Consider the following 57,671-nt stretch of genomic DNA (forward strand, 5'->3'; position numbering starts at 1 on the left):
ATTCATCTATTCCCGCCCGAGGTCGCGGTGGTGGGCGCTGACCGTGACGTGCGGCAGCTGTGCCAGGCGCTTGGCCAGTTCCTCCGTCACGGCAACGGACCGGTGCTTGCCGCCGGTGCAGCCCACGGCGATGGTGGCGTAGTGCTTGTTCTCGCGGCGGTATCCGTCGATAACCGGTGCGAGTGCCTCGACATAGCGGTCAAGGAAGTCGCGTGTTCCGTGGGCGTCCAGGACATAGTCCCGCACGTCGGTGTCCAGGCCGGTGTGGGGACGCAGCTGCGGCACCCAGTGCGGATTGGGAATGAACCGGACGTCAGCCACGTAGTTGGCGTCCACCGGCAGCCCGTATTTGAAGCCGAAACTCATGACGTTCAGCCGCAGCACAATCGGACCGGATTCTGTGAACAGTTCGGTGATGGTGGTGGCCAGGGCGTGGACGTTGAGTTTGGAGGTGTCGACGACGACGTCGGACGAGGCGCGCAGTTCCTTCAACACGTCCCGTTCCTCGGCGATGCCGTCGAGAATGCTGCCGTCTTCCTGCAGGGGATGCGGACGGCGCCCCTGCTCGAAACGCCGCACCAGGGTTTCATCTTCGGCGTCGAGGAACAGGAGGCGGTAAGAAACGCCTGCGGCGCGGAGCCCGCTCAGGGCTTCCCTGATGTCCTGGAACAATTCCTTGCTGCGCACATCGATGACCACGGCCAGCCTGGGGATCGAATGCGGCATGCGGGAAACCAGCTCGGTGAGGGTTGCCAGCATCAGCGGCGGCAGATTCTCCACCACGTACCAGCCGTGGTCCTCCAGCGCGTTGGCGGCCGTGCTGCGTCCGGCACCGGACATGCCGGTAACCACCAGCAACTCCGATTCGGCGGGCTTGACCGGGGTCAGCGCGTCCTCTTGCGTCATTTCCGTTGTCCTGTTCCTTGCTTGGTTTGCCGGCTGCTGCCGGGGAAAAGCCAATGACCCAGCCTAGCTAAGTTTCGATGATTTCGCCGGTGGTCATGTTGACGGCCGGTGCGGCTGGTTCCGAACCCTTCGCCCCGAGCTGTGCGTGCACCGACGCGGCAAGTGCGGGCCCGATTCCGGGCACGCGCTGCAGGTCCTCCGGGGAGGCAGCCCGGAGCTTCTTGACCGATCCGAATTCCTTGAGCAGGGCAGCGCGCTTGGCCGGCCCCAGGCCGGAAATTTCATCCAGCAGGGAAGCTGTCATGGACTTGGCCCGTTTCTGCCGGTGGAAGGTGATGGCAAAACGGTGGGCCTCATCGCGGATTCGCTGGAGGAGGAAGAGCGCTTCGGATGCGCGCGGGAGGATGACCGGGAAATCGCTGTCCGGCAGCCAGACCTCCTCCAGGCGCTTGGCCAGGCCCACCACGAAGATGTCCGTGATGCCAAGGTCCGCCAGCGCGCGGGAGGCCGCAGCCACCTGGGGCTGGCCGCCGTCGACCACCACCAGGTTGGGCGGATAGGCGAACTTGGTTCGGGGCGCCGCGGTGAGGGTGTCCGTCAGGGGCTGGACATCGGTTCCGGTGCGGTCGGCGGGCAGGCCCTCCGGCACTGCGGTAGCGGCTCCGGCTGAGGCATCGGGGTCAGCGGCAGGGTCAGCGTTCTCCGCGAGGTAGTTGCGGAAGCGCCGGGAGATGACGTTGTACATGGCCGAGGTGTCGTCCCGCGCCGCATCACCGGTGATGGAGAACTTGCGGTAATCGGATTTCTTCGGGAGCCCGTCCTCGGCCACCACCATCGAGGCCACCACGTTGGTGCCTGAGACGTGGGAAATGTCGTAGCACTCGATGCGCAGCAGGGCCACCGGAAGGTCCAGGGCTTCCTGCAGCTCCTGCAGGGCGGCGGACCGCGTGGTGATGTCTCCGGCGCGGCGGCTCTTGTGCAGGCGCAGGGCATCAGCGGCGTTGCGGGCCACGGTTTCCATCAGGGCCTTCTTGTCCCCGCGCTGGGGAACGCGGATGTCAACCTTCGCCCCCCGCAGCCCGCCCAGCCACTCGGCCAGTTCATCAGCGTTGGGCGGCAGCACCGGCACGAGGACCTGCCGGGGAATGCGGTCGGTGGAATTGGCTTCGCCGTAGACCTGCTGGATCAGGTGTTCCACCAGGTCCGCGGTGTCATTGTCCTCGACCTTCTCCACCACCCAGCCGCGCTGGCCGCGGATGCGGCCGCCGCGGACGTGGAAGACCTGCGCGGAAGCCTCAAGCTCATCCTCTTCGAGTGCGAAGATGTCAGCGTCGGTGTCTTCGCTGAGCACCACGTTGTTGCGTTCAAAGACCTTCCGCAGGGCGGAAATGTCGTCGCGGAGCCGGGCCGCGGATTCGTAATCCAGCTCTGCAACGGCGGCCTGCATCTCCTTTTCCAGGGAGGAAATGAACCGTTTGCTGTCTCCGGACATGAAGTCGCACAGTTCTGCGGCCAGCTTGCGGTGATCCTCGGCGCTGATGCGTCCCACGCAGGGCGCCGAGCATTTGTCGATGTACCCGAGCAGGCAGGGCCGCCCCGTGCGTTCGGCACGCTTGAAGACGCCGGAACTGCAGGTGCGGACGGGGAAAACCCGCAGCAGGGTGTCCAGGGTTTCCCTGATGGCCTTGGCCGGATAGAACGGCCCGAAGTAGCGGGTATCTTTCCGCCGGTCACCGCGCATGACCTGGGCGCGGGGATACTTCTCCCCCATGGTGACGGCCAGGTACGGGTAGGACTTGTCGTCCCGGAACATGATGTTGAACCGGGGATTGAATTCCTTGATCCAGGTGTATTCCAGCTGCAGTGCTTCAAGCTCGGTGCCCACCACCGTCCATTCCACGCTCGCTGCGGTGTGGACCATGGCCCGGGTCTTGGGCAGCAAACCGCGGGGGTTGGCGAAGTAGGAGTTCAGGCGGGAGCGGAGGTTTTTGGCCTTCCCGACATAGACGACCCTGCCGTGCTCGTCACGGAAACGGTAGACACCTGGAGCGGTGGGGATTTCCCCTGTTTTCGGCCGGTATGTTGCTGGATCTGCCACTGTTCCATCCTACGGTCGCGGCCGGACCGCTCCGCCCCGGAGCCCCTCTTTTCGCGGCCCGCTGAACTGCCGGACCTATCCCTCGGCCTTATTTTGGTTGTAGCTGCCGGCGCGCTCCTGCCCGGTGAGTTCCGCAATCGCGTCCATGACCCGGTCCGTCGCCTGCCGGCGGGCGGGCAGGGCATGGTCCGGACCGGTCTTGGAGAAGTACAGCGGCCGGCCCACTTTCATGGTGAAGTGCTGCGGCTTGACCCACTTTTTACCGGCAGGCTGCAGGTTTTCGGTGCCGATCAGGCCCACGGGGACCACCGGCGCCCCGGAGGTCAGCGCCAGCCAGCCAACGCCGGTGCGGCCGCGGTACAGGAGCCCGTCCCGCGACCTGGTTCCCTCGGGGTAGATGCCTATTCCGGAACCGTCTTCAAGCCGGTCCAGCAGCGTCTTGAGGGCTGCCACGGACGCCGCCTGCTGGCCGCGCTCCACCGGAATGGAGCCCACCCCTTCGAAGAAGGTGCGCATTGCGGCACCCTTGACGCCCGTGCCGGTGAAGTATTCGGCCTTGGCGAAGAAGGCCACGGGCCGGGGCATCAGGGCCTGGGTGAGGACGCTGTCTAGGAAGGACAAATGGTTCGCCGCAACAATGAAGGGGCCGGTTGCCGGCACATTTTCCAGCCCAATGACGGTGGGCCGGCACAATGATGCAATCAGCCCGCGGGTGGACGCCCGCGTCAGGTCATAGACTCCCATTCGCGCAGGTCCTTTCCTGCACGCGGAAGCGGTCCAGTTCCGTCAGCAGTTCGCCGGCAGAGTGCACGACGGCGGCAGCACCTTCGGTTTCCAGCTCGCCGTCGGCGGCGAAACCCCAGGCCACGCCAATGCAGTCCAGGGCGTTGTCGGCGGCACCGTGCACGTCATGCATCCGGTCCCCCACCATGACTGCGCTGTCGAAGCTGCCGGCGTGGCGGATGAGGGCGGCACGGATGATCGTCCGCTTGCCGTCCAGCTCCGCACCGGCCTGCTCATCCGCCGGCGAACCATGCACCGAATCGAAGAGATCCAAGAGGCCCTGAACCCGCAGCAGGTCAACAGCCAGCGGTTCGGGTTTCTGCGTTGCGACGGCCAGCCGGGCACCTGCTGCCCGCAGCTGCTCCAGGACTTCCCGGATGCCGGGATAGGGACGGCTCTGCGCCATGCCCTTCGCGGAATAACCGGCCCGGTAACGGGCAATAACCTCGGGCAGGCGTTCGTCCGGAACACCGGCAATGTCCCGGAGCGAAACAGCCAGCGCCGGGCCGACCATGCGCTGCAGATCCGCAGGGGCCGGGACGGGCAGGCCGCAGGCGGCCAGGGCGGCGCTGATGCCGCCGGTGATGCTGCCCGCCGGATCCACCAGAGTTCCGTCAAGGTCGAAGAGCACTAAGAGCCGGGATTCTTTCACCGGGACAGTTTCCCACACCTACTCCCCGGTACGAAAAAAGGCATTCCCTTCGGGGAATACCTTTTTTCGTCACATACCCGCAGGCCACGGATATATGCCGGTCAGTTCTGCTTCGCGAACAATTCCGCGAGGAACCTGCCGGTGTGGCTGACCTCGGACTTGGCCACCTTCTCCGGCGTTCCCTGCGCGATGACCTGGCCGCCGCCGTTTCCGCCTTCGGGGCCCATGTCGATGAGCCAGTCGGCGCTCTTGATGACGTCCAGGTTGTGCTCGATGGTGATGACGGTGTTGCCCTTGTCCACCAGGCCCTGCAGGACCAGCAGCAGCTTGCGGACGTCCTCGAAGTGCAGGCCCGTGGTGGGCTCATCCAGCACGTAGACGCTGCGCCCGTTGGACCGCTTCTGCAGTTCCGCCGCCAGCTTCACGCGCTGCGCTTCACCGCCGGAGAGAGTGGTGGCCGGCTGGCCGAGGCGGACGTAGCCCAGCCCGACGTCCACCAGGGTGTTCAGGTGCCGGGAAATCGGAGCGAAGGCTGCGAAGAACTCCGCGGCCTCCTCGATGGACATGCTCAGCACTTCGGCAATGTTCTTGCCCTTGTAGTGCACCTCGAGGGTTTCACGGTTGAACCGGCCGCCGTGGCAGACCTCGCAGGGGACATAGACGTCCGGCAGGAAGTTCATTTCGATCTTCAGGGTGCCGTCGCCGTGGCAGGCTTCGCAGCGTCCGCCCTTGACGTTGAAGGAGAACCGGCCGGGAAGGTAGCCGCGGATTTTTGATTCCGTCGTCTCGGCGAACAGCTTGCGGATGTGGTCCCAGACCCCGGTGTACGTGGCCGGGTTGGACCGCGGTGTCCGGCCAATGGGGCTCTGGTCCACGTGGATGACCTTGTCCAGGTTTTCCAGTCCGTCAATGCGGGTGTGCCGCCCCGCAACATGCTTGGCGCCGTTGAGCTTGGCAGCCAGCGTCTTGTACAGAATGTCATTGATCAGGGTGGACTTGCCCGAGCCGCTGACGCCGGTCACCGCAGTAAAGACGCCCAACGGAATGCTGACGTCGATGTTGCGGAGGTTGTTCTCCCGCGCACCGACGATCTTCAGCTGGCGGGTTTTGTCCACCTTGCGCCGCTTCGCCGGGATCTCGATCTTCCGCCGTCCGGACAGGTAGGCGCCGGTCAGGGAGCGCTCGTTCTTGAGGAGTCCCTCCAGGGAGCCGGAGTGGACCACTTCGCCGCCGCGCTCACCGGCACCCGGTCCGATGTCCACCACCCAGTCCGCTTCGTGAATGGTGTCTTCGTCGTGCTCCACCACAATCAGGGTGTTGCCCAGGTTGCGCAGCCGGGCCAGCGTCTCGATCAGGCGGCGGTTGTCCTTCTGGTGCAGCCCGATGGACGGCTCGTCCAGGACATACAGGACACCCACCAGTCCGGAACCGATCTGGGTGGCCAGCCGGATGCGCTGCGCTTCGCCGCCCGAGAGGGTGGCTGCGGGGCGGTCCAGGCTCAGGTACTCGAGTCCGACGTCGAGCAGGAAGGTCAGGCGGGCCAGGATTTCCTTCAGCACCTGGTCGCCGATCTTCGCCTCGCGGACCGTCAGCTCCAGGTTCTGGAAGAATGCCGCGGCATCGCGCAGGGGGAGGTTGCCTGCCTCGGCAATGTTCTTGCCGTTGATCAGCACGGACAACGAAGCGGGGTTCAGCCGCGCACCTCCGCAGGCAGGGCAGTCGATTTCCCGCATGTACTCCTCGTACCGGTCGCGGGCGCTGTCCGACTCGGTTTCGAGGTGCTTGCGGTGGATGTACTGGATGACGCCTTCAAAGCCCGTGCTGTACTTCCGCTCGCGGCCGAAGCGGTTCTTGTACTGAACCACCACTTTGTGGTCCTTGCCGTTCAGGATGGCTTCGCGTGCCTTGGCCGGAAGCTTCTTCCACGGCACATCCATGGAGAAGCCCAGTTCCTTGGCCAGGCCGGCCAGCAGCCGGTTCCAGTACTCCAGAGTGGCGTTGCCCAATGCCCACGGAGCCACGGCACCGGCGGCCAGGCTGAGGTTCGGGTTGGGAATGACCAGGTCCTCGTCAACTTCCAGCCGGCTGCCGATGCCGGTGCAGACCGGGCAGGCGCCGAAGGGGTTGTTGAAGGAGAAGGACCGGGGTTCGATTTCATCGATGGCCAGCGGATGCTCGTTGGGGCAGGCCAGATGCTCGGAGAAGGCCCGGACCCGCTCATCGCTCTTTTCGTCAATGTCCACGAAGTCGGCCAGGATCCGGCCGTCGGCCAAGCCGAGGGCGGTTTCCACCGAGTCGGTCAGCCGCTGCCGGATGCCGTCCTTGGCGACCAGGCGGTCCACCACCACTTCGATGGTGTGCTTGTACTGCTTGCCGAGCTTGGGCGGATCGGACAGCTGGATCTGCTTGCCGTCGACCTTCGCACGGGAGTACCCCTTGGCAGCGAGTTCCGAAAACAGGTCCACGAACTCGCCCTTGCGGCCGCGCACCACCGGGGCGAGGATCTGGAACCGGGTACCCTCTTCGAGTTCCAGCAGCTGGTCAACAATCTGCTGCGGGGTCTGGCGGGAAACGGGCTCACCGCAGACCGGACAGAACGGTGTGCCAACACGCGCCCAGAGCAGGCGCATGTAATCGTAAATTTCGGTGATGGTGCCAACCGTGGAGCGGGGGTTCTTGGAGGTGGACTTCTGATCGATGGACACTGCCGGGGACAGTCCTTCGATGAAGTCGACGTCGGGCTTGTCCACCTGGCCCAGGAACATCCGGGCGTACGAGGACAGGGACTCGACGTAGCGGCGCTGGCCCTCGGCAAAGATGGTGTCAAAGGCCAATGAGGACTTTCCGGAACCGGAAAGCCCGGTAAAGACAATCATCGCGTCACGCGGCAAATCCACATCCACGTTCTTCAGGTTGTGCTCCCGGGCGCCCTTGACGATCAGGCGGGAGAGATCATTGCCGCTGTGCGGCGCGTTGGCATTATCGGCCATCAAAGAGGTAGCTGTAGACACATTTTCCACTGTAGTTCACCGTTTGGTTCGAAGAAGTATTCGACGCCGTGGTTTCACCGCAGGCGAAGAGCCGTCTCGACGTAAGTCAGCGCTTCCTTGGGATCCAGCCCGTTGGCACGGACCGAGTCCGCGAAGATCCGGGCGGCTTCGGCCACCCGCCGCTTGCCGTTGTCTCCGGCAGCAGCAATCACGGTGCCTGCCCGCGAGCGCGTGGTCACCACCTCGGCCTGCTCGAGTTCGCGGTAAGCCCGGGCGACGGTGTTTACGGCGAGGCCCATTCGGGCGGCGAGCGCCCGGACAGGGGGCAGCCGGGTTCCGACCGCAAGCCTTCCTTCGTTGGCGGCGTCCAGGATCTGAACCCTGAGCTGCTCGAAGGGAGGAACCGAGCTTGCCGCGTCGATGCGGACCCAGGACAGGACGTCGTCGCTCATGGGACCGCCTTCAGGTTGGGGAATTGGTGCCTGTACCATTTTGCCACGGCGCGGGCGCCCGGTCCGGCAGGCGGGTCACGGTGTCCCGGCAAACTGGGAGCGGTACAGCTCGGCGTAGAACCCCTCAGCGGCCAGCAGCGCCTCATGCGTTCCCTGCTCCACGATTTCGCCGTGCCGCACCACCAGGATGACGTCCGCATCCCGGATCGTGGAGAGCCGGTGCGCGATCACGAAACTGGTCCGCGCCTCCCGCAGGGCGTTCATTGCCAGCCGGATGGATATCTCGGTGCGGGTATCCACGGAACTGGTCGCCTCGTCCAGTATCAGGATGGACGGGTCCGCCAGCCACGCCCGCGCGATGGTGATCAGCTGCCGCTGCCCCTGGCTGAGCGAACCGCCGTCGTATTCCAGGACCGTGTCATACCCCTCGGGCAGCGAGCGCACGAAGTGGTCCACATGGGTGGCGCGGGCCGCCTCGACTATCTGTTCGTCCGTCGCGCCGGGAGCCCCGTAGGCCAGGTTCTCCCGGATGGTTCCCTCAAACAGCCAGGCATCCTGGAGCACCATGCCAATTCGCTTCCGCACATCGTCGCGCCGCATGCGCGCAATGTCGGTGCCGTCGATGGTGATCCTGCCGGAGTCCACCTCGTAGAAGCGCATCAGCAGGTTGACCAGGGTGGTCTTGCCGGCCCCCGTAGGACCGACAATCGCCACTGTCTGTCCGGGTTCCGCCGTAAAGGACAGATCCCGGATCAACGGGGCTTCCGGCGAATAGCTGAAATGCACATGTTCAAAGGCGACACGCCCCTGCACGTCGCTGAGGGTCAGGGCATCCGCGGGATCCGGTTCCTGCTCCTTGTCATCCAGAAGTTCGAACACACGTTCGGCTGAGGCAACTCCGGACTGCAGCATGTTGATCAGGGAGCCGATCTGCCCCAGCGGCTGGGAGAACTGCCGGCTGTATTGAATGAAGGCCTGCACTCCCCCGATGGACAGCCGCCCGTTGGCCACCAGGAGTCCGCCGACCACGGCCACCGCCACATAGTTGAGGTTCGAGATGAACTGCATGGTGGGCATGATGATGCCGGACACAAACTGGGCTTTGAAGGAGGAGCGGTACAGGGTCTCGTTGGCGGGACGGAATCCCTCCACCACGCGTTCCTGCTGCCCGAAGGCCTTCACCACGTCCTGGGCGCTGAACATTTCCTCGATGTACCCGTTCACCTCCCCCGTGGATTTCCACTGCTGCATGAACTGCACCTGCGAGCGCTTGGCGATGAGCACGGTGACGACGGCGGACACCGGCACCGTGATCACGGCGATCAGGGCCAGCAGCGGAGAAAGCCACAGCATCATGCCGAGCACCCCCACGATAGTGAGCGCCGAGGTGATGATCTGCGTCAGTGTCTGGGAGAGCGTCTGCGCCAGGTTGTCGATGTCATTGGTCACGCGGCTGAGCACGTCGCCGCGGGATTCGCGCTGGAAGTGGGACATGGGCAGGCGGAACAGCTTGGCGTCCACCTGTTTCCGCAGCCGATACATGGCCCCCTGCACCACCCGTGCGGTCACGCGTGCCTGCAGCCAGCCGAAAAAGAACGACGCAAGGTAGATGGCCAGCACCCCCAGCACCAGCATGCCGAGCCGCCCGAAATCCAGTCCCTGGCCCGGCACCACGTCCATTGCGGCAAGCATGTCCGCCAGCTGGTCCTCCCCCGAATCGCGCAGGGCCTGCACCTGGTCGGCTTTGCTGATTCCCGGCTGCATCCCGGCGCCGATCACCCCGTCAAAGATCACGTTGGTCGCTTCGCCAAGGATGCGGGGCGCGGTGACGGCGAGCGCCACGGAGACGACGGCGGCCACCATCACCAGTGCCACCCGCAGCCGGTCCGGACTCATCAGCGCAAGGATCCGGCGGACGCTGGAGCGGAAGTTCAGCGGCTTGGCTGCCGGCCCGCGCGCACCTGGTCCGTGTCCGGCCCGCATCCCGCTCACTGCACCTCCTCCGCCGTGAGCTGGGATTCAACGATTTCCCGGTAGGTGGGCGAGGTTTCCAGCAGTTCCGCGTGTGTTCCCTGCCCGGCAATCCGCCCTTCATCAAGGACTACTATCCGCGCGGCGTCGGCGATGGTGTTGATCCGCTGGGCAACGATCAGCACCGTGGAGTTCCGCGTCTGTTCCTTCAACGCGGCTCGCAGCCGGGCATCTGTGGCAAAGTCCAGGGCGGAGAAGCTGTCGTCGAAGAGGTAGATGGCCGGCCGCACCACGAGCGCACGGGCAATGGCCAGGCGCTGCCGCTGTCCGCCGGAGAAGTTGCCGCCGCCCTGTTCCACCCGGTGCTCCAGCCCTCCCTCGGAGGCACGGACGAAATCTGCGGCCTGGGCGATTTCGAGCGCTTCCCAGAGCTCGGCGTCAGTGGCCTCGGGCCGCCCGAAGCGCAGATTGGAGCCAATGGTGCCGGAGAACAGGTAGGCCTTCTGGGGCACCAGGCCAATGCCGCTGCGCAGCGACTGCAGGGTGACCGCCTCAATGTCCTGCCCGTCGATGAAGATGCCGCCGGAGGTGGCGTCCAGCAGCCGCGGCACCAGGTTCAGCAGGGTGGACTTGCCCGCCCCCGTGGATCCGATGATGGCCGTGGTCTGTCCGGACTGTGCCGTAAAGCTGATGCCCTGCAGCACCGGAGCCTCAGCCCCCGGATAGGTGTAGCCCACCTCCCTGAAGTCCAGGGTGCCGCCGTCGTACACCAGCGGCGCGGCAGCCTCGGCGTCGTGCACCGTGCTTTCCGTGTCCAGGACCTCATAAATCCGTTCGGCGCAGACGGCGGCCCGCGGCAGCATCATGATCATGAACATGGACATCATGACGGCCATCAGGATCTGCATGATGTAGGCGATGAACGCAGTCAGGGCACCGATCTGCATCTGCCCGGCGTCAATCCGGTAGGCGCCGAACCAGACCACCGCCACGGACGCCAGGTTGGCCACCAGCATGGCCGCCGGAAACAGCAGTGCCATGTACTGCGCCGTCCTCAGCTGGGTTCCGGTCAGATCCGCATTGGCAGCGTCAAAGCGGGCTTCCTCGGTGCGCTCGCGCACGAAGGCCCGGATCACCGCCACCCCCATGATCTGCTCCCGGAGAACCGAGTTGACGCGGTCAATCTGCTTCTGCGCCCGCCGGAACAGCGGAATCAGCCGGCGCAGCACCAGTCCGATGACTGCAAAGAGCACCGGCAGGATCAGCAGCAGGATCCCGGACAGGGCCACATCCTGGTTCAGGGCCAGCAGCACCCCGCCAATGCCCATGATGGGTGCGGATACCATCACCGTGAAGGTCATCAGCAGGGCCATCTGCACCTGCTGCACGTCATTGGTGGTGCGGGTAATCAGGGAAGGGGCGCCAAACACCCCCACTTCCCGCGAGGAGAACGATTCCACCGTGGTGAACAGTTCGTCCCTGATGTTGCGGCCCACGCTCATGGCCACCCGGGAGGCAAAGTACGTGGCGGCGACGGCACAGATCACCTGACCGGCCGTAATCACGAGCATCCAGCCGCCCAGGTCCAAAATCACGCCGGTATTGGCGGGGACCACGCCGCGGTCAATGATGTCGGCGTTCAGGGTGGGCAGGAACAGTGTGGCGGCGGTTTGCAGGAACTGCAGAACAACGACGGCGGCAACGGCACCCTTGTAGGGCGCCAAATTTTGCCGGACAAGCCTTAGGAGCACGCTTCCTCCAGGGACCGGCCGGAGGGGTTCCCGGCACCCTCTGAACGTACGCCCGCCTTCCCGAACAGACAAGAGTTTTAGCCCTGGACAGCGGGGTTCACATCTGCGAGCGCGGAACTAGACTGGCGGGATGTTTGATTTGAAGAAGGTCACCATCCGCAGCCGGTCCGTGTCCAGCATGGACAACAACGTGTATGTCCTCACGGACAGGGGCACGGGGGCGCAGGTCCTCATCGACGCCGCCGCCGACTTTCCGGCCATCCGGGAGCTGCTGTCCGAAGCGGCCGCAGACGCCGCTGTTCCCGCAAAGGTGGAGCTGATAGTCACCACTCACAGCCACTGGGACCATGTACGGGCGCTCGCTGAAGCCGTGCAGGCCACCGGAGCACGCACCGCCGCCGGCCGTGAAGATGCGCCGGACATCGAGGTGCCCACCAACATGCTGCTGGCGGACGGGGATACCCTGCACATCGGCGGGCCCGAGGGTTTCGAGCTCGAGGCCATCAAGCTCCGCGGCCACACCCCCGGCTCGGTGGCCCTCCTCTACCGCGATCCTGCCGGCCCGGCGCACCTGTTCACGGGCGATTCGCTCTTCCCCGGCGGCTTGGGCAACACACAGCAGGACCCGGAGCGCTTTGCGTCGCTCTATGCAGACGTAGTCGAACAAGTGTTCGAACGGCTCCCGGATGACACCATCGTCCACCCGGGCCACGGGGCAGGAACGACACTGGGCGCAGAGCGGCCGCACCTGCCGGAATGGAAGGAACGCGGCTGGTAGCAGGCCTGCAGCGCCTGCAGCGCCTGCGCCGTTGACCCCTGCCGATCGAGGGTTTTACGCTCGACCAGGGACCTTTCGGAGACCGATGAGAGCGGGCAAACCGTGGCCACAGTACCGTCGTCGTCCGCTTCCGGGCCTTCAGCCGCCGTCAAACCCCAAATCGGGCTGGTTGCCTGCGTGGCGTTCGGTGTCGGCACCACGGTGGGCGGCGGCGTCTTCACCCTGTCCGGAACGGCGATCAACCTGGCCGGTTCCGGAGCGGTTCTGAGCTATGTCATTGCGGGCATTGTCATGGCCCTGTGTGCGCTGTCCTTCATTGTGGTCTCCACGCGGGCGAAGGACGGGGAATCCGGTTACGGGCCCGTCGGGGACATCCTGAGTCCGTTTTGGCGCTTTGTGGTGATGTGGGCGTTCTACCTCAACGGAGCCACGATCGTGGCGTACCTCGTTGACTCCTTCGGTGATTACCTGCACGAATACTTCCTCCCGGCGATTGGCACCCTGGCGCTCGCGCTCGCCGCCACGGCACTGGTGACGGCGCTGAATTTGGGCCCGACGGCGCTGGTGGCCAAGGCGGAAACCTGGATCGTGGGCATCAAGCTTGCGCTGCTCGTGCTGTTTGCCGTCTGGGGCCTGACGGAACTGACTCCGGAAAAGGTGGACCGGCCGCTGCCGCAGGGCACCGGCGGCGTCTTTTCGGCGGCAGCGCTTTTGTTCACCGCGTACACTGGCTTCAACGTCATCACGAATATGGCCGGCTCGGTGAAGAACCCGCGCAAGACAGTCCCCCGTGCCATCCTGCTCACCCTGCTGGTGTCCGGAATCATCTATCTGGGCACTGCCCTGGCCATGGTGGCCAGCGAAGTCACGGTCTTTACGGCCACCGGTGTCTCCCAGGCCGCAGAAATCGTGATGGGTACCTGGGGCGGCGTGCTGGTGGCCTTCGCGGCGTGCCTGTCCACCCTGTCCGGCGCCAACGCGAATGTGCTCGGCGCTTCGGAAATCATGCTGCGGATGGTGGCCCGCGGGGATGTGCCGCCCGCCCTCGGCCGCCAGACCCGCAACGGCCACCCCTACGTGAGCGTGCTGTTGCTGGGTGTCATCACCGTGGTCCTGGTGCTGCTCAATGACACCACCTTCGTGGTCTCGGTCGCCAACGTGGCGGCCATCATTGCCATGATCGTGGTGAGCGTTGCGGCCGCCGTGCTGGGATGGCGGAAATGGCCGGGCGAGGGAGCCAAGCTCCCGCTGGGTCCGGTCATTCCGATCCTCGCGGTCCTGGCAGCAGCGAGCCAGCTGCCGTCCCTGGACCCGGCCGCCCTGATCACCGGCTTCCTGCTCACCGCCCTGGGTGGTGCGCTGTACCTGGCGCGGCACTACCAGCGCGGCGGTGCCGGGGACCGGGCGCACGCGAATGAACAGATCGACAACCTGAACACGCCGCTGATGAAGGCCGCCAAGACCAAGCGTGCCGGCCGGCCGGGAACCGCTGGCTAGCCCTTCTTCCGGCCAACCATGAAGATCCGGCGGAACGGAAAGACGGTACCCCAGGCGTGCTGCGGATAGGCCTCCCGCAGCAGGGCGGCATACTCGGCTTCGAACCGCCCGAAGTCCTCCGGGTCCAGGGCATCGATGACGGGCCGCAGGGCTGTTCCGCGCACCCATTCCAGCACCGGGTCCTTGCCCGGCAGCACCTGCGAGTAACTCGTTTCCCACACGTCGGCTTCGAAGCCCGCCTCGACCAGCAGCCCCAGATAATCTTCCGGCTCATCCACTGCGTCGGCGTGGCGCAGGACGCCGTCCAGCTTGTCCGACCAGGCAGTGCTGGCGGCGAGTTCACGCATCAGGGCGTGCGAGGGGGCACCGAAGTTGCCGGGCACCTGCACGGCCAGCCAAGCGTCGGCGTCGAGCTGTTTGGCCCAGCGGCGCATGAGGTCCTGGTGGCCGGGTACCCACTGCAGGGCGGCATTTGACACCACCACATCGGTTCCCGGCTGCGGTTCCCATTCCTCGATGCCCGCGCGGACAAACTCCAGGTTCGCGGGAGCGCCCTCCAAGGCCCCCGCCTGTTCCATCATGTCGGCGGAGGAGTCGACACCGGTGACCCGGGCTTCGGGCCAGCGGGCGGCGAGCGCCGCGGTGAGGGTTCCCGGACCACAGCCAAGGTCAACAACCCTGCGCGGGTTATCAGCGGCGATGCGGGCCGTGAGGTCAAAAAACGGCCGGTCACGGTGCGAGGAGAACTGTGTGTACTTCCGGGGATCCCATTTCATGCCGCCGAGCCTAGCAAAGGGACGGGTTGGGCAGGGGCCGGCCTTCATCCGGGGTCATCCGGCGGGTGTCCGCAGCAGCGGACCACGCGGGCCGGGGCAACGAACAGCGCGTCGGCGCAGGATCCGCGGCCTATCCGCTGGTAGGTTCAGGGCGGGCGGCATGGGGGCGTCCGGGAAAGGGAAAAATGGGTCTTTTCACGCGCAGGGATTCCGCAGTGCCGGCGGATCCGGCGGAAGCCTTTTGGCGGTGGTGGAGCACGGACGGCGCGTCCCGGTTCAGCGCCGCGGCGGACACCGGCCAGTGGGGCGGGCTTGCGGGCGAGATGCAGCAACGGCTCGCAGCCGTACACCCGGACCTGGCATGGGACACCGGGACCGGGCACAGGTCCCGCCACCTTCTGGCCGTGAGCTCGGAAGGCGATCCCGCGCTGCGCAGGACCGCGGAACACTGGCTCCGCTGCGCCCCTGCCGCTGACGATACGTGGGAGTACGCGGCCGCGCGCCAGCCGGTTCCTGACGCGGCGGGCAAGACCATCGAGATCGAAGGCCGCAGCCTTTCCCTGGGCCAGGCCCGCTTCGGGCTGCGGGAGGACACTGGCAGGGGACGCCTCGACGTCGTGGTCCATCACCCGCTCTTCGGTCAAGTGCCGCAGGATCGGCGTTTGCAGGTCTCCCTGCTGCTCCTGGACTGGATCCTCGGCGAGGACGAGGTCACCCGATGGGTGGGTGCCGTCGACACGGCCACCGGCGGGACCCTGGACAGAACTGCCGCGGATCTCCGTGACGCCGTCAGCGCGCTGGCCGCCCAAACCCGGAACGAGTGGGTCGTGATGGAGGGAAACACTCCTGACGGCGGCGTCATCATGGTTCTGGCCCGCCGTCCGCTGCGCTGGATCGACTTTCCCTTGTTCGACCTCCATACCGAAGTGCGCCTAGCCTACGACGACGCCGAAACCAGCGGCCTCCCGACCCCGGCTTCCCTCGAGTTGCTCCGCGAAAAGGAGGCCCGCATCTCCGCCGCCCTGGGAACACGGGGGCTTTTGGCCGCCCGGGTAAGCACCGCCGGAACCCGGGTGCTTCACTACTACTCGGATTCCGCGGACCATCACGGACGCGAGGTAATCGAGGATGCGGTCCGCGCAGTCGGCGGCGCGGTCCGTTCCACTCCCGACCCTGGATGGACACGCGTGCGGCAGTTCTCCTAGCCCTTCCCTGGTGGCGGTCCGCGGCGCACGGCCGCGCCCGATAGTCTGGTATGGACATGAAACTTCTTGAACAGCTTGCCTCCGGCCCGTCCAGCACCCGCACCATCGACCCCGATGAGACCTACACGTCCTTCCTGGAGTGGGTCGAGAGCCGGGGCATGTCGCTGTACCCGGCGCAGGACGAAGCCGTCATGGAACTGGTGACCGGCAACAACGTCATCCTGGCCACCCCCACCGGGTCCGGGAAGTCCATGGTGGCCATTGCCGCGCACTTCCACGCCATGGCACACGACGAGCGCAGCTACTACACCGCGCCCATCAAGGCCCTGGTGTCGGAGAAGTTCTTTGCCCTGTGCGAGATCTTCGGTGCCGAGAACGTGGGCATGGTGACCGGTGACTCCTCGGTGAACAAGGACGCTCCGATTATCTGCTGCACGGCGGAGATCCTGGCGAACATCGCCCTGCGCGAGGGACCGGACGCGGACCTTGGCACCGTCATCATGGACGAGTTCCACTTCTACTCCGATCCGCAGCGCGGCTGGGCCTGGCAGGTTCCGCTCCTGGAACTGCCGCAGGCCCAGTTCCTGCTGATGTCCGCCACCCTGGGCGACATGACCCGGATCGCCAACGAACTCAGCGAGCTCACCAACCGGGACACCGTCACGGTCTCCTCCGTGCAGCGGCCCATCCCGCTGCACTACTACTACGTGGAAACCCCGGTCCAGGAATCCCTCGAGGAACTGCTGGCCACCAAGCAGGTGCCCGTCTACGTGGTGCACTTCTCCCAGATTGAAGCCATTGACCGGGCCCAGGCGCTGATGAGCATCAACGTCTGCACCCGCGAGGAGAAAGACAAGATCGGCGAGTTGATTGCCGGCTTCCGCTTCGCCCCCGGCTTCGGCAAGACCCTGAACCGGCTGGTCCGGCACGGCATCGGCGTCCACCACGCCGGCATGCTGCCCAAGTACCGCCGCCTGGTGGAGCAGCTGGCCCAGGCCGGCCTGCTGAAGGTCATCTGCGGCACCGACACCCTCGGCGTCGGCATCAACGTGCCCATCCGCACCGTGCTGATCACCGCCCTGTCCAAGTACGACGGCACCCGCACCCGCCCGCTGAAGGTCCGCGAGTTCCACCAGATTGCCGGCCGCGCCGGGCGGGCCGGCTACGATACGGCGGGCACCGTCGTCGTGCAGGCGCCGGAGCACGTGATCGAAAACGTGAAGGCCATGGCCAAGGCACACGCCAAGTTCGGTGATGACCAGAAGAAGCTGCGCCAGGTGGTGAAGAAGAAGCCGCAGGCCGGCTTCGTGTCCTGGGGCAAGCCCACGTTCGAGAAACTCGTGGACGGCACCCCGGAACCGCTGACCTCCAGCTTCAACATCACCCACTCCATGCTGCTGAACCTGCTGGAGCGGCCCGGCGATCCGTTTGCCGCGGCCAAGAAGCTGCTCACGCACAACCACGAGACCCGCTCCTCCCAGCTGGCGCTGATGAAAAAGGCGCTGAGCATCTACCGCGAGCTGAAGACCGCCGGGATCGTGGAGGTGCTGCCGGAGCCCGACGTCGACGGCCGCACCGTGCGCCTGAAGGTGCACCTGCAGCCCAACTTTGCCCTGAACCAGCCGCTGTCCCCGTTTGCCATGGCCTCCCTGGAGATCCTGGACCCGGAGAGCCCGTCCTACGCCCTGGACGTGGTGTCGGTGATCGAGGCGATCATGGAAAAGCCGCGCCAGGTCCTCTCCGCGCAGGAGAAGAAGGCCCGCGGCGAGGCGATCGCGGCGATGAAGTCCCAGGGCATCGAGTACGACGAGCGGATGGCCCTGCTCGAAGAGGTCACCTATCCGCAGCCGCTGGCCGAGCTGCTGGATCAGTCCTTCGAGGTCTACCGCTCCGGCGCACCGTGGCTGGGTGAGTTCGAATTGAGCCCCAAGTCGATTGTGCGCGACATGTACGAACGCGCGATGAGCTTCGGCGAGTACGTGCAGTTCTACTCCCTGGCGCGCTCCGAGGGAGTGCTGCTGCGCTATCTCTCCGACACCTATAAGGCCCTGCTGCACACCGTTCCGCCGGAGCGGCTGCGCGAGGACCTGGAGGACATCATCGAGTGGCTCGGCGAACTGGTCCGCCAGACCGACTCCTCGCTGCTGGACGAATGGGAAGAGCTGACCAACGGCATCAACCCCGATGCCGGCGACGAGCCGGTCCTGCCTCCCGTTCCCGATAAGCTCACCGCCAATGTCCGCGCCTTCCGGGTGATGGTCCGCAATGAAATGTTCCAGCGGGTGAAGCTCTTCGCGGACGAGGATGACCGCGCCCTGAGCGAGCTCGACGGCGGCTCCGGCTGGGATGCCGACCGGTGGGCGGACGTCCTGGACGCCTACTTTGAAGAGCATGAGGACATTGACGATGGCCCCGACGGACGCGGACCGAACCTGCTGATCATCAAGGAACTGCCCGGCAAATGGGAAGTCCGGCAGATTTTCAAGGACCCGGCCAACCACCTGGACTGGGGCATCACCGCCGAGGTGGACCTTGCAGCCTCGGATGAAGCCGGCAGCCCCGTCATCAAGGTGATCAGCGCCGGACGGCTGGATTAGGCTGGGGGCATGCAGATACGTCCCGCACGCCCCGAAGATGTCCCGGTCATCCTTGAACTCATCCAGGACCTGGCGATCTACGAAAAAGAGCCGCACGCCGTAAAGAACACGGTGCAGGACCTGGAGAAGAACCTGTTCGGGGAGCACCCGGCCATCTTTGCCCACGTGGCAGAGGATTCCGGAGCTGTGCAGGGCTTTGCCCTCTGGTTCCTGAACTACTCCACCTGGGAAGGTGTCCACGGCATCTATCTGGAGGACCTGTACGTCCGTCCCGAAGCACGGGCGAAGGGCATGGGGAAGGCGCTGCTGCGCACCCTGGCGGAGATCGCCGTCGAGCGCGGCTATGCCCGGGTGGAGTGGTGCGTGCTCAACTGGAACGAGCCTTCCATCCGCTTCTACAAGGGCCTCGGAGCGGTGCCGCAGGACGAGTGGACCACGTTCCGGCTCACCGGTGACGCCCTGACCGCCTTTGGCGGTGCTGCGGCATGAGCGTTCCGCACACGGCCTCAGCCCCCTATGAGCTCCGCGGCATGCGCGTCACGGACCACCGCTTCACCGTTCCGCTGGACCATTCCATGCCCGACGGCGAGACCATCACCGTCTTTGCCCGCGAATACAGCGACGCGGAACTGCCGCAGGCCGAGGCCGCGCAGCTCCCCTGGCTCCTGTACCTGCAGGGCGGCCCGGGGGGCAAGGGCTCCCGGCTGCTGTCCCTCAGCGGCTGGACCAAAGCTGCGTCCAAGTATTTCCGCATCCTGATGCTGGACCAGCGCGGCACCGGCCTGTCTGCGCCCGCCAACCGGCAGACCCTGCCGCTGCGGGGCGATGCAGCCGCCCAGGCGGATTACCTGACCCATTTCCGGGCGGACTCGATAGTGGCCGACGCGGAACTCATCCGTGAAGCCCTGGGCTCGGAACCGTGGACCACCTACGGCCAGAGCTACGGCGGCTTCTGTACGCTGACCTACCTGTCCTTCGCACCGCACGGGCTGCGGGAATCACTGATTACGGGCGGCCTCGCTCCTCTGACGGGTTCCGCGGACCGCGTCTACCAGGCAACCTTCCGCCGTGTGGCAGCCCGCAACGCAGAGTACTTCGCGAAGTATCCGCAGGACCGCGGCATCACCACACGGATTGCCCGGCATCTGGAGGACGTTCCCGAGTTCCTGTCCTCGGGTGAGCGGCTCACCGTCCGGCGCTTCCAAATGGTTGGCTCCTTCCTGGGCGGCAACACCCGGGTGGACGGCCTGCACCTTCTGCTGCAGGAAGCATTTGTGCCCACACCTCACAGTGACAGGCTCTCGGACACGTTCCTTGAAACCGTCCACGGGCTGGTCAGCCGGGCAGCCAATCCGCTGTACGCGCTGATGCACGAGTCCATCTACGGGCAGGGTGCGGCCACCGGGTGGGCGGCGGAGCGGGTGCTCAAGGAATTCCCTGCGTTCCGCCCCGACGCCGACGAGCCCCTGTACACCGGCGAAATGGTCTACCCCTGGTACTTCGATGAGGATCCCGCGCTGGTTCCGCTGAAGGAAACCGCTGAGCTGCTGGCCGCCAGGAAGAACTGGCCTGCACTGTACGACACCGCCCAGCTGGCCCTGAACACCGTACCGGTGGCTGCCGCCGTCTACACGGATGACATTTACGTGGACCGTGACCTGTCCCTGGAGACGGCGGGGATGGTGAAGGGCCTGCAGGTTTGGGAAAGCGCCGACTTCCACCATGACGGCATCACCGACGACGGCGAGGGCATCTTCAACCGGCTCCTGGCCATGGTGCGCGGCGAATTGTGACCCTTCAGCATCTAATCACCAGAAGGACTCGGCTTTCTTCCACGCATTTCAAAAGACGCATCGAGTCTATCTCCACTGATGCCACCTTCTCGAGCCAGTCGACTGCCAGTCGAACAGATCGGCCTATTGCAGGAACGAGGTATTTGCACCTCGTATCCCTGCTGTCGACATCGTTTTAGTGAACCCCCTGGGAGTCACCCCACTGCGTCTCCATCGGCAGCGGTAACCTCGGCGGTGTCCGTTCGCTATGGCCACCCTTCCCACTGGGGTATGCCACTTGGCCGGTGCAGAAGCTGCCGGGCGAAACTCGTACACAATCGATTGATGTGTGTGATCAGCTATTGCAAAGACATTCCCAGAGTTAACTGACAGTGTAGGACGACGAAGGCGGGGCCACAGGGGACCCGCCTTCGTGTGTTCGGAATTGCCGAGTCCGCGGCAGAGGGCTGCAGGTGTGGGAAGCGGATGAGTTTGATCTCTCCGACACCACGGAGTCCGGGAGACCTTCGAGAGCGTTCCCAACTCGATGTCCGGAAAGCGATTCGTCGAGAGACACAGAGCTAACCTGTGAAAGGGGTCCCTGAAAACGCTCCTCCGGATCTTTGCGGATCCCGGTGATACTCCAAGGGCCAAAGTCCAGACTGTAGCTCCAATGGCAAAGTTGCTTGAACCAATCGCCGCCATGCGTGCCCGGGCTCCCGATCTTATTCACCAGCAGATTCGCATTTTTGCCGCTACTGGTCGTCCCCCACACTGCCAAGTTGCTGCGCCGCATGTTCAGCCTTCACGTGGCTGCGCTGGGGGCGCCGTGCGGTTTCGCGATCTGAACTACATCGTCTCCGCAACCACTGAGGGAAATGTTCGCCAGACGGCGACGGCGACCGTCCCGGGTAAGGGGAGCCCGCCGTCTTGGGTGCAGCCATAGCGACAACTGTTAGAGACCTGTCTGGCTTACTCCGTACTCAGCTTGCTTCGGGGTGAAACCTTCGTAAATCAACTGGTCGATAAGGCCAGCTCGCGAGAAGGATGTGTACCGGAGGTATTCGTTTGCCATTCTGGCAGCTTGCTCATTCCAATTGACGCTCACACGGTCCACGGCCCAAGTCGCGTCTTGGGTCGAATACTTCTCATATTCGAGCTGCCCGATAAGCCCGAGGCGGGAGAAAGCCGAGTATTCAAGGTATTCTTTGGCCGTACGAAGCGCGTTCTGCTGGCTGATCGTTCCCGCACCTTCCGCAGCAGCAGCCACCCTTCGAACGCCAATCGTCGTTCGACGATCACCATTCCAATCACCCACCAATACCGTATCCGTCGGATTTCCGTAGGCAAAAACGGTATCGGCTTGGCCACTGTTAAGGGAATTCTTCAGGAAGTAGGTATTCCCTCTGCGGACGGCCAACGTGTCTTTCCGATCACCGTTCCAATCACCCACCAGAACAGTGTCGCCCGGATTTCCGTACGCGAAAACCCTGTCAGCCGTTCCCGTAGACATAGAATTCTTGACGAAATAAGTATTGCTGCGGCGGACGGCAAATGTATCGATTCTGTTTCCGTCCCAATCACCAACAAGGATTGAATCACCCGGATTTCCGTAGTGAATAACCTTGTCAGCGACTCCTGTAGAAACAGAATTCTTGATATGGAACGCGTTTCCTCTTCGTACAGCTAGCGTGTCCGTCCCATCTCCGTCCCAATCTCCGACGTAAACTTCATCTCCTGGGTTGCCGTAGGCGAACACCTTGTCGGCGGGGCCACTGGTGTTCGAATGCCTTACGTAGAAGACATTCCCTCGGCGGATAGCGAGCGAATCGGTACCGGCACCGTTCCAGTCACCAACGTAAATGGAATCCCCTGGATTTCCATAGTCGAAGACTCGGTTGGCGCTGCCAGAGAAGACATCATTTAGATAGAACCGGCTTCCATCTCCTCCAACGTGACCGCCTTTGGCCTCAGCGCTGGTAGTAGGGGAGAAAGCTAGAATCGACACGCTAAGCGCCGTAATGGTTAGGGCTGTAAGCGACGCTTTTTTGCCCTTTGATATTCTGACCATGTATTGTCCCCCAGATTCAGTTGAGTGATGTATAACTCCTTAACTTTACCTTGAGCGCCGGACCATGCCTTTCAATGCCACTCCGGCATGGCCGACGGCACAGAGGTTCAGAAGAGCGTGGCTCGCATCTGGGCCGCCTTGGTCATGCATACTTTCTAACCGGACGGTATCGAGGACTGGGCGTAACACTGAGGGCACCGGGACAGATGTCCCGGTGCCCTCCATCGTTGCCGCGGGGCTAGCCCGGGGCGTTACTGCTGGTTGCGCGGGTTGCTGGCGCGGAATTCGGCGCGGGCATCGTCCGAAATCTCCGGCAGGTCGACGTCGTTGCGGTCCTTGGCGGCGGTGGTGGCGGCACGGTAGGTTTCGGCGACCTTGTCGTACGCTTCCACACGCTCGTCATGCGGGGCGTCTTCCCCGAGATTCCGGTAGACCTTCAAGGCATTCTCCAGTGTGGCCACGGCCTGGACGGCCTTTGCCTTGGGGCTGAGCAGCGATGCCACGGTGGCAATCACGATCGTGCCGAGGATGACGGCCAATGAGACGAAGGTGGGGATTTCCGGCGCCCAGCCAACGTGCTCGCCGCCGTTGATGAACGGCAGCTCATTGACGTGCAGGGCGTGCAGGATCAGTTTCACGCCGATGAACGCCAGGATGACGGACAGGCCGTGCTTGAGGTAGATCAACCGGTCCATCAGGCCACCCAGCAGGAAGTAGAGCTGGCGCAGGCCCATCAGCGCAAAGATGTTGGCGGTGAACACAATGAAGGCGCTCTGGGTGAGGCCGAAGATGGCCGGGATGGAGTCGACGGCGAACATCAGGTCGGTGACGCCGATCGTGATGAACACGATCAGCATGGGGGTGAAGACCTTCTTGCCGTCCACCACGGTGCGGATCTTGCCCTGGTCGAACTTCTCGGTCATGGGCAGGACGTTGCGCAGCTTGGAGATCAGCTTGTTGTCGCTGCCTTCATCCTCGTCCTCACCGTTGTCAGTGGCCTGCTTGTACGCGGTCCAGAGCAGGAAGGCACCGAAGATGAAGAAGACCCAGCTGAAGTTCTCAATCACTGCGGCACCGATAATGATGAAGATGCCGCGCAGGATCAGGGCGATGATGATGCCGAACATCAGCACTTCCTGCTGGTACTTACGGGGTACCGAGAAGCGGGCCATGATGATGATGAAGACAAAGAGGTTGTCGATGCTCAGGCTGTATTCAGTAACCCAGCCCGCAACAAACTGACTGCCGTACTCGGGTCCGGTGAACACGAACATGGCACCGGCGAAGAGGAGGGCGAGCCCGACATAGAACCCGACCCACAGGCCGGCTTCTTTCATGGACGGCTCGTGGGGGCGCTTGACCACCAGCAGCAGGTCAAACAGCAGGACAAGTCCCAGGACGACAAAGGTGCCGACCTCAAAGACAACGGGTAACTCGGGCATTTCCAAAACCTTTCGGGCACGACACTAAACGCAGGTCTCTCCGACACCCGCAGAAATCATCTGCCACGAGTGCCCGCTGCACCCGGCGGAACGACGACGCCCCGCGTGCTGACGGGTACAGCGACAAAGGATACTCCCCTGCGCCGCCCAAGAAGTCTACCGCAGCGCCGGCTGCGTGTACCCGGGCCGGCCTTACCGCAGGCCTCGTTTAGGCATGCCCGGCGTTCTGCATCTGGCGCAGTTCCTTCTTCAGGTCGCCAACCTCGTCACGCAGCCGGGCGGCCAGTTCAAACTGCAGTTCCGCAGCGGCGGCGTGCATCTGCTCGGTCATGGACGCGATCAGTCCGGCCAGGTCCGCCGCAGGAGCGGCGGCCAAACCGTCCTTCCGGATACCGCCCTTGCCCTTGCCCGTGGTCTTGCGGTTCTTCTTGTCGGCCGCCTCGGCCAGCAGTGCCTTGGTGTCGGCATCCTCACGTGCCAGCGAGTCCGTAATGTCCGCAATCCTCTTGCGCAGCGGCTGCGGATCAACTCCGTGGTCCTCGTTGTACTTGACCTGGATGGCGCGGCGGCGGTTCGTTTCGTCGATGGCGCGGGCCATGGAGTCGGTGATCCGGTCGGCGTACATGTGCACCTCGCCGGAGACGTTGCGGGCGGCACGGCCGATGGTCTGGATCAGCGACGTGGAGGAGCGCAGGAACCCTTCCTTGTCGGCGTCGAGAATCGACACCAGCGACACCTCGGGAAGGTCCAGGCCTTCACGAAGCAGGTTGATGCCCACCAGCACGTCGAACGTGCCCATTCGCAGCTCCCGCAGCAGTTCCACGCGGCGCAGGGTGTCGACGTCGGAGTGCAGGTATTCCACCTTGACCCCGTGCTCCATCAGGTATCCCGTCAAATCCTCGGCCATCCGCTTGGTCAGCGTGGTGACCAGGACGCGCTCGTCCTTCTCGGTGCGGGTGCGGATCTCCCCCAGGAGGTCATCAATCTGGCCCTTGGACGGCTTGACCACAATCTGCGGGTCCACCAGGCCGGTGGGGCGGATGATCTGCTCCACGAAGCCGTCGGACTTGGAGAGCTCGTACTTGCCGGGCGTTGCCGACATGTACACGGTCTGGCCGATGCGCTCCAGGAACTCGTCCCACTTCAGCGGGCGGTTGTCCATGGCCGAAGGCAGCCGGAAACCGTGGTCCACCAGCGTGCGCTTGCGGGACATGTCGCCCTCGTACATGGCGCCGATCTGCGGGATGGTTACGTGCGACTCATCCACCACCAGCAGGAAGTCATCGGGGAAATAGTCCAGCAGACAGTGCGGGGCCGTGCCGGGACCGCGGCCGTCAATGTGCCGGGAGTAGTTCTCGATGCCGTTGCAGAACCCCATCTGCTGCATCATTTCCAGGTCGTAAGTGGTGCGCATCCGCAGCCGCTGGGCTTCGACCAGTTTGTTCTGCGATTCCAGTTCGGCCAGCCGGGCCTGCAGCTCGTCCTCGATCTGGCGGATGGCGCGGTGCATGCGGTCTTCACCGGCGACATAGTGCGAGGCGGGGAAGACGTACATTTCCGTTTCTTCGCGGATGACATCACCGGTCAGCGGGTGCAGGGTATAGATGTTCTCGATCTCGTCGCCGAAGAACTCGATGCGCAGCGCGTTTTCCTCGTACATCGGAATGATCTCGACGGTGTCACCGCGGACCCGGAAAGTGCCGCGGTGGAAGTCCATGTCATTGCGGGCGTACTGCATGTTCACGAACCGGCGCAGCAGGTCATCGCGGTTCATCTGCTGGCCCTTGCGCAGCGTGACCATGGCCTCTATGTACTCTTCAGGCGTTCCCAGGCCGTAGATGCAGGACACAGTGGCCACCACAATGACGTCGCGCCGGGTCAGCAGCGCGTTGGTGGCGGAGTGGCGCAGCCGTTCCACTTCCTCGTTGATGGAGGAGTCCTTCTCGATGAAGGTATCCGTCTGCGGCACGTACGCTTCGGGCTGATAGTAGTCGTAGTACGAGACGAAGTATTCCACCGCGTTGTTGGGCAGCAGTTCACGGAACTCGTTGGCCAGCTGCGCGGCAAGGGTCTTGTTCTGCACCATCACGAGCGTGGGCCGCTGGACCTGCTCCACCAGCCAGGCCGCCGTCGCACTCTTACCGGTACCGGTGGCACCGAGAAGAACCACGTCCTTTTCTCCGGCCTTAATCCGCTCGGCGAGTTCCTTGATGGCGGTGGGCTGATCGCCCGCGGGCGAGTAATCGCTGATTACTTCAAAGGGGGCGACGACTCTCTTGATGTCCTGCGCAAGACTCATGATTAAAAGCTACTCCGCACTGCGGTCAGGACGCGTCCGCAGGACACCCGGTTAGCTGAGGGCTGAACGCTGTCGGGCAGGCGCGAATGTCCTCAGGGCGCGGCGCGGAGCAGCTCCACGTTCAGCGGCACCAGCCGGGTCTCCCACAGCTGCCTCACCGCTTCAATGAGCTCACCGGCGGTGCCGTCATTGACCAGCACGACGTCGGCTGCCGCGGCGCGTTCTTCGGCTGAGGCCTGAGCCGCAATCCGCGCCCGCGCCGCTTCCTCGCTCATTCCGCGGTCCGCAGCCATCCGGCGAATCCGCTCCTCCTCCGGCGCGTCGACCACGAGCACAAAGTCAAAGTTCCGGTGCTGTCCGGTCTCCACCAGCAGCGGCATGTCGTGGACCACAACGGTTTCCGGTGCAGCTTTCCGCTCAAGTTCCGCCGCCCGTGCGCGCACCCGGGGATGGACAATGCCGTTCAGGGTTTTCCGTTTGGCCTCATCGGAAAAGACCACCGCGGCCAGCGCGGGCCGGTCCAGCCTGCCCTCGGCGTCCAGGATTCCGGACCCAAACGCCTCGACGACGGCGGAGAGCCCCTCGGTGCCGGGCTCCACCACTTCGCGGGCCAGGGCATCGGCGTCGACAACGAGGGCGCCCAGGTCCTGCAGCGTCCGGGCGGCCAATGATTTTCCAGCGGCGATCCCGCCGGTCAGTCCTACTCTCAGCATGCGCCCAAGGCTACCGTGGAACGGCGCCGTGTGCAGACGGCGGCTGGCTCCGCTGCGCAGCGTCCTGCCTGTTCAGCGCCTAAACTGTTGGGGTGAGTGACATCGACGCGGCGGCGGGGCGCTACACCACCATCGCCGGGGAGCACCGCTCCGAACTCGAGATCCGGCGCTCACGGTTCATCACGGTGCTGCGCCGCACCGAAACCGAAGAGCAGGCCCGCGCGCTGGTCGCCGAGCTGCGCCGCGAGTTTCACGATGCCCGCCACCACTGCAGTGCCTTTGTGCTCGGGCCGGGACGCGAAGTGCAGCGCTCCAACGACGACGGCGAACCCTCCGGCACCGCCGGCCTTCCCATGCTGGAAGCCCTGACCAAGCGGGAAACGCATAACGGTGCCACAGACCTCAGTGACATCACGGCGGTGACCGTCCGCTACTTCGGCGGAATCCTGCTCGGCGCCGGCGGCCTGATACGCGCCTATTCCGAGTCCGTTTCCTCCGCCCTGGACACCGCTCCCCTCCTCCGCCGCCGCCGGATGCAGCTCTACGCGGTGCCGGCCGGACATGCTGAGGCCGGGCGGCTGGAGAATGACCTGCGCAACGCCGGGATCAGCGTCACCGGCACGGAGTACGGCGCGTCGGGGGCCACCATCACCGTAGCGCTGCCGGATACCCCGGGCAGCATCGATCTCTTTTCCGAACGCTTGGCCACCTTCACCGCCGGCGGCAGCACCCCCGAACACCTGAGAACAGAATGGATCGACCTGTGACGCACGACCCCGCCCGGCAGTCCCCCGAGGGACCGGGCTTTGCCTTCGAGTCGCTGAGCCGCCGGCCCGACGTCGAGGCGGAGAATCTGCAGGCCCACGACACCGCCGACCGCCTGCTCCTGGACACCGCGGCGGAGCGCCTGCGCGGAAACGGAACCGGCGTCGTCGTCATTGGGGATGCGTACGGCGCGCTGACCCTCGGGGCAGCTGCCCTGCACGGCGTACGCGGTATCCGCGTCCACCAGGATCCGTACTCCGGCGAACTGGCGCTGCGGCGCAACGCCGACGCCGCCGGGCTGGCCGGGACCTACCGGTCCCTGCCGCTGGACGCCGAGCTGCTGTCAGGGGCGCGGACGGTGCTGCTGCGCCTGCCGCGTTCGCTGGACGCCCTGGAAGAGATTGCCGCGTTGATTGCCGCCTCAGCGGATCCGGCGGTGACGGTGTTCGCCGGCGGCCGGCTCAAGCACATGACCACCGCCATGAACGCCGTATTGGCGCGCTGGTTCGGCTCGGTCAATGCCGGCCTGGCGCGGCAGAAGTCCCGGGTGCTGACCGTCTCGGCCCCGCTGCCGGCGGACCGGCGGCCGGCCAACCGCTTTCCGCTGGCGCAGCAGCACGACGTCGGATTGCAGGCGCCGCTGGAACTGCGCGCCCACGGTGCCGCCTTCGCCGGTGCATCGCTGGACATCGGCACCCGGTTCCTCCTGCCGCATCTTGCCGGTGCGCGGCAGGCGCAGACCGCCGTGGACCTGGGCTGCGGCACCGGTGCCATCGCCGCCTATCTGGCACTGACCCGTCCGGCACTTCGGGTGATCGCGACAGATCAGTCGGCGGCCGCCGTCGCCTCCGCAACAGCAACCATGGCCGCCAACCGCGTTGCGGACCGGGTGGAGGTCCGCCGGGACGATGCTTTGTCCGGGATGCCGGACCGCTCAGCGGAGCTGATCGTGCTGAACCCGCCGTTCCACATCGGCGCCAGTGTGCATGCCGGAATCGCCCTGAAACTCTTTGCCGACGCCGGGCGGGTGCTGGCTCCGGGCGGGGAGCTGTGGACCGTGTGGAACAGCCATCTCACCTACAAGTCAGCGCTCAACCGTCTGGTGGGGCCAACCAGGGAAGTTGCCCGCAACCCGAAGTTCACTGTCACCGTCAGTACCTCCCGGTGAGGCCGGAGTAGTCTTCGTCGAACATTTTTCGGCATAGTTTCTTGCTTCCCAGGATGCTTCGACGGCGCGGAGTCCCGCTTCAATTTCGGGGACGCGGCGCTCGCGGCGGCGGATGAGTTGTGCTGCCGCCGCTTCGGCCGCGCTGTGCCAAACCACTCTCGCGGCCATCCCGGTGTCGGCAAAAACTCCGTTCCAGAGTCGGCTGGTGCGCTTCTTGGACAGAGTTTTTCCGGCCCAGTAGAGTCCCACGCTCAGCGCCAGCCATCCCAGTACCTCGGGTTCGCTGAGGAAGTCGAGTGCGCTGGCCGCCAATGCAGCGGCCGCCATCACCGCCGCCGTTGCCACACATTTCCGATCTCCCCCAGCCTAGCCAAACGCAGTCGGCTTCTTCTGAAAGATCCGTCAGAGAGCGCTCTCTTGACAGTGATCCATATCACTCCTAGAGTAAAGCGAACGTCAAGAGAGCGCTCTCTCAGCCCGGACGCCCGTCCGGACGGAGCGCAGAACTCTGTTCCAGCTTTTAAGTCTTGCCCATCCCGTCTCCGTCGATCATGCCTGCCCAGAAAAAGGCACGGTCAGCTGCTCCGGGATTCCAGTGCTCTACCACACACAAAGGAGTGACCGTGAAGAATTTCCGATTTCCGGCAGCGGCAATTGCAGGTGCCGCCGCTGTGGCGTTGCTGGCCTCAGGCTGCGGCGGCGGCGACGACGGCAACGGCGAAGCGGCAAGCGCCGACAACCCCATCGAGCTGAGCGTGACCACATTCGGCACCTTCGGTTACGACGATCTCTACTCCGAATACGAAGATGCCAACCCCGGCATCACGATCAAACCCAACAACATCGACACCGGCGGCAACGCACGGACCGATCTGTTTACGAAGCTCGCCGCCGGTTCAGGCGTCAGCGACGTGGTGGCCGTCGAAGAAGGCTGGCTGGGTGCCATCATGCAGGTCTCGGACAAATTCGTGGACCTCAAGGAGTACGGGGCGGAGGACAATAAGGACAACTGGGTCGACTGGAAGTACAAGCAGGGCACTGATCCCGACGGCCGGGTTATCGGCTACGGCACGGACATTGGGCCGCAGGGCATCTGCTACAACGGGAAACTCCTGGAAGCCGCCGGACTGCCCAGCGACCGGGAGGCTGTCGCCGAACTCCTGGGAGGCCCGGACGCAACCTGGGAGAAGTACTTCGAAGTCGGCAACCAGTACAAAGACGCAAGCGGCAAGGCCTGGTTCGACCAGGCAGGCTTCGTATGGAACTCCATGGTCAACCAGATGGACGAGGGGTACTACACAAGAGACGGCGAGCTGAACATCGAGGATAACGATGCGATGATCGCAAACTTCGATCTGCTCTCCGGTGCAATTGACGACGGCCTGTCCGCAAACCAGGAAGAGTGGAAGTGGAACTCCGGCCAGTCCTTCCTGGACGGCACCTTCGCCACCATGGTCTGCCCGGGCTGGATGCTCGGCAACATCCAGGGCGGCATTGAAACCGCCGGCGGCTCCACCGACAGCGGCTGGGACTTCGCAGACGTATTCCCGGGTGGCGCCTCCAACTGGGGCGGCGCATTCCTCTCGGTTCCGGAAACCTCGGAACACAAGGAGGAAGCGGCAAAGCTGGCTGCGTGGCTGACCGAGCCCGAGCAGCAGATCAAGCAGTCCGAAGCGGCAGGCAATTTCCCCAGCACGCTTCAGGCACAGGAACAGCTTGCAGCCGATGCAACACCGAACGAGTGGTTCAACGACGCTCCCACCGGAGCCATCCTGGCGTCCCGCGCCAAGGACGTAGTGGCACAGTTCAAGGGACCGGATGATTCCGTAATCCAGGAGAAGGTCTTTGGACCGGCCATCGATGACATGGAGACCGGTACCGCCAACGCGGACCAGGCCTGGGAAAAAGCCCTCAAGCTCCTCAACGACCTGGTCATCAACAACTAGCCGCACCGGGTGCGGGGCCTCCACCCGGAGGTCCCGCACGGAGCACTGGAGTCAGCCATGACCGCCACATTGAACCGACCTGTCCGGAAGCAACCGGTCAAACCGCGGACAACGTTCCGCCGACGCCTCTCCAAGTGGGACATGAAGGCGTCCCCCTACCTCTACATCTCACCGTTCTTCATTCTCTTCGGCATTACCGGACTGTTCCCTCTGGTGTACACCTTCTGGGTTTCACTGCACGAATGGCACCTGATCATGGGCAAGGGAGATTTTGTCGGCCTGCAGAATTTCGCCAATGTGCTGGGCGACGACCGGTTCTGGGGTTCCCTCTTCAACACCTTTTCGATCTTCCTGCTTTCCGCGATTCCCCAGCTGATAGTCGCCGTGTTCCTGGCGGCAGTCCTGGACCAGCATCTGCGGGCCAAGACCTTCTGGCGCATGTCGGTGCTGCTGCCCTACGTTGTAACACCCGTGGCCGTGGCACTGATCTTCAGCAAGATGTTCGCGGAGAACAACGGACTGCTGAACAACCTGCTGGGCAACTTCGGCATTGATCCGATCATGTGGCAGACGGGCACCCTGCCCAGCCACATCGCGATCGCCACGATGGTCAACTGGCGGTGGACCGGCTACAACGCCCTGATCCTTTTGGCCGCCATGCAGTCCGTCCCCCGTGATCTGTACGAGTCCGCTGCGATCGACGGCGCCGGGGCCTTCCGGCGGTTCTTCAGCATCACGCTGCCGAGCATCCGCCCCACCATGATCTTCGTGATCATCACGGCAACCATCGGCGGTCTGCAGATCTTTGCGGAGCCCAAGCTTTTCGACCCGGTCAATGCCGGAGGAATCCAGGGGCAGTTCCAGACAACGGTGCTGTTCCTCTGGGACATGGGTTTCCAGCGTCAGAACTTCGGCAAGGCCTCGGCCGTGGCCTGGCTGCTGTTCCTGATCATTGTGCTGGTGGGCCTGGTCAACTTCCTCATCTCCAAGCGAATCGCCACCGGAGATTCGCACCGGACCCGTGGATCAAGGAGAAAGTCATGAGCGTCCTTCAACGAGCCGGGGCCGTTCCGGGAACCGGGACCGTATCCGGATCCGGGAAACCCGTCCCTAAACGGCGCGGAGTTCGATCCTTCGGCAGCGACCGGCGTCCGGGGTTCCTCACCTACGGGATTCTCCTGGTTTTCCTGTTCTGCTCCGCCTATCCCCTCTGGTGGTCCATCCTCATCGGCAGCAACGGAAACCCCGCACTGGGCATGGAATGGCCTCCCCTCCTGCCCGGCGGCCGCTTCTGGACCAACGTCGCAGAGGTCATGAACACGGTGCCGTTCTGGAAGGCCCTTGGCAACAGCGTGATCATCTCCGGCACCATCACCATTTCCGTGGTCATCTTCTCCACCCTGGCCGGCTACGCGTTTGCGAAGCTCAGGTTCAAGGGGCGGGGTGTCCTGATGGTGGCGGTCATTGCAACCATGGCGATCCCCACACAGCTGGGCATCATTCCCCTGTTTATGGTCATGCAGAAACTTGGCTGGACCGGCGAGCTGGGAGCTGTGATCGTGCCTGGCCTGGTAACAGCCTTTGGTGTGTTCTTCATGCGCCAGTACCTGGTGGACGTCATCCCCGATGAACTCATCGAATCCGCACGAATGGACGGTGCCAGCATGCTGGGAACCTTCCGGCATGTGGCTTTGCCGGCGGCACGGCCTGCAATGGCCATCCTGGGCCTGTTCACATTCATGACCGCCTGGACTGACTTCATGTGGCCGATGCTGGTGCTGGCGGGCAACCCCACCATTCAGGTGGCGCTCAGCCAGCTGCAGTCGGCCCGCTACGTCGACTATTCAATCGTGCTGACAGGTGCCATCCTGGCCACCATCCCCCTGCTGATCCTCTTTATCGCGGCGGGCAAACAACTCATTTCCGGAATTATGCAGGGAGCAGTGAAGGGCTAATGACGAACAACACCCCCCAGTGGAACAACTGGCCGGCCGGCTTCATCTGGGGATCGGCCACTGCCGCCGCCCAGGTGGAAGGCGCAGCCCGGGAGGACGGCAAACAGGACTCGGTCTGGGATGCCTTCGCCGCCGTTCCCGGGAATGTCCTCAACGGAGACACCCCCGCAACGGCGGTGGACCACTACCACCGGATGCCGCAGGACGTTGCCCTGATGAAGGAACTGGGACTGGACTCGTACCGCTTCTCCACCAGTTGGGCGCGGGTTCGGCCCGGCGGCGGTGCGCTCAACCCGAAGGGCCTGGACTTCTACTCCCGCCTCGTGGACGAGCTGCTTGAAGCGGGAATCCTGCCCTGGCTGACGCTCTACCACTGGGACCTCCCCCAGGGCCTGGAGGAAAAGGGCGGCTGGACCAACCGGGACACCGCCTGCAGGTTCGTGGAATATGCGCAGGACGTCTACTCAGTCCTGGGCGACCGGGTGAAGAACTGGACCACGTTCAACGAACCGTTCTGCTCCTCGCTGCTCGGTTACGGGTCCGGGGTCCACGCCCCGGGACGGCAGGAACCCCGCTCCGCAATTGCCGCAGTGCACCACCAGCATTTGGCGCACGGAATGGCGGTGACCGAGCTGCGGTCCCTCGGCGCCGAACAGCTCGGCATTACCCTCAATCTCAGTAACTCAATTCCCAAGGATCCAACCGATCCCGTCGACCAGGAGGCCGCCCGCCTCTTCGATTCGCTGCAGAACCGCATCTTCCTGGATCCGATTCTCCGCGGCGCCTACCCCGAAGACTCCCTGCGGGACCTGGAGCCGTTCGGGCTGCATGACGTGATCCTGCCCGGCGACATGGAGCTCATTGCTGCGCCCATCGATTTTCTGGGCGTGAACCACTACCACGACGACATGATCAGCGGCCACCCGAACAGCACCGGCGCCGACGGCCACGGCGGCGGCTCCGGTAAGGCAACCGCATCATGCTGGATCGGCGCCGAACACATCACCTTTCCCAGCCGGGGCCTCCCCCGCACCGCCATGGACTGGGAGGTCAATCCGGACGGGCTCCGCAGGCTGCTGGTCCGTTTGGGCGAGGAATACCCAACGCTGCCGCCGCTGTACGTCACCGAAAACGGAGCAGCATACGACGACGACGTCAGTGCGGACGGCAGCGTGCCTGATCCCGAACGCACCCGGTACATCCTGGACCACATTGCCGCGGTGGGACGGGCCATTGAATCCGGCGCCGACGTCCGCGGCTACTTCGTCTGGTCCCTTCTGGACAATTTCGAATGGTCCTGGGGCTACAGCAAGCGCTTCGGCATCGTTCGGGTGGACTATGACACCCAGGCCCGCACCATCAAAGACAGCGGCCTGACCTACGGCCGCCTCATTGCGGCCAGCCGTGCGGCCGGCTCCGGGACACACCCTGCCCCGTCCGTGGATGCCGTCGTGTGAGCCCCCCTAAAATGAAGAGACTGCCGCGGACACGCCCTGCAGAGAGGGAATTTACCAGGGAGAAACCTTTGAGTGCTGAATCCGGCCAAGCCACACCCGCCCCCACCCTGGAAATGGTGGCGGCCCTGGCGGGTGTTTCCAGGGCAACGGTGTCGCGCGTGGTCAACGGCGCGACGTCCGTTGACCCGCATCTGGTCAGTTCAGTGGAGAAGGCTGTCCGCACGCTCAACTACGTGCCGAACCGCGCCGCAAGAACCCTGGCCAGCCGACGCACCTACACTGTGACCCTGCTGGTGCCGGAGTCCACTTCCAAGGTTTTCGCCGACCCGTTTTTCGCCACAGTGGTGGAAGGGGTGGCGCGGTATCTGAACAACACCGACTACATGCTGAACATGGTCACCTCCTCGGAAGCCAACCCGGACAAGACACGGCGGTATCTGATGGGCGGGAACGTCGATGGCGTCCTCGTGGTGTCCCACCACACCGGTGACCATTCCTGGGCACACCTGAACGGCTCCCTGCCCCTGGTTTTTGCCGGACGTCCCCTGGTAAACGCCGAAGACAGTTACTTTGTGGAGGTGGACAACGAGGAGGGCGCAACCGCCGCCACTGCACAGCTGGTGGACGGAGGACGGCGCAACATCGCCACCATCGCCGGGCCGCAGGACATGCCTCCCGGAGTGGATCGCCTCGAAGGTTGGCGGGCAACCCTGCTGGCGGCAGGGCTCAATGATGCTCTGGTGGAGACCGGAGACTTCACCGTCACTTCCGGCGCAGCGGCCATGCGCCGCCTGCTGGATCGTGGGAAACCTCTGGACGGGGTCTTTGCGGCCAATGACCAGATGGCGGCCGGAGCGTACTCCGTCATCAAGGAACGCGGCCTTCGCATTCCGGAGGACATCGCCGTCGTCGGGTTCGATGACGACTACTACGCCACGAGCCTCAGCCCCGCCCTGACCACCATCCACCATCCCATCGCCGCGCTGGGCGAGAAGATGGCCGAGCTGCTGATGGAACTGATTGAAGGGCGGCCCACTGAACGCGTTCACCGCCTGCCCACGTCCCTTGTTGTCCGCGATTCCGCCTAGGAGCTCATCCGTTGTCCTTCTTCACCGCTGCATCCCCTGCCACCGCACCACCGGGCGCCGGCCCCCGGCGCATCGTCCGCCCACCCTGTGCCGAGGAGGGAGCTGCTTCTCCCTTGGCCGCCACCGGGCCGCAGCTGAACTGGGCGGTGGTGGCCACCGGCGGCATAGCAGGAACCGTGACCGCGGACCTTTCCCTCCTGGAGGACTCAGCCCTGCACGCCGTGTCCTCGCGCAGCGCCGACAAAGCCGCCGATTTCGCCGAGCGGTTCGGCTTTGCCACTTCCTACTCCGACGCCGACGGCGGTCCCTCCGGCTATGAGCTGATGTTCGCCGACCCGGCAGTGGACGTGGTTTACGTTGCCACGCCGCACGCCCAGCACTACGCGGTTGCCAAAAGCGCCTTGGAACACGGAAAGCATGTGCTGTGCGAAAAGCCGTTCACGGTCAACGCCGCCGAAGCAGCGGAGCTGATTGCTTTGGCCAGGGACCGGAACCTGTTCCTCATGGAAGCCGTCTGGACGCGGTTCCTGCCCAGCGTCAACCGGGCTTGGGACATCCTGGCCTCCGGCGAGCTCGGTGCGCCTTCCTGGCTGCAGGCAGACCTCGGCTTCCCTGCCCCGCTGGATCCGGCGTCCAGGATGTGGGACCCGGCAGCCGGCGGCGGAGCGCTCCTGGATCTGTCAATTTATACCCTCACCTGGGCCCTGGCGGCGCTGGGGTACCCGGACACCATTGATGCCTCAGGCATCCTGAACAAAGACGGCGTGGACATACAAAACGCCCTGACGCTCCGTTACGACGACGGCCGTCAGGCCCAGCTGACGTCCTCTCTCGCTGCCTCCGGCCCGGGCACCGCCACCATCGCCTGCAGCTCAGGTTGGCTTCGCACCGGCGGAGGAAATATTTACAACCCGCGCGAACTGCACGTCAGCGGGCCCGCCGGCGCGCGCGTGGAAACCTTCGAGCCCGAGGGCACCGGTTACACCTACGAGCTGCGCGAAGTGACCCGCTGCATCCAGCAGGGGCTGACGGAAAGCCCCACCATGCCGCTGGAAGACACCCTGCGCACCATGGAACTGCTCGACGGCGTTCGCGCCCAGCTGGGTCTGAGCTACGCCAACGACTCACGGCCGTAGCGGCCCACGACAGCAGCCGCTCACGGCAAGTTCCAATCCGCATTCCAACGCAAAGCGGGCCCCCACCGAAGTGGGGGCCCGCTTTTTCAGGCTAATTCAACCGGTTAGTTCAACCAGGTGAAAATTAGTTGCCCGTGAGCTTCTCGCGCAGAGCGGCAAGTGCTTCGTCGGAAGCCAGCGTGCCGGCACCCGTCTCAGCAACGGCCGGCTCGGAGGAGTAGCTCGTGGTGCCGGATTCGGAAGTCTCCGAAGCAGCTGCGATGTCCTCGGAAGCGTGCTGTGCAACCTGCTTCTTGTGGGCTTCCCAGCGAGCCTGGGCGTCAGCGTACTGCTGCTCCCAAGCTGCACGCTGGGTCTCGTAGCCTTCGAGCCATTCGTTGGACTCGGGGTCGAAGCCCTCCGGGTACTTGTAGTTGCCGGCTTCGTCGTACTCTGCGGCCATGCCGTACAGAGCCGGGTCGAACTCGGTGCCTTCGGGGTCTACGCCCTCGTTGGCCTGCTTCAGCGACAGGCTGATGCGGCGACGCTCGAGGTCGATGTCGATGACCTTGACGAACAGCTCGTCACCAACGGAGACAACCTGCTCGGCCAGCTCTACGTGGCGGACTGCCAGCTCGGAGATGTGGACCAGGCCTTCGATACCGTCTTCGACGCGAACGAACGCACCGAACGGAACCAGCTTGGTGACCTTACCCGGCACAACCTGGCCGAGGGCGTGGGTGCGGGCGAAGGTCTGCCACGGATCTTCCTGCGTAGCCTTGAGCGACAGGGAGACACGCTCGCGGTCGAGGTCAACTTCCAGAACCTCAACGGTGACTTCCTGGCCAACTTCAACGACCTCGGAGGGGTGGTCGATGTGCTTCCAGGACAGCTCGGAAACGTGGACGAGACCGTCTACGCCGCCAAGGTCCACGAATGCACCGAAGTTGACGATGGAGGAAACAACGCCCGGACGAACCTGGCCCTTTTCCAGCTTGTTGAGGAACGTGGAGCGAACCTCGGACTGCGTCTGCTCGAGCCAGGCACGGCGGGACAGAACAACGTTGTTGCGGTTCTTGTCCAGTTCGATGATCTTGGCTTCGATCTGCTGGCCGATGTACGGAGCCAGATCGCGGACACGACGCATCTCGACGAGGGAGGCCGGCAGGAAGCCGCGCAGGCCGATGTCCAGGATGAGGCCACCCTTGACAACCTCGATGACGGTACCGGTAACGACACCGTCTTCTTCCTTGACCTTCTCGATGTCGCCCCAGGCGCGCTCGTACTGTGCGCGCTTCTTGGAGAGAATCAGGCGGCCTTCTTTGTCTTCCTTGGTGAGGACCAAAGCTTCGACCTGATCGCCAACGGAGACAACGTCTCCGGGATCAACGTCGTGCTTGATGGAGAGCTCACGGGAAGGGATGACACCCTCGGTCTTGTAACCGATGTCGAGCAGAACCTCGTCGCGGTCAACCTTGACGACGGTACCTTCGACGAGATCGCCGTCGTTGAAGTACTTGATCGTTGCGTCAATGGCGGCGAGGAAGTCCTCGGCAGTACCGATGTCGTTGATGGCGACCTGCGGGGTACCGGACTTCTCGGTGGTGGTGATGGTCATGTAGTTGGGACTCCGATGTGGAAGTTGTTTTGTATTCCGGATGCGCTCCCACCGAACTCAGAGCAGCCATTCAGGCCTGCCTCAAGACAGTGCTTGTTTGTCCGGAGATGGACAGAATTGGTAATTACTGCGCAATTACGCGCCAGATCAGTCTAGCCGCAGCCTGCAACTCAGGTCAAAGCACCGGGACCACTTTAAGGGAAGTAGTCGGATTCCGGGTCAGAAATGGGTGCTGCAGTAGGGTGCCGGACCAGCGGTGAAGAGTGCATCAAGGACTTCCAACGCTGCCTGGCTGCCCCGTATTCCGCCCGCTGCCGCCAGCGTGGGGGCGCTGACACCGCCCAGATACAGCGATCCCAGAGCTGCAACGTCAATCTCGGCGGCGGCGCCCGCGGGAGCGGAGCCGGCCTCCACCGGACTGGCGATCGCGTTTCCGCCCTCGACGTCCAGGTGCCACACGCCGTCGGCCATCCCCAGCGGATCCCGGACCGTGAGGACCACGGAGCCCGCCCCTGTGTAGTGCCGGGCTTCAAGGGCTGCCCTGGTGTCCAGGATGCGCAGCCACAGGACGTCATCCACGCTGGTGACCTGGTAGCGGCGGCGGTCCGCCAGCATCCAGGGCAGCGGATCGGCGACGGGTGCCGCATCAAAGGTCAGCCGGTCCACCAGGTCCAGGGAGCCAAGATAGCGCCAGAGTTCACGGTAGGCGTCGTCGGTTGCCGCCACCAGATCGGTAACCTTTACTGTGTGCGGCTCGGTCCGCCAGCCCAGGGACTTGTAGGCGGCGTAGCCGTCCGGGACGCCGTTGGCGTTGTAATGAAGAACACCGCGCAAAGCCTTGTCCGGCTCGAAGCTTTCTTCACTCCAGGCGGCGGAAGCCCGCATCCAGTAGCGGTGCTGGCGTCCCAGGGCGCCGTTCGTCCGTTCCAAGTGGGCACGATAGATGTCCGGGGCCAGGTTCTGCAGCTTGGCACTGTCCGCCACAGCCATGCTGCCCGTGGTGCCGGAGGTGAAACCCAGGCCGCCGCGGGTATCCAGCCTGATCTCCGCCGTGGAGGTGGCAGCACCGAACCCGAAGCGGCCGTAGATGGTCGCCTCGGAGGCCGTAAGCCCGGCCAGCGCCAGCCCCGCTTCCTTTGCCCGCTGCAGATCGCTGGTGATCATGCTGCGGAGGATTCCGCGGCGGCGGTGCGTCGGCCGCACCGTCACGGCCGTGACCAGATGCGCCGGCAGCAGCCGCCCGCCGCCCACGTTCAGGGAATTGACCATGGTGGCGTAGGTAGCCACCGGTACGGCCGGGTCCAAGGCGGAGTCCGGGGACGTGTCGTCATAGACGGCGGTCAGGATGCGGCCGTCCCGCTGACAGGCGTCCACCTCTGCGGGGAGGTGCTTGGGATCGCCCCGTTGTTCATGGAACCCCAGGTTGACCGCCTCGAGCCAGTTGGCGGTTCGCGCGTCGTCGTTCTCCGGTGCAAAGGAAGTTGTCCGCAACCCGCTGCTCAACCCACTGGCCACTGCCGCATCCTGCTTCATTGTTCCCCCAGTTAGCTTTGCGCTGAGTGCGCTTTATTAGTGGCCGGCCTCGTGCCAGCTGACGCCCACGCCAACCGAGACATCCAGCGGAACCGACAGATCGGCTGCCGAGCCCATCTGCTCCCGGACCAGCTTCTCCACGGCGTCCCGTTCCCCGGGGGCCACTTCGAGCACCAGTTCATCATGGACCTGCAGCAGCATGCGGGACTTCAGCCCCTGGGCCTTCAGCTCCGTGTCGACTCCGAGCATGGCTTTCTTGATGATGTCCGCAGCAGAGCCCTGGATGGGTGCGTTCAGGGCGGCGCGTTCCGCCATTTCGCGCAGCTGCCGATTGTCGCTGGAGAGATCCGGCAGATAGCGGCGGCGGCCCTCGATGGTGGAGGTGAAGCCGTCCTTGCGGGCCTGCTCGACGACGCCGCGCAGGTAGTCGCGCACCGCGCCGAACCGGCTGAAATAGTCACGCATCAGGGTACGGGCTTCATCCACCGGAATGGCGAGCTGCTTGGACAGGCCGAAGGAGCTCAGGCCGTAGACCAGGCCATAGGACATGGCCTTGACCTTGGACCGCATGGCACTGGTGACTTCCTCCGGCGGGACCCCGAAAATGTGCGAGCCGACAAACCGGTGCAGGTCCTCCCCCGCCTGGAACGCGGCGATCAGCCCTTCGTCGCCTGACAGGTGCGCCATGATGCGCATTTCCACCTGGGAGTAGTCGGCAGTGAGGAGGGTTTCGTAGCCCTCGCCCACGGTGAAGACTTCCCGGATCCGCCGGCCTTCCTCGGACCGGATGGGGATGTTCTGCAGGTTCGGGTTGGTGGAGGACAAGCGCCCGGTGGCCGCCGCGGTTTGGACGTACGTGGTGTGCACGCGGCCGTCGTCGGAGACTGCTTTCCGCAGCCCTTCGACGGTCTGGCGCAGTTTGGTTGCGTCCCTATACGCCATCAGGTTGGCCAGGAACGGATGTCCGCCGGTCTTGATGATCAGGTCCGACAGTGCGTCGGCGTCGGTGGAGTAGCCGGTCTTGATCTTCTTGGTCTTGGGCAGTCCAAGCTCGTCAAAGAGAACCACCTGCAGCTGCTTGGGTGAGCCGAGGTTGATTTCCTTGCCGATGATGCTGAAGGCTTCGCCGCTGGCCTGCGCGATGGTGGCGCTGAAATCGTCCAGCAGCCGTTCCAGCTTTTCGGTGGACACTGCAATGCCGGCCAGTTCCATTTCGGCCAGCACCTCGGACAGCGGCAGCTCCAGTCCGCCCAGCAGCTGGTTGGCGCCGCGGTCCACCAGCTGTCCGGCAAAGTGCCCGCTCAGCTGCAGCGCCGCAAAGGCCTGCATGACGGCCGGCGACGCGACGTCCTCTTCCTCGAGCTGCAGCTGGAGCTGGTTGCTTCCGGGGGCGGACGGCGTCAGGGACATCCGCAGGTGGTGCTGGCTCAGGTCCGCCAGGTCGTAGCTGCGGCGGTCGGGCTGAATCAGGTAACCGGAGATGGCGGTGTCATCCACCTCTCCGGCCAGGTGCAGTCCGCGCGCGGCCAGTGCCTTGTAGCTCTCCTTGAAGTCGTGGACCACCTTCGGGGCGTCCAGATCCGCCAGCCAGGCGGCGAGGACCTGCTCGGTGTCGGCGTCGATCTCAGTGAGCGGGATGTAAGCGGCGGCGGTGGCGGTGACCAAAGCCAGTCCGACGACGTCGCGCCCTGCCGCCGCACCCTCGGTGACCAGCTGGACGGCCGTCTTGGCCTGGTTTGTCGAGGCGATCCAGCTCTTCAGCGCCGGAGCGTCCGTGATCACGACGTGTTCCGGAGGCAGCAGTTCCTCTCCTGCGGAAGCGGTCTCCTCTTCGCCGTAGACGTCGAAGAGGCGCTTGCGGAGAGCATTGAACTGCAGGGCGTCAAAGAGCTCTTCGATGGCCTCACGGTCGGGACGCCGCGCAGCCATGGCATCAAGATCCACCGGCAGGTCCAGGTCCCGCAGCAGGCGGTTCAGGCGTCGGTTGCGCTTAACGTCTTCGATGTTGGCGCGCAGGGAATCCCCCACCTTGCCCTTGATGCTGTCCAGGTTTTCGAGGATGCCCTCGAGCCCGCCGTACTGCTTGATCCACTTGGCAGCGGTCTTGGGACCCACGCCCGGAACGCCGGGAAGGTTGTCGGCAGACTCTCCCACGAGAGCGGCCAGGTCCGAATACTTGTCCGGCGGGACGAGGTACTTCGCTTCGACCGCGGCGGCATCCATCCGCGGCAGGTCGGAGACGCCCTTTTTGGGATAGAACACGGTTACCCGGTCATCCACGAGCTGGAAGGCGTCGCGGTCACCGGACACCACCATGACGTCCCAGTTCCGGGCTGAGGCCTTTTCGGCCAGCGTGGCCAGGATGTCATCCGCCTCGTAGCCGTCCATGGAGATGGTGGGGATGCGCATCGCTTCCATCACCTTGATGATGAGGTCGATCTGGCCGTGGAACTCCTCGGGCGTCTTGTTGCGTCCGCCCTTGTACTCCGAGTATTCCTCGGAGCGGAAGGTGGGCGTGTCAAGGTCAAAGGCCACCGCGACGTGGGTGGGATTCTCTTCCTTGATGAGGTTGATGAGCATGGAAGTGAATCCGTACACGGCGTTGGTGTGCTGACCGGTGTCGGTGGAGAAGTTCTCCGCCGGCAGGGCGTAGAAGGCACGGAAGGCCATCGAGTGGCCGTCAATCACCAACAGCCTGCTGTGTCCGCCGGCAGAAACTGTTCCGAGCGCCTCCGGGACGGCTGCGTCATCAGATTCCGGGGTCCGTTCAAGGACGGTTTCGACAGGGGTTTCGGCTTGGATATCGGCCAGTTTGGTAGATTCACTCACAGGTGTAAGCCTAGTTGGCATGAGCGACATTTTCACGCCGGGCACCGGCGCACGGGCCGAGGCGGCCAACGACTACACCGATCAGTTGAACGAGGCCGGCATTCCCCCGGAAATGCACAGCTGGCTGAGCACCAACGGAGTCGGACCGCTGGTCGTGAAGATGGGCATCCGTTTCTCGGAAATGAGTGCCGAGCGGCTGGTCGCCACCATGCCCGTGGCCGGCAACGAGCAGGTGGCCGGGATTCTGCACGGCGGCGCCCATCTGGTGCTGGCCGAGACACTGGGCTCCTTCGGTGCGGCCATGCATGCGGGTCCGGGGCGGCAGGCACTCGGCATCGAAATCGGAGCAACCCATCACCGCGCCATCGCATCGGGCACGGTCACCGGCACCGCCACAGCCATCCACCTGGGCGGCACCCTGGTGACGCACGAAGTGGTAATGACCGACGAAGAAGGCCGCCGCCTCAGCACCGCACGCATCACGAACATGATCCGCGACGCCCGCTGACCCGTCACGCCACCCGAATTCCCGGAGGGGCGGGTGCAGGCCCCGCACTCACCAGACTCACCAAGACTCACCTAGCCGCGCAGGTCGTACTGCCGCTGCACCACGGCATGCCCTAGGGAACGCTCCTCGACACCGGCAGGATCAGTGCTTTGAAGCACCGGCAGGATCGGGCGTCCGCTGCCCAGGGAAAGGGGCAGAACGGTGACAACCATTTCATCCACGAGCCCGGAATCCATGAACTGGCCGGCCAGGTTCCCACCCCCCACCAATAACACGTCCCTATCCCCGGCATCGTGAATGATGTCCGGATGGAATTCAGCAACGTCGCCCCGGACAAAAGTGATGTCGGCGCCGGAGATTCCGGGAAACTCGTGGTGCGTGAAAACCCACACGGGAGTGTTTCCGCAGGGCCAGGACTCGGGTTCTGCCACAAAAACCCGATACGTTTCGGCCCCCATCGCCAACGCACCGGCCGCAGCCAGGAGCCCGCGGAAAGACGCGCCGGCCTCCCGGGCACCCTCAAACTCCCGGAGCCATCCCCCCGGGTCCCGCGCCTCCGCGACGAATCCATCCTGCGACGCAGCAACATAGTAGACAGTTCTGGCCATGCGGCCCATGCTAGCGCCGCAGGCCCCCAAGCACAGGCCCCGGATCCGTTTCACCTCCTCCCCCGCTGCATCGGACTGAATCCGGTCCCGAGGAATACCTCGCCGTGCCCGCCGGTTGGGAGTAACTGGAGAGCTGCGCGAACCACGAGCGCCGGGACCTGCCACTGGGCAGCTGCGGCGCGATCTACAGAAAGACTTTTTTGTGAACCTTTTTTCACCGTTGACCCTGGGCGGCATTGAACTGCCCAACCGCTTGATCATGGCTCCGCTGACACGGACACGCAGCGGCCGCGACGGCGTTCCCACGGCACTGATGGCCGAGCATTACAGCCAGCGCGCCTCCTTGGGCCTGATCGTTAGCGAAGGAACCTATCCCTCGTTCGCAGGGCAGGGTTTCACCGGCCAGCCCGGACTGGTGACGGATGAGCAGATTGCCGGCTGGAGGAACGTTACGGATGCAGTCCACGCAGCCGGAGGCCGGATCGTTGCCCAGGTCATGCACGCCGGCCGGGTAACCCATCCGGGAACCAACGGTGGCCGCGAGGTAGTGGCTCCCAGCGCCATCGCGATTGACGGCGTCACGCGCACCTACGACGGCAAGCAGCCCTTCCCCGTGCCCCACGCACTCACCACGGCCGAGCTGCCCGGCGTCATCGAAGAATTCGTTGCCGGTTCGCTTGCGGCCATGAAGGCAGGGTTCGACGGCGTGGAGCTGCATGGTGCCAACGGTTACCTGCTGCATGAATTCCTGTCCGCGGAGTCCAACCAGCGGACCGACAGCTACGGCGGATCTCCGGAGAACCGCGCCCGATTCGTCATTGAGGTCTACCGGGCGGTGGCTGACGCCATCGGCGCCGACCGCACCGGCATCCGGATCTCCCCGGAGCACAATGTCCAGGGCGCGCTGGAAACCAATCCGGCAGAGGTCCTGGCCACCTACACCACCTTGGTGGAGGCAATTGCACCCCTGAAGCCGGCATTCCTGAGCATCCTGCACCAGGACCCGTCCGACATGCTGGTGCAGTCACTGCGCAGCAGCTTCGGCGGTCCCGTCCTCCTGAACTCAGGCTTCGGCGTCATCACGACCCGCGAAGAGGCCATCGCCATGATGGAGGACAAGCTGTGTGACGGCGTGGTTGTCGGCCGGCCCGCGATCGCCAACCCTGACTTGGTGCGCCGCTGGCAGGAAAACCTGCCCCTGAACACCCCCGATCCCCGCACCTTCTACACTCACGGCGCCGCCGGATACACGGACTACCCCGCGTACGCCGACGCCGTCTAAATCAACAGCCCTTCCGTCCAGGAACAGGCAACAACGCCAAAGCCCGACGCCGGCGCCCACCTCAGTGGCCACCGTCGTCGGGCTTTGGTGTTTTCCGGTTTCCGCGAACCGCAGCGGGGCTATCCGTGCAGGGCCGGAACAATCAGGTAAACGCCGAACAGCACTGCCGCGCCACACAGTGCAAAGCACGCATACGCACCGGCTTTGACCAGCACCAGCCGGCCCTGGGCGGCGGGGCCGGGCTCGGCATCGGTGGAGACGGCATAAAGGCGTACGCCGGTTGAATACAGCCCGACGACGACGAGTGTCGCCACAAGGGTGACCACGGCCACCACAAGGTAGGCAAGCCAGTCGATGCTCATTTGGAGGGTTCCTTATCCTTGGGCCGGGCAGATGCTTCCCCGGTGCGTGCGGAAGCCGGGCGTGCGGAGCGGGACTTGCCCTTCTTGATGCGCACGGCGCCGCCGGCATTGTCGATGTTGCTCACGGCATTGTCATGGCCCACCCGGTTGCGGCGGGACCAGAGGAAGATGAAGACGATGATGGCCAGTCCCAGGACACCGTCCATGGTCACACCGATCATGCCCGTGGCCGCCACGGCTGCAGCTGCAGCGCCCATGACTGCGGCGGCCGGAAGAGTCAGCAGCCAGCCGCCGGCAATGCGGCGCGCCGTTCCCCAGCGGACCTCGGCGCCCCTGCGCCCGAGGCCGGAACCAATGACGGATCCCGAGGCCACCTGCGTGGTGGACAGGGCCATGCCCAGATGCGTCGACGTCAGGATGGCTGCCGCCGTGCTGGTCTCCGCCGCGAAGCCCTGGGCCGGTTTGACGTCCGTCAGGCCGGTGCCCATGGTGCGGATGATGCGCCAGCCGCCGGCGTAGGTGCCGGCGGCAATGGCGAAGGCACAGGCTGCGACAACCCAGAACACCGGGCCCGTCCCCACCGTCTGGAAACCGCCGGAGATAAGTACCAGCGTGATCACGCCCATGGTCTTCTGGGCATCGTTGGTGCCGTGCGCCAGGGCCACGAGAGAGGAGGAGAAAATCTGCGCATAACGGAAACCGCCGCGCTTGCGAGGCAGTTTGTCGCCGGAATCCGGATCATGCCGGCGGGTAATGGAGTAGGCGAGCTTGGTGGCCAGATAGGCCACGGACAGCGCAATTGCCGGTGCGATGAACGCCGGCAGGATGACCTTGGACATCAGCACCGAGTAGTCCACGGCACCGAAACCAGCGCCAACAATCGCGGCGCCGATCAGGCCGCCGAAGAGGGCATGGGAGGAGCTGGAAGGAAGACCCAGCAGCCACGTGATGAGGTTCCAGATCACGGCGCCGAGCAGCCCGGCGAAGATCATGACGGGCGTGATCTGGATGCCGCCGTCACCCTCGCGGATGATGCCGCCGGAAATGGTCTTGGCTACCTCCGTGGACAGGAAAGCTCCCACGAGGTTCAGCACCGCAGCCAGGGCTACGGCGTTCTTTGGCTTGATTGCACCTGTTGCAATGGGCGTTGCCATTGCATTGGCTGTGTCGTGAAAGCCGTTGGTGAAATCGAAGAATAATGCGAGCGCGATCACCAGCGCCACCATGAGGGTGAGGTCCACCACGTACCCTAACTGAAAAGAAAAAGGAAAAAGGAATCCGTCAAATGTTCGAGACCTTGTCCGGGGCGTTCGAGACAGCGGACGACGGCGCACTTTAGGACTGAAGACGCCGACAGGCCCCAAGGGGAGCGAACCCGGAATATGCCAGATAGATACTATGCTCTGAACCAATCAGGACCCAAAGCCGGGGATGTGTGTTTGGTCTCGCAGAGGCAGATTTGCCACCCCAGGCTCCGCCGCCGCCGCTAGATGCGCAGGCCCGTGGTGGGCGGCTCCGTGCCAAGTTCCAGGTCAATCAGGGTGTTGGGGGCCGGGAGGGTGACCCGGCGCGTATGGGAGGTGGCGCCGTCCGGTTCCACCACGGTCAGGATGTACGTTCCGGGACGGGGAAGCGGCAGCTCGTAATTGCCGGTGTTGTCTGAATGCACGGCAATTGTCTTCCCCTCCGACGGCCGCACCAGGACCACCAGCGCCCCGTCCACCGGGCGGTTGTTGTGGGTGATCTTTCCGGTCAGGGTCAGCCGTGCCTTGAACCGGATGTCATGGCTGTGCGGAACTCCGGGAAAGGTGAGGGTTTCTGAAACCGGCCGCCACTGGTGCTGGGTGGCGATCAGAAGGTACTGGCCGTCCCCCGGAAGCACGACGGCGTAGCGGCCGCGCTCGTCGGCCCGGTCCCAGTCCACCTGCTGGCCCTGGCGGTCCGTGGCCAGGACCACGCCGCCGGGAACCGGCGTCCGGCCGTCGTCGGCCAGCAGCGTTCCGGTCACCATAATCTCCTGCTTGGCGTCCACCGGTGGCGGCTGGGTCTGGCCGGGCTCCGCATGCAGCGCCGGGTGTGTTGCCTCCCGGCGCACGGAGCGCGGAATAAAGCAGGAGATGCCCGTGGCCAGCAATGCGGCAAACCCGGCCATCGCGAAAATCCCCCGGAAAGCATCCACCCCCGGAAAGACGGTGCCGTCCACCCTGATCGTGATGGAAGCAAGAATGGTGGCCACGGCGGCACTGCAGGTTGACGTGCCCACCGACCGCAGCAGCGTATTCACGCCGTTGGCCGCCGCGGTGTCAGTGAGCGGAACGTTGCTCATGATGAGGGTCGGCATGGCTGCCATGGCTACGGCGGTTCCCACGGAAATGATCACGGCGCCGATAATGATGCCTGTGACGGTGTGGACCAGTATCACCCGCGACATGTAGCCCGCGGCCATGACGGCGCAGCCCAGGACCATGGTCGCCTTCGCACCGAAGGTGTTGGTGACAAAAGCGGACAGCGGTGCTGCCGCCACCATGGCCAGGCCGGCAGGGATCATGGTAAGCCCTGCCACCAGCACACTCAGCCCGAAACCGAATCCGCTTTCCTTGGACAGCTGCAGCTGCTGGGTGGTGACCAGCATGTTGGCGTACATGGCGAATCCCACCAGCACAGTCGCCGCATTGGTAAGGAGCACCGGGCGCCGCGCCGAAGTCCGCAAATCCACCAGCGGTTGTCCTTTGCGCAGCTCCATTGGAAACCAGAGCGCCAGGAGCACCGCGGCGGCGGCAAACAACCCAAGGATCGCGTCACTGGTCCAGCCCCATACGCCACCCTTGCTGATCGCCAGCAGCAGGGCCGTCATGGCGGCCGAGAGCACCAGTGCGCCCTCGTAATCGAAACGCCCCGGTGTACGGACCCTCGATTCAGGAACAACAATCACGACGGCGGCGAAGATGACCAGCGCGATGAGGCCCACGACCCAAAAGGTCGCCTGCCAGCCCAGGTTTTCGTAGATGAATCCCGACAGGGGCAGTCCCAGGGCGCTGCCGATGCCGAAACTGGCACTCATGAGGGAAACGGCACCGGCAATTTTGCGTTGCGGCAGCGCGTCTCGCAGGATGCTGATTCCCACCGGGATCACCGCTCCGGAAAAACCCTGAATGGCGCGTCCCACCAGTGCCCAGAAAAAAGTACCGCCCAGGGAGGCGGTGAAAGCACCGACTACCATCATGGCCATCGCGATCAGCAGCATCCGCCGTTTGCCGAACATGTCCGCCAGACGGGACACGATGGGTGTCGCCACGGCAGCGGTCAGGAGGGTGACGGTCACCAGCCAGGACACGTCGTCGCTGGTGACCCCGAAGACCCGCGGGTACTCCGGCAGCAGCGGCACCACCGCCGTCTTCTCCAGGGACACCGCAATACCGCCGCTGGCCAACGTGGCGATGATGATCCAGTCCGGATACTTGCGCCGGCTGTTTCGATTGCCGGTGCCGGTCAGCTCCGACGCCGCGTTGCCCACGGAGTGCTGCTAACCCCGGGAGATGGGCACCTTGGTGGTGGAGGACCCGACCTCCGGAACCGGGACCCTGACCTCCAGGACACCGTCATTGTAGGACGCGGTGACGTTGTCCTGGCTGGAGCCGGCCGGCAGCGGGATGTCGCGGGTGAAGGAGCCGTAGCGGAATTCGCTGCGGTACCCGTTCTTATCCTTGTGCTCGGACTCTTCCCGGCGCTCGCCCTTGATGTGCAGGACACCGTCGCTGACGGAGACGTCGAGGTCCTTCTCCGGATCAATATTGGGCAGTTCGGCCTTCACCACCATGCTGGAACCGTCCCGGTATTCCTCCACGGGAAACGCGGGCACCTCCCAGTCGCCCTCGAAAAATTTGCGAACCGGTTCGGGCAGTTCGAACCGGTCACGCCGCGCTAGTCCAGCCATGGGATATCTCCTTAGGGTTCGATGACGAGAGCGATGATGAGAGATGCAGCTCGGTTTGTGGTTCACACGCTACGCGCGGCACGGTTGCCCGCCAACCGTCCGGCCCCGTCCGGACGCCGGAATACACCGGAAACACAAATGAACCACTCCAGCTCCCCGAGGGTCCTTGGGTCTGGTCACCCCGTTTTGCCGCACGTAGTGTTTTTGATGCGCGCCCTTGAGAGATTCCTGACTGCCGTTCACTGCGGCCCGGTGCCGGTCTCGGCATCGCCGATGAAAGGTCACAACCCATGGCACAACAACGGGACAAAAATACCCTGTCGGTAAACCCGCTCTTCGCCCGTCCGGGTGAAGACACGATTGCCCTGAAAACCAAGCTGGCCGACGGGCAGATGATGCCGGAAACGGCGTATCAGATTGTTCATGACGAAACCATGCTGGACGGAAACGCCCGGCTGAACCTGGCTACGTTCGTGAGCACCTGGATGGACGATCACGCCAACAAGCTGTACGCCGAGACGTACGACAAGAACATGATCGACAAGGACGAGTATCCGCAGACCGCCCAGATTGAGCAGAACTGCTGGAAGATTCTTGCCGATCTGTGGCACTCGCCGGACCCCGAAGGAACCATCGGCACCTCAACGGTGGGTTCCTCCGAGGCCTGCATGCTGGGCGGCCTCGCCCTCAAGCGCCTGTGGCAGAGCGCGCGCCGGGCGGACGGCAAGCCGACCGACAAACCCAACCTGGTCATGAGTTCAGCGGTCCAGGTCTGCTGGGAGAAGTTCTGCAACTATTTCGACGTCGAGGCCCGGCTGGTTCCCATCAGCGAGGAGCACAAATGCCTCGACGGCTTCGAACTGGAAAAGTACGTCGATGAAAACACCATTGGCGTGGTTGCCATCATGGGCGTCACCTACACCGGCATGTATGAACCGGTAAAGCAGATCGCCGCGAAGCTCGACGATATCCAGGCCTCGACCGGACTGGACATCAACATCCATGTGGACGCAGCATCAGGCGGAATGATCGCCCCATTCATCCAGCAGGATCTGGAATGGGACTTCAAGATCGACCGGGTCCACTCCATCAGCACCTCGGGCCATAAGTACGGGCTCGTGTACCCGGGACTCGGCTGGGTGGTGTGGCGCGAACGCCAGTGGCTGCCCGAGGATCTGATCTTCTATGTGAGCTATCTGGGCGGAGACATGCCCACATTCGCCCTGAACTTTTCGCGGCCCGGAGCCCAGGTCGTCCTGCAGTTCTATTTGTTCCTGCGGCTGGGGCGCGAGGGATACGCCAAGATCCAGCAGGCCTGCCAGGACGTTGCGGTGTATCTGTCCTCGGGCATCAGCGAAATGGGACCGTTCGAGTTGTGGAACGACGGCACGGACATACCGGTGTTCGCCTGGCGGCTCAAAGAGGGCCACACGGACAAGTGGACCCTGTATGACCTGGCCGAACGGCTGCGGACCAAGGGCTGGCTGGTGCCGGCCTACCCCATGCCCAGCAACCTGGAGAACCTGACCGTGGAACGGATTGTGGTCCGCAACGGTCTCAGCATGGATCTCGCAGACAGTCTCCTGGAAGACATCCGGAAGGAAACCGAGTACCTCGATCGGCTTGAATCGCCGATGCCGCAGGAGTCAGCACAGCCTGGCTTCCATCACTAACCACGGAAGGTGAGTGGAATGAGTAATCCCACGGCATCGAGCGGTTCATCAGCGGCGAATTCGGGCGCATCCGGCCCCAAGTCACCTACGCCGACTCAGACATCAAAAAAATCCAAGCAGGCCGCCACCATTACCATTGGCGCCCTGGCCGTCATGAACATCGTGGCAGTGGTCAGCCTCCGTGGCCTGCCCTCGGAAGCGGAATACGGACTGAGCTCAATCTTCTACTACGTGCTCGCTGCCGTGGTGTTCCTGATACCGGTATCCCTGGTGGCCGCAGAGCTCGCAACAGGCTGGCCGGAGACCGGCGGGGTCTTCCGCTGGGTCGGTGAGGCCTTCGGGCCGCGCTGGGCCTTCCTGGCCATGTTCATGCTGTTCATTGAAGTCACCATCTGGTTCCCCACCGTGTTGACCTTTGGTGCGGTGTCACTGGCCTATACCGGGGAGAACCAGAACATAGACGCGCAGCTGGCAGGCAATAAAGTCTTTGTCCTGGCCGTGGTGCTGGTGGTGTACTGGCTTGCTACGTTCATTGCCTTCCGCGGAGCAGCGGCCTTCTCCAAGGTCAGCCAGTGGGGCGGGATCGTCGGCACCATCATTCCGGCGATCATCCTCATCGTTCTTGGGTTCTCCTACTACTTCGCCGGAAACACCCCGCAGATCAAGATGGGCTGGGGTGAACTCATCCCGGACTTCTCCAACTTCTCCAACGTGGTGCTGGCAGCGAGCATCTTCCTGTTCTATGCCGGCATGGAAATGAACGCCATCCACGTAAAGGAAGTCAAGAATCCAACCCGCGATTATCCAATCGCAGTACTGATTGCGGCAGCCGGAACGGTCATCATCTTTGTCCTGGGCACGCTCGCCATTGCCTTTGTGGTTCCCCAGGCCGATATCAACCTGACCCAAAGCCTGCTGACCTCCTACAACGACATGTTCGAATGGGCCGGAATCGGATGGGCCGGGCCGATTGTCGCCTTCATGCTCCTCATCGGTGTACTGGCCGGCGTCGTCACGTGGGTGGCCGGGCCTTCCACCGGGCTGCTCACCGTCGCAAGGGCGGGCTACCTGCCCCGCTTCTGGCAGCACACCAACAAGCACGGCATGGGTACCCACATCCTGTTCTTCCAGGCCTTCGCTGTTACCGGACTGGGCGTCATCTACGTTGTCCTTCCGTCAGTGCAGGCCGCCTATCAAATCCTGAGCCAGCTGACGGTGATCCTCTATCTGATCATGTACATACTGATGTTCGCCGGCGCCATTTACCTGAGGTTCAGCCAGCCAAACCGGCCGCGCCCCTACCGGGTTCCGGGCGGGAACGTCGGGATGTGGCTCATCGGCGGCGTCGGGCTCCTGGGGTCCCTGGTGGCTTTTGTCTTCAGCTTCATTCCCCCGGACCAGATTTCCGTCGGGTCACCCGCAGTGTACGTGGGCATCCTGATCGGAGGCGCCGTGATCTTCGTGGTCCTGCCGCTGGTGATTTACGCACTGCGCAAGCCGCATTGGCGGGATCCTGAGAGCAACTTTGAGCCGTTCACCTGGCAAATCGAACACACCCACCCCGGGACGGTCTCGAAATCCTCTGTTCCGACTTCGGTCCTCGTGGAACAGGCGCTCTCGGGGACATCCGCCGCTTCCGGTTCGGCCGCGGCAGGCGGAGCAGCAGCGGGCGACGGCGCAGCACGGCCGGGCACGGCCGCTGACGGCAACAAACCATCCCTCAGGCCTCGTCCCGGGCCTGCCGCCGGCGGGAGCGCAGCCTTATGATGCCGGATAAGGCAGCAATTAACCATGCCGTTGAAACGGCGTACTCGGACCATGCCAAGGACACCGGCGGCGCCAACGCCAGTTACATTCCGTATCTGGCGTCCGTGGACCCGTCATTGTTCGGAGTGTGCGTGGTAACGGCCGACGGCGACGTGTTCGAAGCCGGCGACACCGGGTTCGAGTTTGCCTTGGAATCCATTTCCAAGGTGTTCTCCATGACCCTGGCCATGCAGGAAGTGGGGTTGCCGGAGTTCCATGACAAGGTGGGCGCGGATCCAACCGGTGAACCGTTCAACTCCGTCATGGCGGTGGCGATGCACGATAACAAGCCGGTGTCGCCGCTGGTGAATGCGGGGGCCATGTCCACGGTTTCGTTGATTCCGGCGGAGTCCCCGGATGAGCGGTGGAAAAAGATCCTGGACATGCAAAGTGCATTTGCCGGACGGGAGATCCGCCTCAGCGACGCCGTCAATGATTCCGAGCAGTCCACCAACTTCCACAACCGGGCCATCGCCTGGTTGCTGTATTCGGGCGGAACGATGTATTCGGATCCGATGGAGGCATGCGAGGTCTACACCCGGCAGTGCTCCACCCTGGTGACCACCCGGGACCTGGCGACGATGGGAGCCACTGTTGCCGCCAGGGGCCGGAACCCGGTCACGGGAAAGCAGGTGTTTGATGCCGCCCTGGTGCCGCCGATTCTGGCGGAAATGACCATGGAGGGTATGTACACGGCTTCCGGGGACTGGGCCTACAAGGTGGGCCTGCCGGGTAAGAGCGGGGTGGGCGGCGGTATCCTGGCGATCATGCCTGGCACCCTCGCCATTGCTGCCTTCTCTCCGCCGCTGGACCCGGTGGGCAACAGCGTCCGGGGCCAGAAGGCCGCGGCCCAGGTGGCTGCGGCCCTGAATCTCAACATCTACAACGCCACGGATTACGCCCGGTAATAATTTCGGGAGCAGTTAACGAAAGTTGAGGTCGGCGGTGATGCGTTCAGCCGCCGACCTCAGCTGTGGAATCACCGAGTCCTCCAATGACTCATCGGGGTCCCGGTGTGTCTGCAGGGATACGTTCGCGGCCGCCACCACTTTGCCGGCACGGGACACCGGAACCGCCACCCCGCGGAGCCCGCCTTCCAGTTCGTCAGTGACCCGGCTCCAGCCGCGGGTGCCGGCAAGCTCCACTTCGGCGCGCAGCTCGGCGAGGCTGGAGACAGTATGCGGAGTCAGCGGCCGGAGTTCGACGGCGGCCAAATGCGCTTCGCGCTCGGCGGGCTCCAGGGCAGCGATGAGGATCCGCCCCATGGATGTTGCCCAGGCGGGAAACCGGGTGCCGACATTAACGGACACATGAACCAGCCGGGGTGCCGTAAAGCGTGCCACATAGACCACGTGCATACCGTCGAGTACGCAAAGTGACGTGGTTTCGCCCAGGTCTTCAGCCAGCATCTTCAGGTGCGGCTCGGCAACCGTCGGGAGGGAAAGGGTCGCGAGGAAGGCAGAACCAATGTCCAGGGAACGCGGCGCCAACTCGAACAGCGTGCCGTCGCTGCGCAGGTATCCCAGATCACGCAGGGTGAGCAGGAAACGCCGGGCCGCGGCCCGGCTCAGATCCGCCGCAGCCGCCACCGCGCTGACGCTCAACCTCGGGTGCTCAGGCGTGAAAGAGCTCAGCACCGCGAGGGTCTTCTCCGTCGACTTTACGTAATACCCGCCGCCAGCTCCCATGTCAGCCATCCCGTCTGCCGCTGCGGGCACGCTGATACTGCGAGGCCAGCCGCACCGGAGCATTGGGAGCCCCGTAACCGTCGTACCGGGCCCGGCGCTCCACCACCTCGAAGAACACGTTGCCCACTGTCGCCGTGTAGAAATGCAGGAACTCCCCGTCCTCATCCCTGTCATACAGCAGGTTCAGGGACTGCAGGACATCCAGCATGTCATCACCGAGCCGGAACCGTGCCTGCAGGTCCTCGTAGTAGTTGGCCGGAACCGGCAGGAAATCCAGGCCCCGCTGCCGTGCCTGCCGCGCCAGTGCAACCACGTCGCGGCAGGCAAACGCCACATGCTGCGGATAGTCCGCGCCACCGTGCGGCTGTTCCAGTCCCATTGGTGCAATGTTCAGGGCCAGCCGGACAGCGCCGTCGCTGCTGCACATCACCTGGCTGCGGACCAAACCCATGGGGCTCGGCACTTCCTGCGATGCGCGCGGGACGAGGGAAAGGGTCGATTCATAGAACAGCACGGCTTCGTCAAAGTGCTGCCACGGCTGGGAAAGGTTGATGTGATCGATGTGGGTGATCAGCGGCTCACCTTCGACGACGCCGTCCGATCCGAACTCCTCCGCCCATGCAACGGTTCCGTCCCCGGTGGCCTCACACAGGAAGATTTCAGTGGAATCGGGGGCCGAGACAGCTTGCAGGACGGCTTCGTCCGCCTGGCTGCGCCTGCTGACCGGTTGCGCTTTCAGCTGGACGGCGCGCGAGGCTGCGGCCAGGGGGTCCTGTACATCCAGCCCCAGTGCCGAAACTGCCGGCGCCAGACCCCGGGCCTGCTGCTGGTTGATGATCACCCGCGCCCCGCCGGCGCTCCACAGCTGCACCGGCTTTGTCCGGTGCCGGCCTTCGCAGTGCAGGCCCAGCTGGAACAGCAGCTCTTCCACGGCCCCGCTGTCTCCCGCCTTCACTTCAGCGAAATTAAAGCCTGTCGGCTGGGCAACTGCCGGAAGGGTGGCGAGTTCCATCGGGTATGCGGGGAAGCCGCCGTCGTTCCCCGGAGCACCGCCGTGTTCCGCAAGGGCGACGGAAGTCCTTTCTTCGAGCCAAATCAGCGACCGCATCGCGTCCACCGCTGTCCGTTCCTCGGCTGTCTGCCGGAACACGTCATTGAAAACTTCCAGCGACACCGGCCCGTTGTAGCCGCTGCGGACCAGATGCGTCATAAAAGTCGTCAGGTCGAAGGCGCCTTCACCGGGAAATACCCGGTAGTGCCGACTCCAGGAAAGCACATCCAGGGACAATTCCGGAGCGTCGGCCAACTGGACGAAGAAGATCTTCTCCGCCGGTAGCTTTTCGATCCCGGCAGGGTCCGCGCCGCGCGAGAGAATGTGGAAACTGTCCAGGCACGTGCCCACATTGGGATGGTCCGCCAGGTCCACAATCCTCTGCGCGTGCTCAAAGTCGTTCACGTATTTGCCCCAGGCGAGCGCCTCGTAGGCGAGCCGGATCCCGTACCCCGCGGCAACCTCTCCCATGCGGCGCAGCTGGGAGGCGGCGACGTCGTCGTCATCCACGGTGGCTGTGGCCACATTGCTGCACACCAGCATGGTGTCGATGCCCAAGCGGTTCATCAGTGCGAACTTGGCTTCCGCGCGGTACAGGTTCTCGAGGAGCAACTCCTCAGTGACACCCTCAAAATCCCGGAACGGCTGGAACAGGTCCAGGCTCAGACCCAGCGCAGCAGCCAGGCCCCGGATCTCCTCCGGGCTGTGCGGCGACACGATGAGGTCCTGTTCAAAAATCTCGATACCGTCGAACCCGGCGGCCGCACAGGCTCTCATCTTTTCTTCCAGCGTGCCGCTCAGGCACACCGTTGCTATGGATGTACGCACAGTGCCGCTCCCCTACAGTCCACGCTCGATGAGATTCAGGAAATCCGCGCGCATCAGGTCCGGATCCGGCCGGATGCCGGTGATCAGCTCAAATGCATCCACGGCCTGCCCCACTGCCATCTGGCCCCCGTCGAGCACGGCACAGCCCCGGGCACGTGCAGCCCGGACCAATTCGGTCTCCAGCGGACGGTAGACGACGTCGGCAACCCACTGACGGGGTGACAGCAGCTCAGGGTCCAGCGGCAGCCCGGGATGGGAGTGCATTCCCACCGGCGTGGCGTGCATGAAGCCGTCCGCATCGGCCAGGACAGCGGGGAGATCCCCAGCGTCCGCCGGGGCCACGGTTCGGTCGGGGAAGAGCCGGCCCAACGCGCCGGCGCGTTCCGCAGCACGGGAGTAGTCGACGTCGATCAGGATCAGGTGCTTGGTGCCCGCTTTGAGCAGGGCGTACGCGACGGCGGAGCCGGCGCCGCCCACTCCCAGCTGCACCACACGGTCCAGGACCGCGTCCGGGAGGCCCGTTGCCAGTGCAGACGCAAATCCGGAGAAGTCAGTATTGTGTCCGACGAATTTTCCGTCCCGGATCAGGACGGTGTTCACGGCCCCCAGCCGGGCGGCGTCGTCGGACACCTCGTCCAGGAAGCGCAGGACGAGCTGCTTGCACGGATGGGTGATGTTGAAGGCATTGAAACCCAGGTCCCGTCCGCCGTGCAGCAGGGCCTTCAGCCTCGCGTCGACACCCTCGCCGGACCCGAGCATGGCCAGATCCACCGGCCGGTAGAGATACCGCAGCCCCAGCCGGTCAGCCGCCTGCTCATGCATGGGGGGTGAGAGGGACGGCGTGACGCCCTCCCCGATAAGGCCAACCAAAAAAGACTCGGACGGACTGCTCACGGAACGCATCCTTTCGCGGTGCGGCAGCGGGGGCTTCCCGCGCTGGACGTGCGTAACACTGCAGCTCAGGACATTGCCGGGCACTGCAGCTGTGAGCTACATTACTTGAACTGTTCGAGTTCTGCACACCTGTGCGAATAGCGCACAGGGTCCCCTTTCAGCCCGTTCCTGCAGCACACCTCCACAGGAGAACCCATGACTGAGACCGTCCCGGCGGGCAAAGTGCACGCCAAAACGCCCAAAAAGGCGGCAGCAGCCAGCTTCATGGGCAGCGCCGTTGAGTACTACGATTTCTTCATCTTTGGCTCCGCCGCGGCGCTGATCTTCCCCTATGTCTTCTTCCCGGACTCCGGTACGCAGGCATCGATCATGTCGCTGGCAACCTTTGGCTTCGCGTACGTTGCCCGCCCGGTGGGCGCGGTGGTGCTCGGCCACTTCGGTGACCGGGTGGGCCGCCAGAAAGTACTGATGTTCACCCTGGTCCTGATGGGAGCGTCGACCTTCCTGATCGGCTGCCTTCCCAGCTTCGACGTCATCGGCTGGTGGGCTCCGGCGCTGCTGGTCGTGTGCCGGCTGATGCAGGGCCTGTCCGCCGCGGGCGAGCAGGCCGGAGCCAGCTCCCTGACGCTGGAACATGCGCCGGACAACCGCCGTTCGTTCTTTACTTCCTGGACGCTCACCGGAACCCAGGGCGGGCAGATCCTCGCCGCGCTGGTCTTCATTCCCGTACTGGCCCTGCCGGATGACATCAAGTACGGCATCGGATGGCGCATTCCGTTCTGGCTCAGCGCGGTGGTGGTCCTGGTGACC

45 protein-coding genes (2 of these 45 only partly in view) are annotated in these 57,671 nt (G+C 64.2%); 20 read left to right on the forward strand and 25 right to left on the reverse strand.

Going from position 1 to position 57,671, the window contains the following annotated elements:
- From MUG94_RS09115 to MUG94_RS09155, 9 genes are all read right to left on the reverse strand, one after another.
- Window positions 1-6, reverse strand: partial view of a gluconeogenesis factor YvcK family protein gene (locus MUG94_RS09115; RefSeq protein WP_227889863.1) — the 5' portion only. It extends 1,023 nt beyond the left edge of the window; the window shows 6 of its 1,029 coding nt (coding positions 1-6); its start codon is at window positions 4-6; its stop codon lies off the left edge, out of view.
- Window positions 7-906, reverse strand: coding sequence for an RNase adapter RapZ (gene rapZ / locus MUG94_RS09120; protein ID WP_227889864.1), 900 nt, complete (start codon window positions 904-906; stop codon window positions 7-9).
- A gap of 67 nt (window positions 907-973) precedes the next feature.
- Window positions 974-3,004, reverse strand: coding sequence for an excinuclease ABC subunit UvrC (uvrC, locus tag MUG94_RS09125; protein WP_227907757.1), 2,031 nt, complete (start codon window positions 3,002-3,004; stop codon window positions 974-976).
- A gap of 75 nt (window positions 3,005-3,079) precedes the next feature.
- Window positions 3,080-3,748 (reverse strand): lysophospholipid acyltransferase family protein, encoded by a 669-nt coding sequence (locus MUG94_RS09130; RefSeq protein WP_227889866.1) that lies wholly within the window; start codon window positions 3,746-3,748, stop codon window positions 3,080-3,082.
- Complete coding sequence (locus tag MUG94_RS09135; protein WP_227907756.1) at window positions 3,735-4,439, reverse strand: HAD hydrolase-like protein; 705 nt, start codon at window positions 4,437-4,439, stop codon at window positions 3,735-3,737. The genes MUG94_RS09130 and MUG94_RS09135 overlap by 14 nt, the downstream gene beginning before the upstream one ends.
- 101 nt (window positions 4,440-4,540) lie before the next feature.
- A complete protein-coding gene (uvrA, locus tag MUG94_RS09140) occupies window positions 4,541-7,429 on the reverse strand; it encodes an excinuclease ABC subunit UvrA (protein ID WP_227907933.1) in 2,889 nt (962 codons plus the stop codon).
- A gap of 74 nt (window positions 7,430-7,503) precedes the next feature.
- Window positions 7,504-7,881 carry a GntR family transcriptional regulator gene (locus tag MUG94_RS09145; protein ID WP_227889868.1) on the reverse strand — a complete coding sequence of 126 codons (378 nt, stop codon included), beginning with the start codon at window positions 7,879-7,881 and terminating at the stop codon, window positions 7,504-7,506.
- Between the two features lie 75 nt (window positions 7,882-7,956).
- Entirely contained in the window at window positions 7,957-9,864 is a 1,908-nt protein-coding gene (locus MUG94_RS09150; RefSeq protein ID WP_227907932.1) for an ABC transporter ATP-binding protein, read from the reverse strand.
- Between the two features lie 5 nt (window positions 9,865-9,869).
- Entirely contained in the window at window positions 9,870-11,603 is a 1,734-nt protein-coding gene (locus MUG94_RS09155) for an ABC transporter ATP-binding protein (protein ID WP_227907754.1), read from the reverse strand.
- A 130-nt stretch (window positions 11,604-11,733) separates the two neighbouring features.
- Between MUG94_RS09155 and MUG94_RS09160 the strand changes: the two genes are divergently transcribed.
- Window positions 11,734-12,381, forward strand: a complete 648-nt coding sequence (locus MUG94_RS09160) for an MBL fold metallo-hydrolase (RefSeq protein ID WP_227907752.1) — start codon at window positions 11,734-11,736, stop codon at window positions 12,379-12,381.
- Window positions 12,382-12,483: 102 nt separating this feature from the next.
- Window positions 12,484-13,878 (forward strand): APC family permease, encoded by a 1,395-nt coding sequence (locus tag MUG94_RS09165; RefSeq protein ID WP_227907751.1) that lies wholly within the window; start codon window positions 12,484-12,486, stop codon window positions 13,876-13,878.
- On the opposite strand, the gene MUG94_RS09170 is transcribed toward MUG94_RS09165, so the two are convergent.
- Window positions 13,875-14,654: a trans-aconitate 2-methyltransferase gene (locus MUG94_RS09170; protein WP_227907747.1), complete on the reverse strand. Its 780-nt coding sequence runs from the start codon at window positions 14,652-14,654 to the stop codon at window positions 13,875-13,877. The genes MUG94_RS09165 and MUG94_RS09170 overlap by 4 nt on opposite strands.
- Window positions 14,655-14,839: 185 nt before the next feature.
- On the opposite strand from MUG94_RS09170, the gene MUG94_RS09175 reads away from it, so the two are divergent.
- From MUG94_RS09175 to MUG94_RS09190, 4 genes are read left to right on the forward strand one after another with little or no spacing between them, the layout of a single operon-like run.
- On the forward strand, window positions 14,840-15,859 hold the full coding sequence (locus MUG94_RS09175) for a DUF695 domain-containing protein (protein ID WP_227907746.1): 1,020 nt from the start codon (window positions 14,840-14,842) through the stop codon (window positions 15,857-15,859).
- Window positions 15,860-15,915: 56 nt separating this feature from the next.
- Window positions 15,916-18,456 (forward strand): DEAD/DEAH box helicase, encoded by a 2,541-nt coding sequence (locus MUG94_RS09180; protein WP_227907744.1) that lies wholly within the window; start codon window positions 15,916-15,918, stop codon window positions 18,454-18,456.
- Between the two features lie 9 nt (window positions 18,457-18,465).
- Window positions 18,466-18,945 carry a GNAT family N-acetyltransferase gene (locus tag MUG94_RS09185; RefSeq protein ID WP_227907743.1) on the forward strand — a complete coding sequence of 160 codons (480 nt, stop codon included), beginning with the start codon at window positions 18,466-18,468 and terminating at the stop codon, window positions 18,943-18,945.
- Window positions 18,942-20,249, forward strand: a complete 1,308-nt coding sequence (locus tag MUG94_RS09190) for an alpha/beta fold hydrolase (protein WP_227907742.1) — start codon at window positions 18,942-18,944, stop codon at window positions 20,247-20,249. The genes MUG94_RS09185 and MUG94_RS09190 overlap by 4 nt, the downstream gene beginning before the upstream one ends.
- 934 nt (window positions 20,250-21,183) lie before the next feature.
- On the opposite strand, the gene MUG94_RS09195 is transcribed toward MUG94_RS09190, so the two are convergent.
- The 4 genes from MUG94_RS09195 to coaE form a co-directional block, all read right to left on the reverse strand.
- Entirely contained in the window at window positions 21,184-22,236 is a 1,053-nt protein-coding gene (locus MUG94_RS09195; protein ID WP_227907740.1) for an Ltp family lipoprotein, read from the reverse strand.
- Window positions 22,237-22,550: 314 nt separating this feature from the next.
- Complete coding sequence (locus MUG94_RS09200; protein WP_227907739.1) at window positions 22,551-23,741, reverse strand: TerC family protein; 1,191 nt, start codon at window positions 23,739-23,741, stop codon at window positions 22,551-22,553.
- 208 nt (window positions 23,742-23,949) lie between these two features.
- Window positions 23,950-26,040: an excinuclease ABC subunit UvrB gene (gene uvrB / locus MUG94_RS09205; protein ID WP_227889879.1), complete on the reverse strand. Its 2,091-nt coding sequence runs from the start codon at window positions 26,038-26,040 to the stop codon at window positions 23,950-23,952.
- A 92-nt stretch (window positions 26,041-26,132) separates the two neighbouring features.
- Complete coding sequence (gene coaE, locus MUG94_RS09210) at window positions 26,133-26,753, reverse strand: dephospho-CoA kinase (RefSeq protein WP_227907736.1); 621 nt, start codon at window positions 26,751-26,753, stop codon at window positions 26,133-26,135.
- 92 nt (window positions 26,754-26,845) lie between these two features.
- On the opposite strand from coaE, the gene MUG94_RS09215 reads away from it, so the two are divergent.
- The 8 genes from MUG94_RS09215 (at window position 26,846) to MUG94_RS09250 (ending at window position 36,268) form a co-directional block, all read left to right on the forward strand.
- Window positions 26,846-27,520 carry an IMPACT family protein gene (locus tag MUG94_RS09215; protein ID WP_227907734.1) on the forward strand — a complete coding sequence of 225 codons (675 nt, stop codon included), beginning with the start codon at window positions 26,846-26,848 and terminating at the stop codon, window positions 27,518-27,520.
- On the forward strand, window positions 27,517-28,686 hold the full coding sequence (locus MUG94_RS09220) for a class I SAM-dependent methyltransferase (RefSeq protein ID WP_227907733.1): 1,170 nt from the start codon (window positions 27,517-27,519) through the stop codon (window positions 28,684-28,686). The genes MUG94_RS09215 and MUG94_RS09220 overlap by 4 nt, the downstream gene beginning before the upstream one ends.
- Before the next feature lie 623 nt (window positions 28,687-29,309).
- Window positions 29,310-30,632: an ABC transporter substrate-binding protein gene (locus tag MUG94_RS09225; RefSeq protein ID WP_227907731.1), complete on the forward strand. Its 1,323-nt coding sequence runs from the start codon at window positions 29,310-29,312 to the stop codon at window positions 30,630-30,632.
- A gap of 57 nt (window positions 30,633-30,689) precedes the next feature.
- Window positions 30,690-31,676 (forward strand): carbohydrate ABC transporter permease, encoded by a 987-nt coding sequence (locus MUG94_RS09230; RefSeq protein WP_227907730.1) that lies wholly within the window; start codon window positions 30,690-30,692, stop codon window positions 31,674-31,676.
- Window positions 31,673-32,587, forward strand: a complete 915-nt coding sequence (locus MUG94_RS09235; RefSeq protein ID WP_227889886.1) for a carbohydrate ABC transporter permease — start codon at window positions 31,673-31,675, stop codon at window positions 32,585-32,587. Before MUG94_RS09230 ends, MUG94_RS09235 begins: the two co-directional genes overlap by 4 nt.
- A complete protein-coding gene (locus MUG94_RS09240; protein ID WP_227907729.1) occupies window positions 32,587-34,044 on the forward strand; it encodes a GH1 family beta-glucosidase in 1,458 nt (485 codons plus the stop codon). Before MUG94_RS09235 ends, MUG94_RS09240 begins: the two co-directional genes overlap by 1 nt.
- 113 nt (window positions 34,045-34,157) lie before the next feature.
- Window positions 34,158-35,132, forward strand: a complete 975-nt coding sequence (locus MUG94_RS09245) for a LacI family DNA-binding transcriptional regulator (protein ID WP_227907931.1) — start codon at window positions 34,158-34,160, stop codon at window positions 35,130-35,132.
- Between the two features lie 113 nt (window positions 35,133-35,245).
- The gene (locus tag MUG94_RS09250; RefSeq protein ID WP_227907728.1) at window positions 35,246-36,268 is read left to right on the forward strand and encodes a Gfo/Idh/MocA family protein; all 1,023 of its coding nucleotides are present in this window, start codon (window positions 35,246-35,248) and stop codon (window positions 36,266-36,268) included.
- Between the two features lie 124 nt (window positions 36,269-36,392).
- Here the strand turns inward: MUG94_RS09250 and rpsA are convergent, their stop codons facing one another.
- The 3 genes from rpsA to polA all read right to left on the reverse strand — a co-directional run bounded on the left by rpsA (window position 36,393) and on the right by polA (window position 42,068).
- The gene (gene rpsA / locus MUG94_RS09255; protein ID WP_104054165.1) at window positions 36,393-37,865 is read right to left on the reverse strand and encodes a 30S ribosomal protein S1; all 1,473 of its coding nucleotides are present in this window, start codon (window positions 37,863-37,865) and stop codon (window positions 36,393-36,395) included.
- A gap of 219 nt (window positions 37,866-38,084) precedes the next feature.
- On the reverse strand, window positions 38,085-39,398 hold the full coding sequence (locus MUG94_RS09260; RefSeq protein ID WP_227907727.1) for a GNAT family N-acetyltransferase: 1,314 nt from the start codon (window positions 39,396-39,398) through the stop codon (window positions 38,085-38,087).
- Between the two features lie 36 nt (window positions 39,399-39,434).
- The gene (polA, locus tag MUG94_RS09265; protein WP_231705043.1) at window positions 39,435-42,068 is read right to left on the reverse strand and encodes a DNA polymerase I; all 2,634 of its coding nucleotides are present in this window, start codon (window positions 42,066-42,068) and stop codon (window positions 39,435-39,437) included.
- 178 nt (window positions 42,069-42,246) lie between these two features.
- Between polA and MUG94_RS09270 the strand changes: the two genes are divergently transcribed.
- Window positions 42,247-42,735 (forward strand): hotdog fold thioesterase, encoded by a 489-nt coding sequence (locus MUG94_RS09270; protein WP_227889891.1) that lies wholly within the window; start codon window positions 42,247-42,249, stop codon window positions 42,733-42,735.
- 71 nt (window positions 42,736-42,806) lie between these two features.
- Here the strand turns inward: MUG94_RS09270 and MUG94_RS09275 are convergent, their stop codons facing one another.
- On the reverse strand, window positions 42,807-43,343 hold the full coding sequence (locus tag MUG94_RS09275; protein ID WP_227889892.1) for a dihydrofolate reductase family protein: 537 nt from the start codon (window positions 43,341-43,343) through the stop codon (window positions 42,807-42,809).
- Between the two features lie 202 nt (window positions 43,344-43,545).
- On the opposite strand from MUG94_RS09275, the gene MUG94_RS09280 reads away from it, so the two are divergent.
- Complete coding sequence (locus MUG94_RS09280) at window positions 43,546-44,625, forward strand: alkene reductase (RefSeq protein ID WP_227907724.1); 1,080 nt, start codon at window positions 43,546-43,548, stop codon at window positions 44,623-44,625.
- Window positions 44,626-44,744: 119 nt separating this feature from the next.
- On the opposite strand, the gene MUG94_RS09285 is transcribed toward MUG94_RS09280, so the two are convergent.
- The 4 genes from MUG94_RS09285 to MUG94_RS09300 all read right to left on the reverse strand — a co-directional run bounded on the left by MUG94_RS09285 (window position 44,745) and on the right by MUG94_RS09300 (window position 48,921).
- Window positions 44,745-44,987, reverse strand: a complete 243-nt coding sequence (locus MUG94_RS09285; RefSeq protein WP_231704984.1) for a hypothetical protein — start codon at window positions 44,985-44,987, stop codon at window positions 44,745-44,747.
- Window positions 44,984-46,228, reverse strand: a complete 1,245-nt coding sequence (locus MUG94_RS09290) for an inorganic phosphate transporter (protein ID WP_279324693.1) — start codon at window positions 46,226-46,228, stop codon at window positions 44,984-44,986. Before MUG94_RS09290 ends, MUG94_RS09285 begins: the two co-directional genes overlap by 4 nt.
- A 245-nt stretch (window positions 46,229-46,473) precedes the next feature.
- Window positions 46,474-48,501 carry an MFS transporter gene (locus MUG94_RS09295; protein ID WP_227907722.1) on the reverse strand — a complete coding sequence of 676 codons (2,028 nt, stop codon included), beginning with the start codon at window positions 48,499-48,501 and terminating at the stop codon, window positions 46,474-46,476.
- Between the two features lie 9 nt (window positions 48,502-48,510).
- Complete coding sequence (locus MUG94_RS09300) at window positions 48,511-48,921, reverse strand: Hsp20/alpha crystallin family protein (protein ID WP_227889896.1); 411 nt, start codon at window positions 48,919-48,921, stop codon at window positions 48,511-48,513.
- A 290-nt stretch (window positions 48,922-49,211) separates the two neighbouring features.
- Between MUG94_RS09300 and gad the strand changes: the two genes are divergently transcribed.
- The 3 genes from gad to glsA are packed head-to-tail and all read left to right on the forward strand — an operon-like array spanning window position 49,212 to window position 53,308.
- Window positions 49,212-50,594, forward strand: coding sequence for a glutamate decarboxylase (gene gad / locus MUG94_RS09305; RefSeq protein WP_227907721.1), 1,383 nt, complete (start codon window positions 49,212-49,214; stop codon window positions 50,592-50,594).
- An 18-nt stretch (window positions 50,595-50,612) separates the two neighbouring features.
- On the forward strand, window positions 50,613-52,361 hold the full coding sequence (gene gadC, locus MUG94_RS09310) for a glutamine/gamma-aminobutyrate antiporter GadC (RefSeq protein WP_227889898.1): 1,749 nt from the start codon (window positions 50,613-50,615) through the stop codon (window positions 52,359-52,361).
- Window positions 52,358-53,308 (forward strand): glutaminase A, encoded by a 951-nt coding sequence (gene glsA, locus MUG94_RS09315; protein ID WP_227889899.1) that lies wholly within the window; start codon window positions 52,358-52,360, stop codon window positions 53,306-53,308. Before gadC ends, glsA begins: the two co-directional genes overlap by 4 nt.
- A 15-nt stretch (window positions 53,309-53,323) precedes the next feature.
- On the opposite strand, the gene MUG94_RS09320 is transcribed toward glsA, so the two are convergent.
- Genes MUG94_RS09320 through MUG94_RS09330 form a run of 3 tightly spaced genes read right to left on the reverse strand, consistent with a single transcriptional unit; the run spans window position 53,324 to window position 56,861 of the window.
- Entirely contained in the window at window positions 53,324-54,097 is a 774-nt protein-coding gene (locus MUG94_RS09320; protein ID WP_227907719.1) for an IclR family transcriptional regulator domain-containing protein, read from the reverse strand.
- Window positions 54,090-55,967 carry a bifunctional sugar phosphate isomerase/epimerase/4-hydroxyphenylpyruvate dioxygenase family protein gene (locus MUG94_RS09325; RefSeq protein WP_227907718.1) on the reverse strand — a complete coding sequence of 626 codons (1,878 nt, stop codon included), beginning with the start codon at window positions 55,965-55,967 and terminating at the stop codon, window positions 54,090-54,092. The genes MUG94_RS09320 and MUG94_RS09325 overlap by 8 nt, the downstream gene beginning before the upstream one ends.
- A gap of 12 nt (window positions 55,968-55,979) precedes the next feature.
- Window positions 55,980-56,861, reverse strand: a complete 882-nt coding sequence (locus MUG94_RS09330; RefSeq protein WP_227907716.1) for a shikimate dehydrogenase — start codon at window positions 56,859-56,861, stop codon at window positions 55,980-55,982.
- A gap of 195 nt (window positions 56,862-57,056) precedes the next feature.
- Here MUG94_RS09330 and MUG94_RS09335 point away from each other — a divergent pair, with 195 nt between their 5' ends.
- A protein-coding gene (locus tag MUG94_RS09335; protein ID WP_227907715.1) for an MFS transporter crosses the window boundary here: on the forward strand, window positions 57,057-57,671 show its beginning. 714 nt of this gene lie beyond the right edge of the window; 615 of the gene's 1,329 nt are visible here — the first part of the coding sequence; the start codon lies at window positions 57,057-57,059; the stop codon falls past the right edge of the window.

Source organism: Arthrobacter gengyunqii (genome assembly GCF_023022985.1).
Classification (GTDB): domain Bacteria; phylum Actinomycetota; class Actinomycetes; order Actinomycetales; family Micrococcaceae; genus Arthrobacter_B; species Arthrobacter_B gengyunqii.

What these genes read in the sequence shown, in the direction of transcription:
- gad (WP_227907721.1), top strand. Translation starts at nt 49,212, where the DNA reads ATGGCACAACAACGGGACAAAAATACCCTGTCGGTAAACCCGCTCTTC.
- MUG94_RS09270 (WP_227889891.1), top strand. Translation starts at nt 42,247, where the DNA reads ATGAGCGACATTTTCACGCCGGGCACCGGCGCACGGGCCGAGGCGGCC.
- MUG94_RS09260 (WP_227907727.1), bottom strand. Translation starts at nt 39,398, where the DNA reads ATGAAGCAGGATGCGGCAGTGGCCAGTGGGTTGAGCAGCGGGTTGCGG.
- coaE (WP_227907736.1), bottom strand. Translation starts at nt 26,753, where the DNA reads ATGCTGAGAGTAGGACTGACCGGCGGGATCGCCGCTGGAAAATCATTG.
- MUG94_RS09145 (WP_227889868.1), bottom strand. Translation starts at nt 7,881, where the DNA reads ATGAGCGACGACGTCCTGTCCTGGGTCCGCATCGACGCGGCAAGCTCG.
- glsA (WP_227889899.1), top strand. Translation starts at nt 52,358, where the DNA reads ATGATGCCGGATAAGGCAGCAATTAACCATGCCGTTGAAACGGCGTAC.
- MUG94_RS09320 (WP_227907719.1), bottom strand. Translation starts at nt 54,097, where the DNA reads ATGGCTGACATGGGAGCTGGCGGCGGGTATTACGTAAAGTCGACGGAG.
- gadC (WP_227889898.1), top strand. Translation starts at nt 50,613, where the DNA reads ATGAGTAATCCCACGGCATCGAGCGGTTCATCAGCGGCGAATTCGGGC.
- uvrA (WP_227907933.1), bottom strand. Translation starts at nt 7,429, where the DNA reads ATGGCCGATAATGCCAACGCGCCGCACAGCGGCAATGATCTCTCCCGC.
- MUG94_RS09180 (WP_227907744.1), top strand. Translation starts at nt 15,916, where the DNA reads ATGAAACTTCTTGAACAGCTTGCCTCCGGCCCGTCCAGCACCCGCACC.
- MUG94_RS09190 (WP_227907742.1), top strand. Translation starts at nt 18,942, where the DNA reads ATGAGCGTTCCGCACACGGCCTCAGCCCCCTATGAGCTCCGCGGCATG.
- MUG94_RS09175 (WP_227907746.1), top strand. Translation starts at nt 14,840, where the DNA reads ATGGGTCTTTTCACGCGCAGGGATTCCGCAGTGCCGGCGGATCCGGCG.
- MUG94_RS09160 (WP_227907752.1), top strand. Translation starts at nt 11,734, where the DNA reads ATGTTTGATTTGAAGAAGGTCACCATCCGCAGCCGGTCCGTGTCCAGC.
- rpsA (WP_104054165.1), bottom strand. Translation starts at nt 37,865, where the DNA reads ATGACCATCACCACCACCGAGAAGTCCGGTACCCCGCAGGTCGCCATC.
- MUG94_RS09240 (WP_227907729.1), top strand. Translation starts at nt 32,587, where the DNA reads ATGACGAACAACACCCCCCAGTGGAACAACTGGCCGGCCGGCTTCATC.
- MUG94_RS09200 (WP_227907739.1), bottom strand. Translation starts at nt 23,741, where the DNA reads ATGCCCGAGTTACCCGTTGTCTTTGAGGTCGGCACCTTTGTCGTCCTG.
- MUG94_RS09300 (WP_227889896.1), bottom strand. Translation starts at nt 48,921, where the DNA reads ATGGCTGGACTAGCGCGGCGTGACCGGTTCGAACTGCCCGAACCGGTT.
- uvrB (WP_227889879.1), bottom strand. Translation starts at nt 26,040, where the DNA reads ATGAGTCTTGCGCAGGACATCAAGAGAGTCGTCGCCCCCTTTGAAGTA.
- MUG94_RS09285 (WP_231704984.1), bottom strand. Translation starts at nt 44,987, where the DNA reads ATGAGCATCGACTGGCTTGCCTACCTTGTGGTGGCCGTGGTCACCCTT.
- MUG94_RS09130 (WP_227889866.1), bottom strand. Translation starts at nt 3,748, where the DNA reads ATGGGAGTCTATGACCTGACGCGGGCGTCCACCCGCGGGCTGATTGCA.
- rapZ (WP_227889864.1), bottom strand. Translation starts at nt 906, where the DNA reads ATGACGCAAGAGGACGCGCTGACCCCGGTCAAGCCCGCCGAATCGGAG.
- MUG94_RS09235 (WP_227889886.1), top strand. Translation starts at nt 31,673, where the DNA reads ATGAGCGTCCTTCAACGAGCCGGGGCCGTTCCGGGAACCGGGACCGTA.
- polA (WP_231705043.1), bottom strand. Translation starts at nt 42,068, where the DNA reads ATGGCCTTCCGTGCCTTCTACGCCCTGCCGGCGGAGAACTTCTCCACC.
- MUG94_RS09170 (WP_227907747.1), bottom strand. Translation starts at nt 14,654, where the DNA reads ATGAAATGGGATCCCCGGAAGTACACACAGTTCTCCTCGCACCGTGAC.
- MUG94_RS09150 (WP_227907932.1), bottom strand. Translation starts at nt 9,864, where the DNA reads ATGCGGGCCGGACACGGACCAGGTGCGCGCGGGCCGGCAGCCAAGCCG.
- MUG94_RS09245 (WP_227907931.1), top strand. Translation starts at nt 34,158, where the DNA reads ATGGTGGCGGCCCTGGCGGGTGTTTCCAGGGCAACGGTGTCGCGCGTG.
- MUG94_RS09230 (WP_227907730.1), top strand. Translation starts at nt 30,690, where the DNA reads ATGACCGCCACATTGAACCGACCTGTCCGGAAGCAACCGGTCAAACCG.
- MUG94_RS09275 (WP_227889892.1), bottom strand. Translation starts at nt 43,343, where the DNA reads ATGGCCAGAACTGTCTACTATGTTGCTGCGTCGCAGGATGGATTCGTC.
- MUG94_RS09185 (WP_227907743.1), top strand. Translation starts at nt 18,466, where the DNA reads ATGCAGATACGTCCCGCACGCCCCGAAGATGTCCCGGTCATCCTTGAA.